The sequence below is a fragment of the Hymenobacter elongatus genome (assembly GCF_004745955.1).
Classification (GTDB): domain Bacteria; phylum Bacteroidota; class Bacteroidia; order Cytophagales; family Hymenobacteraceae; genus Hymenobacter; species Hymenobacter elongatus.
The window spans coordinates 1-57,671 of the sequence record NZ_SRLD01000017.1; the positions used below are offsets into that span (position 1 = coordinate 1).

Consider the following 57,671-nt stretch of genomic DNA (forward strand, 5'->3'; position numbering starts at 1 on the left):
GGGATGAGCCTTCGGGGTATGCACCGGCAGCAGCGGCCGCAGACGCTCCCACAAGGCATCGGAAATGATGAATTCTTGAGTCGTTGCCATACCCGAAAATAATGCCTATTTGGATAGGCTCTAAGTAGATTACCGGCCGTTTGGGCGCGTCTCTTCCTAATTTTTCAGCCGCAGCAAATCTAAAAACAGGCTGAAGCCATCGACAGTGGAGCCGCCTTCGCCGAACTTATCGAAGTTCAGGGGCTTGATGATGTAGCCGCTCACCGCCAATGCCCGGGCTTTGAGGCGGTCGGTTTCCAGGTCGGAAGTGGTCATGATGAACACATTCAGGCCCACGAATTCCGGGTCGGAGCGGAGCGCGTCCAGCAGCTCCAGGCCGTTCATGCGTGGCATGTTGATGTCGAGCATAACGACGCTGGGCTTGTCTATCTTGGGCTGGCCGTTTTCGCCGCGCAGAAGCTGTAAGGCATCGCGGCCATTTTTGGCGATATGCAACGGTACATTGATATCGTGTTTGCGCAACTCGCGCTGCACGTTCATGATGTCCATCTGGTCGTCTTCAACGAGGAGAATACTAGGAGTGAAAGCGTCGGTAGACATAAGAGAGGGAGAGGTGGAAACGAGCCCAAAACTACTTTCTATACGGTATATATCGCCAATCAGACGTTTTTCGACGCTGGCCGGGTCCCGCTCATGCGCCGCTCCGTGAGGGAGAGGGGCTCTTTGGACCACGTGAAAGTGAAGGTAGCACCCTGTCCTTCTGCCGATTCGACGTGAATAGTGCCGCCCTGTCGCTCTACTATTTTCTTGACAATGGCCAGGCCTACGCCCGTACTCTCCATCGTATCGCGCTCCACCAGAGTCTGAAAAATCACAAAAATTCGCTCATGATACTCCGGGTCGATACCCGGGCCGTTGTCGGCGACGGAGAACGTATACTGCTGGCGGTCTTCGCGGCACCCGATGCGCACTATTCCAGTGGCCGGGGTATCGTGGTATTTCAGCGCGTTGCTGATCAGATTGGTGAAGACCTGCTGCAACTGCACCCGATTTGATGTCAGCGTGGGCAGATACGTGGGCAGCTGCACTTGGAAGCCTGGTGGCAGGGCCAAAGAGTCCACGATTTCGGTGAGCAGCTCCCGCACGCTAATGCGCTCATCGGCTTGTTTGGTGCGGCCCACGCGGGCCAGGTCCAGGATGCCGCTAATCAGGTTTTCCATGCGGTGGACGCGCGTCCGCATCAGCAGTAGAAACTCGCGGATATGGTCGGGTAAGTTTTGACCCAAGTCTTCCTCAATCCAGCGCGATGCGCTTTCGATGCCGCGCAGCGGCGCTTTCAAGTCGTGAGAGACGACGTAGGCAAACTGGTCGAGCTCCTGGTTGCGGCGTTCCAGCTGCTTGAATGTCGAGTCGATGGTATGCGCCATGACGTTCAGCGAGTCGGCCAGCTCGGTGAGCTCATCCTGGGCCGTATCCTGAATGCGGGTGGTATAGTCGCCGGTGGCAATCTGGGTCGAGAGGCCCACCATCATGTTGATGCGGCGCGCAATAAGGCGCGTGATGTAGGTGGCCCACAGCAGGCCAATGCCGATGGAGAGCAGCGTAACGATAATGGAAATCAGCCGGGTCTGTTGAATGCTGTCCTCAAGCTTCTGCCGCACTTTGTCGCGCTCAGCAAGCTCGGTGCGCTCGAAGCCCGCAAATAGAACCCGAACCTGGTCCATAATCTGCTTGCCGGTGAGGCTTTCGGCCAGCGACCGGTGCTCCATACCCTGCATGGCTATTTGGTTGGCGTCGCGGCGGCGAGCCTCTCGTTTCTCACTGATGAGCAAGTGGGAGTAGGCCGACCACTGCTGATAGAGCCGCTGCGTACGCAGGATGCGGGCGTGCTGGGGGTCGTCGACGTCAATTTGGGCGCGTAGCTCCGCAAATCGATCCAGCAATTCCCGCTCGCCCTGGTAGTAAGGCTGCAGCACGGCTTCGTTGCCAATCAGCATGAAGCCCCGAAAACCCGACTCCATATCGATGATATTGCGGAACAGGGAAGACGCCTCGCCCGTCAGGCGCTGCGAGGCCTGCACCCGCTCAGAGTTGCGCAGCACTTGGCGCGACAACTGGTAGTTGACGATGACTACCATGGCAAAAAGGGCCGAAATGACCAGAAACCCGGCGAAGAGTTTGGTAGAAAGCTTCAGCTTCATGCAGCGCGGCGACAGGAAAGAATAGGCAGCATTAGCGAGGCGTACGCAGCTTGTCCTGGATGGTTTGTAGCAGCCGTGGCACGCGGTCCGTGAGCGGCAGCAGATCGGCTAGTCCTTCGCGGGCCTGCTCCTGAAATCCCTGCTGGTACATATCCATCAGTTTATTGGCCTCGGCGTGTAGCTGGCGATGAACCCGGTCGAGCTCAAACCACTCAGAAACCGAGCCCAACGGACCTTGCCAGCGCTCCTGAATCCAGATGCCTAAGCCGCATTGGTCGGCGTCCCGAACGGGGCCTTCGGCTAGTTGGGTGCCATAGAGAAAGGAGCGAAGCTTGGACTTGAACAGCATGTGCTTGACGAGCGCCGTTTCAAAATCCTGTTTTATATCTGACTCTGAATTCATATAGAGTGCCGGAATACGGCAACACACAAGTAGCAAAAAGGAAAGCGGCAGCTTGCAAGAAACGCCACCTACTGCGGGTAGGTCGAGGCGCAAAGATAACAGCCGGGGTAGTTGTACGCGCTGGACGCCAGAAATGGCTAATTTCGCCCGTCCCTTTCGCGGGGCCTTCCTCCATTCATTACTTTCCTCCCCCCCAACCCGTCCCCATGGCCGAAGACCTTAAAACCGTTGTTCTCAATGATGTTCACCAGCAGCTAGGGGCCAAAATGGTCCCGTTTGCCGGCTACAATATGCCCGTGCGCTACTCTTCCGATCTGGACGAGCACCGCACGGTGCGCCGCGCCGTGGGCATGTTCGACGTCTCGCACATGGGCGAGTTCCGGGTGCGCGGCCCCCAAGCCCTCGACCTGATTCAGCGCGTGACCAGCAACGACGCCAGCAAGCTCACGGATGGCAAAGCCCAGTACTCGTGCCTACCCAACCAGGACGGCGGCATCGTGGATGACTTGCTGGTGTATAAGCTGGCCGACAACGACTACATGCTGGTCGTGAATGCCTCCAACATCGACAAGGACTGGAACTGGATCAGCCAGTTCAATACCAACGGGGCCGAAATGGAGAACATTTCCGACCAAACCAGCCTGTTTGCCGTGCAAGGCCCCAAGGCGGCCGAGGCGCTGCAAAGCCTGACCGATACGGACCTGGCCAGCATTCCGTACTACTCCTTCGTGCAGGGTACGTTTGCTGGTGCCCCCAACGTCATCATCTCGGCCACGGGCTACACCGGCGCGGGTGGCTTCGAGCTCTATATTCCCAATGAGCATGCCCAGCAGGTGTGGGACAACATCATGGAGGCGGGTAAGCCGTTTGGGCTGAAACCCATTGGTCTGGGTGCCCGCGACACGCTGCGGCTGGAAATGGGGTTCTCGCTCTACGGCAATGACATCGACGACACTACCTCGCCTCTGGAAGCCGGCCTGGGCTGGATTACCAAGTTCACGAAAGACTTCACCAATTCGGCTGGCCTGAAGGCGCAGAAGGAGCAGGGCGTGGCGCGCAAGCTGGTGGCATTTCTGATGGACGGGGCCGGCATTCCGCGCAGCCACTACGAGCTGGTGGATGAGGCCGGGGCCAAAATCGGGGAGGTAACTTCGGGCACCCAGTCGCCTTCGCTAAGCAAAGGTATCGGTCTGGGCTACGTCAAAACGGAGCTGAGTGCGCCTGGCAGCCAGATTTTCGTGCAGGTGCGGGGCAAAAACTTTCCGGCCACCATCGTGAAGCTGCCCTTCGTGAAAGGCACCGAGGAGGCGTAAGCGGCTCCACTTTAGCGTCATGCTGAGCTTGCCGAAGCATCTCTACCGCAGTAGGAATTAGCATTGCGGTAGAGATGCTTCGGCAAGCTCAGCATGACGTTCTTTTTTATTCCATAGTCATTGTATCAATGCCCGCTCTCGATATTTGCTTTAGCCCCGAATTATTGCCTTTGTATGAGCTGCCGGGCAAAGTGGCCGTGGTTGTCGATATTCTGCGGGCTACCTCTTCTATCGTGACGGCGCTGGCCGCCGGCGTAACGCACGTGGTGCCCTTCAGCGAGCTGGAAGAGTGCCGGGCTATGGCGGCTAAAGGCTACCTGACGGCCGCAGAGCGGGACGGCCAACAGGCGGAAGGCTTCGATTTGGGCAACTCGCCTTTTGGCTACCTCGATGGTGGCTTGCCGGTGCTGGGCCGAGCTGTGGCCATTACCACTACCAACGGTACGCGGGCCCTGCACCTCTCGCTGGCCGCCGACGCCGTTGTGATAGGCGCGTTTCTCAACCTGGAGGCTGTGGCCGATTTTGTGCGGCAGCAGGGCAAAGACGTCGTGATAGTGTGCGCTGGCTGGAAAGGCCGTTTCAACCTGGAAGACACGATTTTTGGCGGCGCGCTAGCCGAACGCCTGCAAGCCGACTTCGACACCACCGGCAGTGATGCTACGTTGGCTGCCAGTCAGCTGTGGCAGCAGGCTAAGCCCGATCTGGCCGCTTACTTGCTGCAGTCGGCGCACGTGCGCCGACTCAACGGACTGGAGGCGCACCAGGATATGGCTTTCTGCGTGCAGCTCGATACGTACGACTTGCTCCCCATCTGGCGCGACGGACGGTTGGTAGCCAACTAGGCTGTAGCTGGAAGGTCCAGATCAAAACATTAAGCGGGGCGGCTTGCTGTTTTGGTCTGTGTAGCATGACGTGTTTTCTGGTTACCAGCCGCTTCGATTGCCCCTTGCATAGTGCTAGCGTAGCTTTTCGTTTTGCTTGTGCCGGTCGGCGTCGCGTAGGTTTTTCTTTTCCAGGTTGCGCTGCAAGGCTTCCGTGAGGTTAACTCCGGTTTGATTGGCCAGGCAAATGACCACGAAAAGCACATCGGCCAGCTCGTCGGCCAGCACTTTGTCGCGGTCGGAGGCTTTGAACGACTGCTCCCCATACTGCCGGGCAATGATGCGCGCCACTTCGCCCACTTCTTCCGTGAGCATGGCCATATTGGTCAGCTCGTTGAAATACCGGACGCCGGTGGTCTGAATCCAGGTGTCGACGGTTTGCTGTGCTTCTTCGATAGTCATGGAGTAGAGAAGTTGGGAAAGAATGAGCGTTTTTTTCGGCTGTCGTGCCGGGCAGCGCCCGGCTACTGCTGCCTCACGCCGGAGGCGAGTCCAGCACGATGGTAACCGGGCCGTCGTTGAGGAGTTGCACCTGCATATCGGCTCCAAACTCGCCGGTAGGCACAGGCTGGCCCAGTAGGGCTTCCAGCAACCGCACGAACTGCTCGTAGAGCGGAATAGCCAGGGGCGGCGGCGCGGCCCCGGTGTAGCTGGGGCGGTTGCCCTTGCGAGCGTCGGCCAGCAGCGTAAACTGGCTCACGACCAGCACCTGCCCCCCACTATCCTGCACGCTTCGGTTCATCTTGCCGTCCTCGTCACCAAAAATGCGCAGCTGCACCAGCTTGCGCGCCATCCAGTCCAGCGCCTTCGTGTCATCGTCGGGGGCAAAGCCGGCCAGCACCAGCATACCCGCGTCAATCTGGCCCGTAATGCGTCCTTCGACCGTGACACTGGCTTGGCGGACGCGCTGCACAACTACTCGCATACTATGGGGAAGCAGGAAAAGGAAGGAGGGATGTTGAAATTGGTTTTTCGTACTTCGCAGCGCCAACCGGCCCCGCGCGCACGCTATGCCCACCACGAAGAACGATAATCTGCCGACAAAAAAAGCCCTTTATCTGCTGCTGGCGCTGTTGCTGGTGGCCGCTGTGCGTCTCCACGGCTTAGCCAGCGCCGCCCTGCCCGATTACGATTCGGTCCGTAACTGGCAGATTGTACAGGAAATAGCCGGTGGCGACTTCCGCAACCTGTTTCACCACGGCAGCCCTGGTTTTTCAGTGCTCTACGTGCCCGTGGCGTGGCTCACGACGAACTTTCATGTGTTCCAGTTTCTGAACGCGCTGCTGGCCGTAGCGGCCGTGGGCGCGTTGGCCGCCTTCGTTAGTCGGGCTGCCCGGCTCAGCGGTCCGGAAACGGCGCTACTCACGCTATTTATCGGCTCGTCGGTTTTCCTGGTCTTTTCTGGCCGCGACTTTACGATGGGCTCAGCTTCACTGCTGGTATTTGCGGTTTTGCTCCGGGCTTACTACCAACGGTTGCAGGCTCCCAGCCAAGTCCATTTGCGACGAGCGGTACTATGGCTGGCTGTGGGCTTGTGCATCAACTACAAGTTTATCCTGACGCTGCCTATTTTGGGTGTTTTTGAGCTGCTGCAACAAGACAAGCTGCTGCTACGACAACGCAACTGGCTGCGGGTAGTGGGTAGCTTGGTGCTACCATTCCTGCTATTTGGCCTGGTGGGTATGGCGGCCGGCTTGCCCTGGTACCGTTGGCCTGCCGTGTACTACAATGTTCTGTTTCCGGGCGCTGCCAACGCGGCTGGCCGCAGCGGCAGCCTGCATCTGGATTTGCTGTATTACTCCCGGTTTCTGTGGGATTTCGAGTCGCCCTTGCTGCTGGTAGCTATAGTGGGCGTGCCGGCATTGTGGCGGCGCGAACTATTCACCGGTCTAAGGCATATCAATCTGTTGCGCTACTTGGCAGTATGGGTGTATGCGTATCTGGCGGGCATGTCATTGCTGCTTAAAGCGCCCCGGGGCCTATTGCTGGCGTATGCGCTGCTGTATGCACTAACTTTTCTGAGCCTGCGCCGCGTACTGAGCCTGCGTTGGCTAAGCCTGTTAATTCTGGTGGCCTGTGGCCTGAACTTCTTCCGAATTCAGCGCGAAGTATACGCTTACACACCTAGCCGCTATCCGCAGGTAGCCCAGTGGCTACGGCAGCAGCAGGGCACCACAGTAGTCAGCACGGTAGGGCTCGGGCTGGCCCCTTTCGGCGTAGATACCGTGGCAACTATTACTTCTGAAACGAAGCTGGCGCAGCTTCGGCAACAAGGGTTTCAGTATGTGCTGCTCGATGCTTACTGGCGCGTGACGAACGTGCAGCAGTTCGATTCGCTGAGGCGGCAGCAGCCTGTAGCGGCCTGGCCCGAGCCTATGTTAACTTCACCCTTACTATTTCTGGAGCACTCCGAATACACGGGCCTGAGCTACCAGGAAACGCTGGACCTACAGCGCGCCGCAGCCCAGGATTCGTTGCAGCTGCGGCTATACCGGTTGTAATCGTCGTGGCTGACAGGGCTACTACCGACTCGGCTTAGCGTAGTATTTTCAGGCTGTCGAGCGTGTGCTGGTAGCGGCGGGCGTTGCGCTTATGCTCGGCGTAGGTCGCGGCAAAATCGGAGAAGCCACTCCGGTCGGGCCGGGCACAGAAGAAGAAGAACTTATGCGCAGCAGGCTTCAGCACGGCATTCAGGCTCTGGCGGTTGGCCGAGGTAATAGGGCCGGGCGGCAAGCCCTTGTGCTTGTAGGTGTTGTAGGGCGAATCAACGAGCTTATCCTTATTGAGCACGCGCTTCACGCCGAAATTGCCGATGGCCCAGAGTAGCGTCGGGTCGGCTTGCAGACGCATGCCGCTCCGCAGCCGGTTGAGGTACACGCCGGCAATAATGGGCTTGTCCAGTGGTTCCGAGGTTTCGCGCTGCACAATGCTGGCCAGCACATGCACCTGCGCAGGCGATAGGGCCAACGAATCGGCCTGCTGGCGGCGCTGCGGCGTCCAGAACCGGTGGTGCGTAGCCGCCGCCGAATCCAGAAACTGGGCGGCCGAAGTATTCCACACAAAGCGGTAGGGCCCCGGCAAAAACAGCGTCAGAATCGTGGTAGTATCGAGCTGATAGCGGCGCAGCAGGAAGCGGTTGTCATTGAGCAAGTCGCGCAGCTGGCCCGAATCGGCCTCCAGCTGCCGCACTATCTGGCGCACCAGCTGCGGCTTGTATTTGAAGGCATCCAGTGTAAAGGCTACGGTATCCTGGGGCCCCTGCAGGAGTTTGTCTACCAAGGCGGAGTTGCCGAGGCCAGGAGTGAGCAGGTAGCGGCCGGGCTGCACGTGGCCCGGGTAGTCGCGCCAGCGGGCCACCTGCTCAAACGTGGCCGGGTCGCGCAGCAGCTCATGGCGCGTCAAGGAGTCGAGCACCGCCTGAAACGGAGCCCCGGTTCGGATATAGAGGTACGCTGGTCCAAAGGCAGAAGCGGCTACGTTGGACTTCCACAGCAACTGCCAGGCTTGGTAAAACCCCACGCCGCCTACCAGCAGCAAAACGACCATTAAGGCCCGCACAACGCGCCACCAGAGCGGAGCTGGACGGGAAGAAGGTTGTTGACTCAAAATAACTGGAAAACGGCGTTTTTAGGGCTTCACGGCGTGGGCCACCACCCGCTGCCACACAAAGGTAAAATCCCCATCGGCAAGAGCCGCAATCTGAAAGTGCCGCCGCGCATTGGCCGGCGCAGTCCGGAACTCTTGCCGCACCGCGTCGGCCTGAGCACCGGCGCAGCCCGCTTTCACCAGCCAGTCATTCAGCTGCATCGGCACGTCAGTAGCTGGCTCTTCCAGCGTTTTTACCGCCAACCCGGCCTCATGCAGCGCGCTGCGCCACTGCTGCGGGGTGAGGTTGCGGGCGTGGGACGAGTCGCGCAGCTTTTCTACCGTATTCTGCCATCGGCCGAGCTGGGCAGCACCATCCGGAATGGTGGTATCGGCCAGCAAAAAGCGTCCACCGGGCCGGAGCACCCGCGCCACTTCGGCCAGAAAACGGGGAATCGATTCGAAATGGTGGGGCGCTATGCGGCAGGTAACGATGGTGAAAGAAGCGTCGGGAAACGGCAGCAGCTCGGCGGCGCCTTCCAGCCACGTCACGTTCGGCAAAGCCAGCTCCTGCTGCCGCTGGTGCGCCTGGGCCAGCATTCCGGTCGACACATCGAGCCCCACAACCGACTGCACGTGCGGCGCGAAAGCCAGCGCCGTGAAGCCGGTTCCGGTGGCTACGTCCAGCACCGTATCAGTTGTCTGGCAGTCGGCGTGGGTGAGTAGCCAGTGCAGCAGCGGCTCGGTCCAGGTGTTCCACTGCGCGTTATAATGGGCAGCTTGGCGGTCAAACTGTTCTTTGGCAGAAGACATGGTACTCAGTTAGGGTTGCTTCACTCGCGCTCCAATCAGCCCGCGTTGACCAGCGTGGCAATGGCGGCTTCCAGCTCCTTGGTGCGCTGCTTCCGCTCGATTTCGAGGGGCGCGGCAGCCCGCACCTCGCAGTCCGGAATCGGGCACCGCTCGCAGGTTTCGTTCACGATGCGCACCGGAATGCTTGGATCATCGAAAAAGCGCACCTTTTGCTTTAGGTTGTCGTCGCAGAGCAAGCCTACCGTGACACTTACGGCGGGCTCAGAAGGTGAGCCCGCCCGGGCCAGCGTGAGGCACAGATATTCGTCGTTGGTACCGAAGTAGTGCGAGCGTTGGGCCGAAATGGCGGTGTACGGCGTGGCCGAAGGCGGCTGCTGGCGTAGCTCCAGAATCAGGCGCAGCGACACCCACCGGCGGCAGTAGTGCTCGTGCAGCTCGTTGCCGTGCGGGTTGTGCAGGCGCGAAAGGTGCAGCTCTTTGGTCAGCGCGAAGCCCGCGTCGGCGTCGGCCTGGTCGAAACGCAGGAAAAACAGGCTTTGCAGGCCGAAGTGGCGGGGCAGCAGGTTGGTGATGCGCTGCATGAACATTTCGGGCGACACGGCATACTTCGTCAGCAGCTCTAGGAAGCCGTCGGGGTCCCACTTTTTGCTGGCAAACAGCTTTTGGAAATCCCGCGTCAGGCTTTCCTCTTCCATCAGCAACGCGCCGGCGAAATATGAAGCCTTGAAATTGTTGAGCACCTCATCGAAGCTGCGCACCGGGAAGCTCGCATTCACATAAGGCCGCTCCCGCAGATTGAGGTAGTTAAACGCAATTTCGCGCCCCAGCACAAACGCCTCCTGCGAGCCGGTGAGGCCGGGCCGCATCAGCAGGCGCTTGGTTTTGGGCTGAAACACCGAGCGCAGCCGGCCCAGACTGGTGTACTCGCCAAGCTGGGCACGGTCGACGCTGTAGCCGTATTTGTCGGTGAGCACCCGCTCCAGCTGCTGGGTAGCAAAAGGAGCCGAGGCCGTCAGCTTTTCTTGCACCACGAACGTGCGCACGTCCTGCTCCAGCTCCTCGAAGTAGTTGTCGTGCATTTCCTGGTAGGAGCGCAAAGCCGCCAGAAAGAAGTGCTCTTGCCGCATTTCGTAGTTGCGGGCTATTTCAAACAGCGTCCCGATGAAGGCATTCATCTTGGCGGGCGCGTCGGAAATCAGCTCCACGATGCGCACCGGGTCCAGCCCGAACATCTCCAGCGGAAACTCCTTAAGCAGCTCCGATTGCAGCAGCTCCGATATCGGCTCTAGCTTGCGGCTGAGCGTAAGCGAGGTCAGCTGGTCGTAGGTTACTTCCAGTACCTTGCTCAGGCTCAGTATTTTATCGGCTTTGGGGTATTTTTTTCCCTTCTCGATTTCATTCAGGTACGATACCGACACATCGCAGGCCCGGGCCAGTTCCGTGGGCGTGAAGCCACGCTCCTGACGCAGCTCGCGCAGCTTCAAACCAAAAATTAACCGGACAACCTGGCCGTGACTGAGCATACAAGAGGACAGAGGCAGACGCTTGCGGCAACGAACGGACGTGCGAAAAACGGCTACGATAAAAAAAGATGGAGCAGAAAAGCTGAGTAAAAGTAAGTAAAAAGCAGGTTTTGTAAATTTTAGCGAATATTCGCTTGACTTATAAAATTCGCTGACGTATGTTTGGTTATATTCTTTCCAGCTTCCCTACCAAACCCATCTGCCATGTCGCCCTTCGCCGAACCCCAAACGTTAGTCGCCGCGCCTGCCTACATCACGCCGGAGCGGGTGAAAGTAGTGGGAGCCTACTCCCCCGAGTTTGCTGAGATTCTGACGCCGTCGGCGCTGGCCTTCGTGGCCGAGCTGCATCGGCGCTTCGACGGTACGCGCCGGGAGCTGCTGGTGCGTCGCGAAGCCCGGCAGCGCGAATTTGAGGCCGGTGTCTTACCCGATTTTCTGCCCGAAACCCGCATGATCCGCGAGAAGCCCTGGACCGTAGCGCCCGTGCCCGCCGATTTGCAGGACCGCCGCGTGGAAATCACCGGGCCCGTGGAGCGGAAGATGATTATCAATGCTATGAATTCCGGGGCCAAAGTATTTATGGCCGACCTGGAGGATTCTAATTCCCCGACCTGGAGCAATGTGATTGAAGGGCAGCGCAACCTGCGCGATGCCGTGCGGCGCACGATTTCGCTGAGCACTCCGGCCAAAGAATATAAGCTGAACGAAGAAACCGCGACGCTGGTGGTGCGCCCGCGGGGCTGGCACATGGTTGAGAAGCACGTGCTGGTCGATGGGGAGCCAATCAGCGCTTCGATGTTCGATTTCGGGCTGTACTTTTTCCACAATGCCCACGAGCTGTGTGCCCGCGGCAGCGCCCCCTATTATTATCTGCCCAAAATCGAAAGCCACCTGGAGGCCCGCCTCTGGAACGACATTTTTGGCTTTGCCCAGTGGTCGTTGAAAATGCCGAAGTGCACCATCAAAGCCACGGTGCTGATCGAAACTCTGCCCGCCGCTTTTGAGCTGAACGAGATTCTGTATGAGCTGCGCGAGCACAGCGCGGGCCTGAACTGCGGCCGTTGGGATTATATTTTCTCCTACATCAAGCGCCTGGGTCTGAAGCATGAGTTTCTGCTGCCCGACCGCGCCCAGGTAACCATGACGGTGCCATTTATGGCCGCTTACTCCCAGCTTGTCGTGCAGACCTGCCACCGCCGGGGCGTGCACGCCATCGGCGGTATGGCCGCCCAGATTCCGATTAAGAATAACCCGGAAGCCAACGAGGCGGCGCTCGAAAAGGTACGCTTGGACAAAGTGCGGGAAGCCAAAAACGGCCACGATGGTACCTGGGTGGCGCATCCTGGCCTCGTTCCGATTGCCTTGGCGGTATTTAATGAGCTGATGCCGGAAGCCAACCAGATCGACAACAAGCGCGAAGATGTGAAGGTGACTGCGGCCGATTTGGTGGAAGCTCCGCAGGGCACTATTACCGAAGAGGGCCTCAAACTCAATATTGACGTCGCCATTCAGTACATCGAAGCCTGGCTCGGGGGCAACGGCTGCGTGCCGATTTACAACCTGATGGAGGATGCGGCAACGGCCGAAATATCCCGGGCTCAGGTGTGGCAGTGGGTGCATACGCCCGGTACCACGCTCCAGGACGGCCGGTCGATTACGGTGGAGCTCTACCGCTCCTACGTGCCGACCCAACTCGAAAAAATACGGGCTTTGGTAGGCGAAGAGCGCTACACCGAAGGCCAGTATCTGAAAGCCGCCCGCCTGTTTGACGGCTTGGTGACGAGCGAAAAATTCGTTGAGTTTCTGACCGTGCCGGCTTACGAGCAGCTGTTGAGCAGCTAGCCGCTGGCGGTACACACAAAACCAGGGGCCGCCGCGCTAGTCGGGTGGTGGCCCAGAGCCGTCGTGGGCTAATTCGCCCGTTTTTCCTCCGTGTTGACTGTATAAAAAAGCTGCCTTTTGAGCCAGCCGGGCACCGCTTTGCCGTTGCGTTTCGGTGCTCCCGCCTCTCTGCTATTCCATCTTTCCTCCAACCCGCAGGCTAGTCCTGCCAAACCTACCCGCTGCCATGAATAAGCAAGAACGAATTGCCGCCATTACGCAAGACTGGGCCACTAATCCGCGCTGGGATGGTGTGGAGCGTCCGTATTCGCCCGAGGATGTCGTGAAGTTGCAGAACTCCATTCGTATCGAATATTCGTTGGCCCGCCAAGGCGCTGAGCGCCTCTGGAAGCTGCTGCACTCGGAGCAATACGTGGCTGGCCTTGGTGCCCTGACCGGCAATCAGGCCGTGCAGGAGGTGCAGGCCGGCTTGAATGCTATTTACCTCAGCGGCTGGCAGGTGGCGGCCGATGCCAACGGCGCGGGCCAAATGTACCCCGACCAGAGCCTATATCCCGTCGACAGCGTGCCTAACGTGGTGAAGCGCATCAACAACGCGCTGCTACGGGCCGACCAGATTCAGAACCTGACCGGCGACGGCGACGTGCATTGGCTGGTGCCCATCGTGGCCGATGCGGAAGCGGGCTTCGGCGGCAACCTGAATGCGTTTGAGCTGATGAAGATGATGATTGAGGCCGGCGCCGCCGGCGTGCATTTCGAAGATCAGCTGTCATCGGCCAAAAAGTGCGGCCACTTGGGCGGCAAAGTGCTGGTGCCCACGCAGGAAGCCATCAATAAGCTGGTAGCCGCCCGCCTGGCCGCCGACGTGCTCAATGTGCCTACGCTGGTCGTAGCCCGCACCGATGCCGACGCCGCCGACCTGATTACCTCCGATGTCGACGACCGGGACTTGCCCTTCGTACTCTCTGACGAAGAGCGCACCAACGAGGGCTTCTACCGCGTGCGGCCCGGTGTGGAGGCCTGCATTGCCCGGGGCCTGGCCTACGCACCCTACGCCGACCTGCTCTGGATGGAAACCTCTCACCCCGATTTGAACCAGGCCCGTACATTTGCCGAAGGTATTCACGCCAAATATCCCGGTAAGCTGCTCGCCTACAACTGTTCGCCTTCCTTCAACTGGGCTTCCAAGCTGAGCGTGGAGCAGATGGAGACGTTCCGGGAAGAGCTGGCTGCGTTGGGCTTCAAGTTCCAGTTTATCACCCTGGCTGGCTTTCACGCCCTCAACACCAGCATGTTCGAACTGGCGCTGGCGTATCGGGAGCGGGGCATGGCCGGCTATTCGGAGCTGCAGGAGCGGGAGTTTGGGTTGCAAAAGCAGGGTTTCAAAGCCGTGAAGCACCAATCGTTCGTGGGCACAGGCTATTTCGATGCCGTACAGAACGTGGTATCGGCCGGCAAGGCCAGCACGTCGGCTTTGGTAGGTTCCACGGAAGAAGCTCAGTTTCACAACGCACACTAGTCGTTGAGGTCGATAGTATTAATCGATAGAAGCAGGCGGTAAGACTGACGACGGAGCATTTCGCCGGCAACAGGTGAGATGCTCCTACTGCCGGCAATTAGTTGTTTGGGGAAGGTGTATAAAACAGGAAAGCCGCTCTGGATAGAGTGGCTTTCCTGTTTTATACGACCATCAGCTCTACGCCACCGCGTCAAACGGCGTGGTCAATTGCGCATAGTCGAGGCTGTGGTTCTGGCAGGCTTCGCGCAGAATGGTTTTCTGCCAGGGCCGCAACACTTGCTCGGTGCCCAACTCAACGATGTCGGCCACGAGGCGGTTGGAAAGCACCAGGTTGGCAACGTAGATATTGATATCCGTTGTGATGTGCGTCTTGAGCTGAGTCAGCAGCTGCTCGCGGGCATCGGCTTTGGCCGCTTTTTCGCCGTTGAGGCGCCGACGGAATGGGAAGCGCCGCTGCTCGCCCGTTGCGGCGGGTTCGGGCACAGCCACGAAGTTGTCGGGAGAAAGCGCGGCCAGCTGGTCCAGATAGGGGGTGCGTTTCAATTCCGGGTGCAGGCCGCGGGCCGTTTTCCAGTCGTTCGTATCACGCGGCGTGTCGCGCACCAGCTCCGATAGCCGGTCGTTGGCGAAAACCATGTACGGCGGCTTATCCAGCTGACGGGCTACCTGGTCGCGCAGCATATACAGGTCGCGGAACAGCGGCATTTCGGTTGGCATGATGCGGTATTTGCCCGCCATGCGCAGGTAGGGGCGGTCGTCGCGGGTGTAGCGCACATCCTCCAGCGCCGCGTTTTCCTGGTCGGCCCACTCGGCGCGGCCCAGCTCGGCCAGCTTCACGCGCAGGCGGTCGGCCAGCTCAAACAGGTAGAAAACATCATTGGCCGCGTACACTTTCTGGGCCTCAGTAAGCGGGCGTTTCAGCCAGTTGGACTTTTGCTCGCCCTTATCGACTTCCAGCCCCAGCTCAGCCTGAATCAGGCGGCCCAGGGAAATGTTGTTGTCCGACTCGCCCAGCAGCGTATACTGCACGCTGGTATCCAAAATATTGCGCACATGCACGTCGTACAGCTCATCGAGCAGCAGAATATCGGATTTACAGCTGTGGAACACCTTCTCGATGGCCGGGTTGCGCAGCAGCATCCAAATGGGCTCCAGCTCCTGGGCGGGGTTGGTGAGCGGCAAGGGGTCGAGCAGGTATACTACTTTGCCGTCAAAAATCTGAATCAGCGCCAGATTGCGGCCGTAGCGGTGGCGCATGTCGTCGAATTCCAGATCGATGGCCAGGCGCGTGGCAGTTTGCAGGGAGTCAGCGGCTTGCTGAACTTCGACTCCGGTAGTCAGGTACTGAATTATAGGTGTAGACATTCAGGCGAATAGAAAGGCAGCGGAACAGCCGCTGGATGATGGCAAAGGCCATTGTGGTAAAGATAGGCACGGCTGCCGGGCAAAACCAACCGGCAGCGCAACCGGACAACCCGCTGCCGGGGCGCTACGGCAGCGATGCCGCTAGCTCCGGCAGCCCGGCTGGGGCAGGGCAAAGTATAAAAAAAGGCCGTTACGGAAAGTAGCGGCCTTTTTCTGCTGATGCGAGGGAACTTATTTATCCGATATCATTACCTGGGGCACCGAGCGCCCGCCGCCCATCACGATAACCTTGCTGTTGGGGGAAGTAGCAATGGCTTGGTTGGCTTTGATGGTTTCGTATTGCAGGAGCTTGTCGCTCAGCTCAGCGTTGATAATCTTCTGGTAGTCGGCAATACCTTGGGCCTCCACGCGCTTCCGCTCGGCTTCCTGCCGCTCTTTCTGCAGCACGAACTGCATTTTCTGCGCATCCTGTTCGGCGCTGATCTTGCTTTCGATGCTGCGCTTGACGGAAGTGGGGAGCTGAATATTGCGAATCAGGAGCTGCTCCAGCTGAAGGCCGCGCTTTTTAAAATCCTGCTCAATGGTGGCAAAAATGCGGTTCTGGAACTCGTCCCGCTTCGTAGAATACAAGGCCACGGCATCGTAATACACGGCATTGTCGCGGATGCGGGTGCGCGTCACGGGCCGCACGATGGCGTCCTGGTAGTTTTCGCCGATGGTGGCTAATACCTGCGGCGTTTTGTCGGGCACCACGCGGTAGAGCACTGTCAGGTCGATAACTACTTCCAGCCCATCGGCTGAAAGCACCCGAATGGCGTCGTCGCCGGCCCGCTGCCCTTCGCCGTGGTCGGCCGACATGGTGTAATTCTGGGTACGCGTATCGAAGCGGGTAACGTCCACGAAGGGGTTCACTACGTTCAGGCCGCTGGTCAGAACCCGGGGCTGTACCTGCCCAAAAAGGGCTTGCACGCCCACGCGGCCCGGCTCAATCTGGACCACGGTGCTCAGCGCCAAGCCCAGAATAGTGAGTAGCAGCCCCCCGAAAATGAGGCCGCCGCGGATCCGCTCCAGCTGAAACGAAACCCGGCCGGCATTGAAACCCAATATCAGGAGCACAACACCCAGGAAGACAAAAGTCATAACGCGAAGAGTAGGGTGAAATAAGCAGCGCGGCGCTCGGGCCGAATGGCTGACAATCAAGCGGATGAAAACGGCCGAAAACGCTGAAAAGGTAGTGATTTAGCCCGTATTACCGATACTTCTCTACGCCTCGTCGTCCTCGTCGTCGTGGGCGCTATAGTCGAGCTCCCGCGCCACACGCAGCGCGTCCTGAATTACTTCCTCCATGAGCGGCTGCGTATCGGCGTCGAGGGTGCGCTCGAAGAGGTTGAGCAGCAATTCGCCGTCCTCGTTCACATACAGGTTCGTGTAAAGGCGTTCAAACAGCTTGGCGTCGCGGGTGATGGTAGCATCAATTTCGGTCACGGTCCGGGCCTTCAGGGCGCGGTGCAGCACGTCCAGCACCTTGCGGCTCTCTTCGTGGTCGCCGAGGTCGGCCAGCAGCTTGAGAACCGCCATGGCTACTACCAGCCGTACCCGCTCGAAGCGAAAGGCCAGATCCGGCTTGGCCGCCCGCTCAAAGGTCGCATAGGCGGAAATGTCGGTGGCAGAAAGATACTGTGCGGCATCAGCTTCGGTGCGGAAGGCTTCGTGTAGCAGCTGCTCAAATAAAGTGGCGCTCATAGGAAAAAACGAACTAGTGCGCTGCCCGCACCCCAAACGCGGTGGACAGCAGATGTAAATTGTACAATCGAAGTTCCGACTGTAACCCTGAGCCCCAAAGGTACGATTGGAGAAGACGGCAACCCGCCGTCGCCGCCACTGGCTGCCAATTTTGTTTAGCTATAGAAGCCGAAAACGGTCTTCTGGTCTTCCCTCAATACTATTCGCAATAATGACGCACAAAAAGAAATGGCTCGTTTTTGCCCCCTCTGGGCTCATGGTAATTGGCTTTGGTACCTGCCTGGTACAGTGGGCCAGCGGCCTGAAAAATGATGGGGAGCCTACCGCTAAGTGGGTGGCCGCCGGTACGCTGGCGCTGGGAGTTTTCAACGGCGGAGTATGCCTGTTTGGCCGGGGCGTAGTCGAAAATGTGTTGTACCAAGTGCGGGAGAAAGACGCTGCGGAGGCGAAAGGCGAGTAGGAAGCTGGTGGGATTGCGCGGGGAGTTCTGGGTTGAAGCTCCTAGCTTCGGAAGAGAAGTTACCTAGGCTGTGTGGACAGTAATTTAAAAAGCAGTCCTGAATGCTTTTTAAACATCATACAGAGTGCAGCGAAGCATCTCGCGTGCGGTCGTTGGATTACTACTCCTACGGCAGCACGCGAGATGTCTCGCGTTGCTTGACATGACGTTCTTTCTTCTTACTGTCCACATAGCATAGGAAGATGCCTGAAATAGCCGCAGAATCAATAGGTTTGATTCTGGTTTTTCACTTCTCCGGTTCTCATCTGTTCTCGCTCGTCGCCGATGCCAACTTCCCAGGCACTACTCCCCCCGTTCCGAGCCGTAGTGCTGGCCGTGCTTCTGCTGTGTTCGGCTGGGCTGCGGGTGGCCGCGCAACCCGCCGCGCTACTCACGCCCCAGCAGTATCTGGGCTACCCGCTGGGCAGCCGCTTCACCCCGCATGCGCAGGTGCTGAACTACGTGCAGCAAGTAGTGCAGAACGCGGGCGGGCGGATGCGGCTGCAGCCCTACGGCACTACCTACGAAGGCCGCCCGTTGGAAGTGGTGCAGGTCGGGACGCCGGAAAATCTGGCGCGGCTGGATGATATCCGGCGCAACAATCTGCGGCTGGCAGGCCTGGAGACGGGGGCCGTGGAGCGGCAGCCGCCGGCAATTGTGTGGCTGAGCTACAACATTCATGGCAACGAGGCCGTGTCGTCGGAAGCCGTGATGGCCGTGCTCTACGACTTGGCTAATCCGGCAAATGAGCAGACCCGGCAGTGGCTGCAAAACGTGGTGGTGCTCCTGGACCCGTGCGTGAATCCCGACGGGCGCGAACGGTACGTGCAGTGGTACAACCGGGTCCGCAATCAGCAGCCCAATGCTTCGCTCTACGCCTGGGAGCACCACGAGCCCTGGCCCGGTGGCCGCTACAATCACTATTTCTTCGACCTCAACCGCGACTGGGCCTGGCAAACCCAGCGGGAAAGCCAGCAGCGGGTGGCCCTCTACAACCAGTGGCTGCCCCAGGTGCATGCCGACTTCCACGAAATGAGCCTGGACGACCCGTATTATTTCTCGCCCGCCGCCAAGCCTTTCCACGAAGACATTACCCCGTGGCAGCGCAATTTCCAGAATATCATCGGCGACTACAACCGCAAGGTGTTCGACAAAAACAACTGGCTCTACTTCACCCGCGAAACCTACGACCTGTTTTACCCCAGCTACGGCGACACATATCCTTCCTTCAACGGGGCCATCGGGATGACCTACGAGCAGGGCGGCTCGGGCCGGGCCGGGGTGCGGGTAGCCAAAGCCGACGGCGACACGCTCACGCTGCAGCAGCGCATTGCCCATCATCACGCCGCCAGCCTGGCTACTATTCAGGCCTCGGCCGAGCGGCACACCGAGCTGGTGCAGGAGTTCCAGAAGTATTACACCACTGCCCGCACCAAGCCCCGGGGCGAGTACAAAACATTCGTGCTGAGTGGCAGCGCCGACCCCGGCCAGCTGCGCGAGTTCACCGGCTACCTCGACCGGCAGCAAATCCGCTACGGCTACGCGGGGCGCCAGCTGCGCACCCGCGCCTTTAGCTATGCCACCGGCAAAACCGAGGATGTCCGGGTGCAGCCGCGCGACATCGTCGTGAGCATGTATCAGCCCAAGTCGACGCTGGTAAAGGTGCTGTTTGAACCCCGGCCCGCTCTGGAAGATTCGCTCACCTATGATATTACTTCCTGGGCCCTGCCGTATTCCTTCGGCCTGAAAGCCTACGCGCTTACGCAGCGGCTGGAAGGCACCGCTGCGACACCAGCCGCTCCGATGGTGACGGGAAGTGCCGCCGCCATCGAGCAGCCCTACGCCTATGTAGCACAATGGAGCAGCCTCCAGGATTTACGGTTTTTGAGCCGTTTGTTGCAGCAGGGCTTGAAAGTGCGAGTAGCCCAGCGCGCCTTCGAGGCCGAGGGCCAGCAACACCAGCCCGGCACGTTGATTATCACCCGCACCGGCAATGAGCGCCTGGGTGCCCGCTTCGACCAGCTCGTGCGGGCTCAGGCCGACTCGGCGGGCGTGCAGGTGCAGGCCGTGCGGTCGGGCTTTTCGACGAGCGGCACCGACTTAGGCTCCGGCTACGTGCGCTATGTTGGCCGGCCTACCGTAGCCGTGCTGGCCGGCGAGGGCATCGCGCCCACGGCTTTTGGCGAAGTCTGGCATTTCTTTGAGCAGCAGATTGGCTACCCAGTCACCGTCATCGGCACCGATTATTTGCGCACGGTGCCGCTCCAAAAGTTCGATGTGCTGATTCTGCCCGACGGGGACTACTCCGATATCTATTCCGAGAAGAGCCTGGAAGGCCTGAAAACCTGGGTGCGCGGTGGCGGCAAGCTTATTGCGCTGGAAGGCGCGGCGGCTTTTCTGGCCAATAAAAAAGACTTTCTACTCAAAACCAAAGTCCCCGACAGCACCGCCAAAGGCAAAGGCTCTTATCGGCTGCTGCGCCGCTACGCCGATGCCGAGCGGCAGCAGATTGGCGAGCGGGTGCAGGGCAGCGTCTACCGCGTGCAGCTCGACAATACGCACCCATTGGCTTTTGGCTATGGCACTACCTACTTCGCCTTGGTGCGCGACACGCTCAACTACCGCTTTATGGGGCAAGGCGGCTGGAACGTGGGCGTGCTGAAGCGCGACAACTACGCGGCGGGCTTCACGGGCCGTGGTGCCCGCCGCAAGCTCACTGACACCTTCGTGCTGGGAGCCCAGGAAATGGGACGCGGCCAGGTAGTGTACATGGCTGATAATCCGTTGTTTCGGGGGTTTTGGCAGGGAGGCAAGCTCCTTTTCGGCAACGCTTTGTTCTTCGTGGGACAATAGCGGCAGCATAGCCGAGTACGCGCATAAAAAAAGCCTCACTATGTTGTGGTGAGGCTTTTTTTATGAAATGCAGCAGGGCTTAGTCTACTACGTCTTCGGCTTTGTTCTTCACGGCGGAAGCACCTTTCTTCACGGCCTTGCCCGTTTTCTGGGCTCCGCGCTTCACGACGCTGCCGGTTTTTTTGCCGGCATATCTTGCGTCTTCTTTCGTGTTGTAGGCGGCTTGGCCCGCTTTGGTGCGGCCCGTGCGGCTCTCGGTCTTTACCGTGCCGTTGTCACGAACTTCCATTGAGGTTTTAGCTCCGGTAGATTCGTCGCGTACGGTGGTTTTGGTATCCTGGGCGTGTGCGGCAGCGGAAAAGGCTACCATTGTCAGGAGCAGTGCTATCTTTTTCATGAGGAGGAGTCGTTAGGAATAAGGTACTCTAGGTCCTTATACGAAGTAGGTAAAATAGGTTTTGGCGGAACTCAACCTCTCCGTGTACCTAAGGCCTGCCTCACCGCTCCCGCTCCGCGACTCTCTTTACGCCAGACCAAGCAGGTCGTTCCGGAAAGGAAGAGTGTCACTCAGAGCCTTTACCAGCTACAGAATTCAGGGCAACAGCAGAGAACTGTCGCCATAGCTCAGAAACCGGTAGTCGTGGGCCAGGGCGTGGTCGTAAATGCGCCGCCAGTCGGGCCCCACGAGGGCGGCTACCAGCAGGAGCAAGGTGCTTTCGGGCTGGTGGAAATTGGTAATCAAGCCCCGTATGAGCCGAAAGGTGTAGCCCGGCGCGATGAGCAGTTGCGTGGTCGCTTCAAGCGTGTCGGAGCCAGTGCGCTCCAGATGCGCCAGCAGCGCTTGCAGTGCTTCCTCGGTCGTCACCGCCGGCCCGTCTTCGTAGGGTTGCCACTGCGTAACATGCAAGGCGGTGAGGTTGGTGGCTGGCTGTAGTAGTAGCCGCGCGCCCAACCAATACAGGCTTTCGAGCGTGCGCAGGCTGGTGGTACCAACGGCAATAATGGGCCGGGGCGCGTGGCGCAGCAGGTGGTGCAGCAAAGCTGCATTAACCGAAATTGGCTCGCCGTGCATGGCGTGACCTTCCATGTGGGCCGCTTTCACGGGCTGAAACGTGCCGGCTCCCACGTGCAGCGTCAGCTCAGCGGTGGCTATGCCCCGATTTTTCAGGTCGGCAAATACGGCATTGGAGAAATGCAGGCCGGCTGTGGGGGCCGCTACGGCTCCCTCGTGTGCGGCATACACTGTTTGGTAGCGCACGGCATCTACATCCGTATCGGCGCGGTTCAGGTAGGGCGGCAGTGGTAAGTGGCCCGCCGCGCGCAGCACTTCCGCGAAAGGCACGGCCGCCGGCTGCCAGCTAAACTGAATAAGCGAGTATCCATCGGCCGCTTCCAGCCGCTCCGCCGTCAACAATGCATCCGACTCCTGCCAGGAGAAGGCAACTTGCACGGGGCCGGTCTTCCAGCGCTTCCCGTTGCCCACCAGGCATTTCCAGACGCAGCTGCCGGTTTGCTGCATCGCCAGCTCCACCGACCGATGCGGCGCTACCGGCTCCAGGCAAAAGAGCTCTACTGCACCGCCAGTTGGCTTCTGGCAAAACAGCCTGGCCCGCACCACCTTGGTATTGTTGAAAACCAGCAGCGCATCAGCCGGCAGCTCACCTGGCAGGTCAGTGAATACGTGGTCCTGCACTTCGCCGCCACGATACACCAGTAGCCGCGACTGGTCACGGTCGGGGAGGGGCTCGGGCGCTATCCGGCTAGCGGGCAGCTGGTACGTGTAGTCATGGATGGAAAGCAGGCGGGGGTCGGGGAAAGCAGACATAGACCACAAAGGTACACGGCCGTAACGGGTTCGTCAGCCGCTATTCTTCGCCTGTGTGACCACGCCTACGCGCTTATTTCGCCCGACGGAAAAACATCAGGTGCTGCTGGGGCAGAGTTTCCACGCTTTCCACGAATTCCAGCCCTACGGCCGCCATTTCCTTGCGGGCCTGCGCCACGCTCATCTTATGAATCCGCTTGATGGGTACCTTGGCATCTTCGGCTCGGTATTCGGCCAGGGCCACGCGGCCGTTCGGCTTCAGCGAGGTTTTGATGGCGCGCATCATTTCCCGGGGGTGGTCGAACTCGTGGTAGGCATCCACTATCAGGGCCAGGTCCACGCTGTTGGCGGGCAGATTGGGGTTTTGCACCGTACCCAGCACCGGCTCCACATTCGGGGCGTTGTTGCGGTCCTTGTTGTCCTGCAGATAGGTTATCATCTCGGGCTGAATATCGACGGCCAGAACTTTGCCCTGCGGCACCAAGGCGCTCATGCGGAAGGAAAAGTAGCCCGTACCCGCGCCAATATCAGCCACTACATCGGTGGTCTTAAGGCGCAGCGCTTTCAGCAATACGTCGGTGCCTTCTTCCTGCTGCCGGCCCGAGCGTTCGAGCCAGTCGGCTCCCTCGTGGCCCATCACGTGCGCAATCTGCCGGCCCAGATAGTAGCGGCTGATGCCGTTGGGGTCGGCGGGCGGGCGAATTTCGTAGCCCGTGGTGTCGGGCGGGGCGGCGGCCTGCCGGCGTTGCTCGCCCGCCGTGGCCGCCGTGCTTTCGGCAAGCGGTTGAGTACAGGCTTGGCAGAGGAAAAAGCTCAGAGCCCAGGAGCCCAGCAGCAACGGAGAAGGAATGGTCATAGGCACAGGTGCAAATAAACTGCGTTCAGGCTAACAACCATGCACGCCGAAGGGTTCGCTCAGATTATGCGGTTTGTCGGAATGACAGGCGTGGGATATTTTGGAGACGCTAATCTATATAGCGCTTAAGCAGTTGACTGCCATGTATAGGGCAAAAAACAGGTGCTAACTGACAAAGTAGAGTTACTATTGCTATTTTGGCCCGTAGAAAGCCTGTTTTGACTCATTCACCCAACGTTCAAACCCATGAAACACGTATCCGGAATTTTACACAAGCTAACGGCATTCGCGGCCGTTGTTGTGGCGCTCAGTGGTTGCAACCGCGCCGAGTATGCCATGCTGCCCAAAACGTCGTCGTACCACGGCACCGAGCACCGCGCCGTGAGCGTGAAGCCTGCACCCGCCGTGACTACTCCGGCAGTGGCAGTAGCGCCCGAAGCCGCCGCTCCGGAAGCAGTAGCTGCTCCCGAGGCCGTAGCTACCGCACCCGCTGCCACGGCATCGAGCGCCGTAGCGGCCGTAGCGGCTCCCGCCAAAACCGCTAAAACGCAGGTCGCTTCGGCCCCCGCTTCGCGTAAGCTGACGCTGCTGGAGCGTGCGATGGTAACGAAAGTGGCCAAGAAGGCCGACAAGCTAGCCAGCAAGATGCAGGTGCAGAAGCACAGCGAAGCCGCCAGCGTTAACAAGCTGCAGGGGAAACTGCGCCAGGGTGTTATTTTGATGCTGATAGGACTTCTGCTCACTCTTTTCTACGGTTTGGGTGGTATTGGTGCCGTCATTGGCCTGATTGGCTCCATTATCTTCCTCGTTGGTGCTATACTGGTGATTCTTTACCTCCTCGACGAGGTGTAGGACTTCGGTATTCGGCAAACAAAAAGCCCCGTTCGGACATCCGAACGGGGCTTTTTGTTTGCCGAATACCGAAGTCCTACATCGGGTCCACATCGGCCACCAGGCGGGCCTGCTTGAACTCTTTTTGGTCGCGCACCACATTCATGGCCTCCAAGAGTTGGGCTTTGGCATGCTTGAGTACCGTGTGTTCCCGGTCGAGCTTGATGGTGATTTCCTGCAGGTAGAAATTGCGAATCCGGAAGATGTAGGGCGCTTCCGGCCCCAATACGGCTTCACGGCCCAGTCGGAATACCAGCTCCTGCGTGAGCAGAATAGCCGCCTGCTCGGCCACCAGCTGATCGACGTGCTTCACCGTAAGCCGAATCACGCGCATGAAGGGCGGAAAGCCGTATTCGCGGCGCTGGGTGATTTCGTACTCGTAGAATTCGAGGTAGTCGTTGCGGATTACCTTGTCGAAAATCACCTGCGTCGGGTCGGCAGTCTGAATGATAACCTTACCCTTTTTGCCCTTGCGCCCGGCCCGCCCGCTCACCTGCACAAACATCTGAAAAGCCCGCTCGTGGGCGCGGAAATCGGGATAATGGATGATGCTGTCGGCGTTGATGATGCCCACCAGGCTCACATTGGCAAAGTCCAGGCCTTTGGTCACCATCTGGGTGCCCACCAGCACGTTGGTCGTCTGCTGCTCGAAGTCGGAAATGATCTGCTGGTAGGAGTTTTTGGCGCGGGTCGTATCGAGGTCCATGCGCTGCACGTTGGCCTGGGGAAGCATAATTTTGAGGTCATCCTCAATTTTCTCCGTGCCGAAGCCGACAGTTTTCAGGTTGTGCGAGCCGCAAGCCGGGCACTCCACCGGCATCCGGTCGTGGAAGCCGCAGTAGTGGCAGCGCAGCTCGTGGGCGTGCTTGTGGTAGCTGAGGCTCACGGCGCAGTTCTTACACTTCGGAATCCAGCCGCAGTCGAGGCAGGAGATGAAGGGCGAATAGCCGCGCCGGTTCTGAAACAGAATTACCTGCTCTTTCAGGCCCAGCTTCCGCTCAATCTCGCTCAGCAGCTCGGGCGTGAAGTGGTTGAGCATCTTTTTGGCGTCGCGCTGCTTGCGGGTGTCCACCAGCTCGATATCGGGCAGGCCGGCTTCGCCAAAGCGCTTGCTGAGCGTGACCAGGCCCCAGCGGCCAGCGCGGGTCTGGTAGTAGGTTTCTACGGCGGGCGTGGCCGAGCCCAGCAGGGTTTTGGCCCCCTGGAAGTTGGCCATCATCAGGGCTACTTCGCGGGCATTGTAGCGCGGCGCCGGGTCATACTGCTTGTAGCTGCTCTCGTGCTCCTCGTCCACGATGATGAGGGCGAGGTTGTCGAAGGGCAGAAACACGGCCGACCGCACCCCCACCACCACCTGAAACCGACCCGACAGCACCCCATTCCATACTTCTACCCGCTCGTTGTCGGAGAATTTGGAATGGTACACGCCCAAGCGGGTGCCAAACACGCGCATCAGGCGGGTCACAATCTGGGCCGTCAGGGCAATTTCGGGCAGCAGGTACAGCACCTGCCCGCCGCCATCCAGCGCCTTCCGGATCAGCTCGATATAGATTTCGGTTTTGCCCGCGCCCGTCACGCCATGCAGCAGCACAATTTCCTTTTCCCCGAACTGCTTCAGTATCTCGTCGTGTGCTGCGGTTTGGGCTTCGCTAAGCGTGAACGGCATCTTGGCTTCCGGCGAGTCGTCCATCGGGAAGCGCGACACAATCACGTCGAACTGCTCCAGCACGCCGTTTTTGATCAGCGTGTTCACCGCCGACGGCGACAGGTGCGGACTACTGGTCAGGGCGGCTTTTTCCAGGCCCCGGTGGTTGGAATGCACATCCTGGTACACCGGCACGCGCTGTAGGTAGCGCATCAGCACGTCGAGCTGCTTGGGTTTGCTGGCCATGCGGGCAAAGAGCTCCTCCAGCACGTTTTCCTCCACAAAATGGTGGGCCAGTCGCACTTTCTTCACCACCTTAGGCGAGAATTTATCCGCCAAATGCTCGAACAGAAAGATAACGTCCTTCTGAATCAGCGACTTGATAACCTTATGAAAGTTAGTGTTGCCCAATAAGTCGCCCACTTCCGTGAACGTCAGCGACTTGCCATCTTCAGCGCGCAGCACCGCCACGATCTTCTCTTCCTGCTCGCTCAGCGGATACGGGTTGGCCTCGGCCACGTAAGCCGGGTGCATCTGAATCCGCGACTCCGAGCTAAGCTTCAGCGCCGAGGGCAGGGCGGCATTTATCACCTCACCCAAAGTACAGAGGTAATAGTCTGCCATCCAGCGAAATAGCTTGAGCTGCGCCTGGGCCACGACGGGCGCGTCGTCGATAAACTCCAGGATGTATTTGGCTTGATACTGGGCGGGCGGCGTTTCGTGCACGGCCGCCACGATGCAGCTGAGCGTCTTTTTGGCACCAAACTGCACAATCACACGACCCCCGATAACGACGTCGTCGTTCATCTCGTAGGGCACGCGGTAGGTATACAGCTTGGGCAGCGGCAGCGGCAAAATCACGTCCACAAATAGCGTGACGCGGTCAGCTCCGGCGGCTTCCGGCTGGGCAAAGTCAAAGGAAAGGCTCAACGGACAAATCAGCTAACAACAGGACCGCAAAGGTAAGCTGAATTGCGGCCCATCGGTTTCATCGGCTGCGCCAATTGCGAGTATCTGGGTCTGAGTCAGCGCCGAAGAATTACCTGGCTTGCCCGGTCCGTAGTTGAGCCAGGGCTTCGGCCACGGTGTGCACCGGCTGCTGACAGGTGCGGTCGAAGCATATGTACAGCGTGGTATGCCCTAACTGCGCCGTGCGCTGCCGCAGCAGCGGCAAGGTGCCTGCTTCCGGCGCCCCGGCTACCACAGTGTGGGGCAAAAAGTGACGCCCCAACTCGCGGCGTACCGATTCCGCCTCCGGCCCGACTATGGCTATTTCGGCTACGGGCCACAGCAGCGCCGCGTAGAGGGAGGCCCAATTGGTGAGGTGCTGGGGCTCTTTTACCACCAGCTCCCGCACCCGGCCCAGCATCGTAGCTGCCAGCTCACGGTAGGAATCGTTTTCCAGATGCAGGCCCAGCCGCAGCAGGTTGTGGGCCATAACGGAATTAGAGCCGGGAATCACGTTGTCGAACAGCTCTTTCTTGCGGGCAATCAGCTTTTCGCTGGCATCGTCGGTGTAGAAGAACTGGTTTTCCTGGGCATCAAAGAAGTGCTCCAGCGCATACTCGGTCATTTCTGCAGCCTCATGTAGCCACTGGGCATCGAAGGTGACCTCATAGAGCCCAATGTAGGCCTGAATGGTTAAGGCATAATCTTCCAGGAAGCCATCGATGGTGGCGCGCCCGGCCTTGTAGCTGCGCCGCAAGCAGGGGCCATGGCGCAGGTGTTGTTGCAAAAAATGGGCATTGCGCAACGCCAGCTCCAGAAAGTCAGCCTCACCAAAAGCCCGGTAGGCATCCACGAGGCCACTTAGCATCAGGGCATTCCAGCCCGTCAGGATTTTATCGTCGAGACCTGGCCGTACGCGTTGCGCCCGCGCCGCCATGATTTTCTGCTTCCAGCCCGCTACTATTGCGGCCACTACGCCCGGTGTCAGGTTATGAGCAGCGGCAAAATCAGCGTCCGACTGGCGGCGGTGCAGAATATTGCGGCCGTGTTCCCAATTGCCCAGCGCGGTGCAGGTGTAGTACGCCGCAAACAGCGGCTCTTCATCGCCTAGCAGGCCGCTGAGCTCTTCCGTGGTGAAAACATAAAACTTGCCTTCTTCCCCTTCGCTGTCGGCATCCAGAGACGAATAAAAGCCGCCTTCCGGACTTGTCAGCTCCCGTTTTACGAAAGCAACGGAATCGTACACCACTTCCCGAAAAAGCTCGTCCTGCGTGACTTGGTACGCTTCAGCGTACAGGCTCACCAGCTGGCCATTATCGTAGAGCATTTTCTCGAAGTGGGGCACCAGCCATTCCTCATCCACCGAATACCGGGCAAAGCCGCCACCTGCTTGATCGTAGATGCCGCCCCAGGCCATCTCCCGCAGCGTTACCATCGTCTGGTCGAGTACCAGTTGGCTACCAGTGCGTGCGTGGCAGCGCAACAGAAAGCGCCAGATGCTGGGCATGGGAAATTTCGGGGCCCGGTTCATGCCGCCTTTCTCCCGGTCAAACCGCACGCCCAGGTTATACACCAACAACTTAAACTGCTCCTCAGACAGTACCAGATCTGACGCCACAACCCCGTACTTGTCCAAATCACTGGTGCGCAGTCCCAGGGCAAACTGTTCCGCCGACGCATCCAACTCCGCCCGATGCTCTCCCTGGTATCCCTGCCCGATACTTTCCAGCAGCTGCACCCAGCTACGGGGCGGAAAGTAGGTGCCGCCGTAGAAAGGCTTGGCTTCCGGGTTTAGAAACACATGTAGGGGCCAGCCGCCTTGCACGCCCATCGCCTGCAGAGCATCCATGTACACGTGGTCCACGTCGGGCCGCTCTTCCCGGTCTACTTTGATGCAGATGAAATACTCGTTCATCAGCTGCGCGATATGCACGTTTTCGAACGACTCCCGCTCCATCACATGGCACCAGTGGCAGGCCGCGTAGCCGATGCTGACGATGATGGGCTTTTGCTCTGCGTGCGCCCGCTCCAGCGCCTCGGGTCCCCACGGGTACCACGCCACCGGGTTGTGGGCATGCTGCAGCAGGTATGGGCTGGTTTCTTGGCTGAGCCGATTGGTGTGAGCAGGTTGGGAGGAGGACATAAGCGGACGGCTTAGGAAGGAAAAAACAAAGCCCGGCGGATGAGGCCAGGCTTTGCATTACGTGGTAGGCGGCGTTTGGTCAGTTGCCGCTGGCTTCTTGCGTGGTGGCCGCACTCGTTTCTTTGGGGGAGCCACGGGTGCTGGCTGCGCTGCTGCTGGCTCCAAAGGCTCAGGGGCAGGAGTTGCCGCTTCCGACGCTTCTGCCGCTGGTGCTATAGCTGCTGTGGAGGCGGCCGGAACAGGGGACACTGCTTTTGTCGATGGCGCTGGTACCAGGACAACAGGAACAGCTTCTGTTGCTACTGGCACCACTGCCGCAGTCGCCGCTGCTTCCGCCGGTGCGGCTGCTTCAGCATACAAGGCAGGGAGCTTTTTGCGGGAAGTGCGCGGAGGCGTCGTAATGACACGGGCCTTGGTGGCGCGGGGCTTCTTTTCGGGAGCCACACGGCTGGCCTTGCTCGGCGTCGGAGCTTTGGGGCTCCGGCGCTTGGAAACCGGCTTGTCCTCTTCCTCGTCCATCGTCTGTAGCCAGTCGATGTTAGGCTCGCGAATAGCAGGAGCAGAAGCTTGCGTGGCAACAACCTGAGTTGGCGCGGGTGCACGTTCAGCCTCAGCCTCAACCTGAAGCTCCGGAATGGTTGCCTCGACGGGTTCTGCCGCCGGAGCAGCAGCAGAAATAACTTCCGCTTCCGGTTCGTCCAGAGGTGTTCCTGTCGGCTCGGCTGAGACAGTTTCCGCTGCCGGCTCCGTGGAAGCAGCAGCTTCTGCCTCTAGCAGCGCATGCTGCTGGGCCGCCTTTTTACGGGCCGTACGCTTGGCTCCGCCCCGCGAGCGACGCTTCCTCTTGGGCTGAGCAGAAGACGCATCATCCTGAACGTCTTCTGCATCTTCCTGCTCTTCACTATCCTCCAGGGCCTCCAACTCCTCCGGTTCAGCGGCCGGCTCAACCACCACGACGGGGCGTACGACTGCTGCTGCCGAATCTGTAGCCGCTACCGTTGCTTTCCGCTCTGCTGGTTCTCCTACATCTATGCGCTCCTCGTCATCGTCCGGCTCAAGTTCCGGCGTTGGGACAGGCTTGGGAAGCGGCAAATCAGCCAATTGCTGTTCGATAGCCTGGATTTCCAGGGCCACATCGGTCTGAGACGCCAGCCGGTGCAGGCGAGTCAGCGTCGTTTCCAGAAACTCGCGATGCTCAGGCGCGGCTGCGTATAAAGGCCGATGACCCAGTGCCAGCCGCACCGCGTCCCATTCTTTTCGGAAACGACCGAAAGCACTGTCGAAGTACGTGCGCGTGAACCGCTCCCAGATATACGTTTCTGCCGTTTCTGATGGGTGCAGCATGTCGGAAGCATAAAAGCGGTAGTCCCGAAGGTCATCTACCAGCAGCTCATAGGCCGGGAAATACGATACATCGGGTAGCAACTCGCTCAAGTAATGGCAGGCCACGCGCAGCACCGATTTACTCACCGAGTTCAGCGGCAGGGTGTCTTTGAGGTGGCGCACCGGGCTCACCGTCAGAATAAAGCGCAGTTTGGGGTTGCGAAGCCGCAGAAAGGCGTGCGTTTCGGCTACGGCGTTGATAATCTCATCGGGCGTAAGCAGCACTTTCTCGAAGCGGTCGGCCGGAATTTTGTGGCAGTTATTCACCACTTCTTCCGTTTCGTGCAGCCTATACGCGTAGGCCGTGCCCAGCGTGAGCATCACTACATCCGTCGTCTCTAGAAACGTGCCTACCTCTTGCACCAGCTCTTGAATCTGCTGGAGCAGAACCACCGGCGAGTCGGCCCCGATAGTAGCGTGCAGGTCGTAGCTCTGCCAGCGGCCCCGCGCTTCCACGAGGTGTTGCTGCCAATCCATATCTTCCCCGGCAGCCGCCCGCAGCAGCTGGCACACCGACAAAGGATTGAAGACGGTACCAAACGGATTGACCAGCGTCTTGACCTTGGCTGCCGCCAAACGACTACCGATGGTATCCGAAAAGCACGAGCCCACGGTTAGCACCTGCGCCGAGAGGGGCAGCTGTTGGGGGTGCGGCGTAAGCGGTAATTCAGTACGAAACATTCTACAATAATAAGGCCCACGAGTGGCCAACGAATAGGCAACCTACTCAACTCTGACCTTTCAGCCAAAAAATTAGGCACGGAGAGCAGGAGCGAAGAAGCTAAAAGAACACGTACGGCTTACACTACTACCTGGATCATTCTGCCATGCCAGCGGCATACCTCACTCACTAATAAGGCATTTCCAACCCAAGCGGATTGATTGGCAGCGCATGGCCCAGTATCTACGCTTTCAGAATTCTCCAGCAGCAAAAAAGCCTGACTACCGCAGTAGTCAGGCTTTCTAGTGCAAAGCGGCGGCAGCTTACTCAGCTACTACGTTGAAGCGCACTTGGTGCTTCACCTCTTTGTGCAGGTTCAACGTAGCCGTGTACTCACCAGCCGACGCCGGCTCCTGATCGAAGGAGATGCGCTTGCGGTCTACGTCTACGCCTTTCGCCTTCAGAGCCTCGGCCAGCTGCAACGTGGTGACACGACCGAAAATCTTGCCGGTTTCACCAATTTTAGCTTTAATGTCGAAGGCTACGTCACCAATCTGGTTGGCAATGCTTTGCGCTTCGGTTTTGATCTTCTCAGCCTTGTGAGCGGCTTGACGCACGTTCTCGGCTACGATTTTCTTATTAGTCTTGTCGGCCAGAATAGCCAGACCCTGCGGCAGCAGGTAGTTACGACCGTAACCGGACTTTACAGTAACGATATCGTTCTTGTAGCCCAGGTTCTTTACGTCGTCTTTCAGAATTACTTCCATGTCAGTCTCTGTAAGAAGGGTTTACTTCAACGAATCGGTTACGTAGGGCATCAACGACAGGTGACGGGCTTTGGCCACGGCTTGTGCGATTTTGCGCTGGAATTTCAGGCTCGTGCCCGTGATACGGCGGGGTAGAATGCGGCCCTGCTCGTTCACGAACTTCAGCAGGAAGTTCGGGTCTTTGTAGTCCACGTACTTAATGCCGTTTTTCTTGAAGCGGCAATATTTCTTACGCGTATCCTGCTTGTGGATTTTCTCGTTGGCTAGGCTCATGATCTTATTGGGCTACGGCTTCCGATTGTTTTTGAGCCTTCTGCTGGTTCATCTCGCCATTGCGACGACGCTGGCTGTAGGCCACCGCGTGCTTGTCGAGAACGGTCGTCAGAAAACGGATGATGCGCTCGTCGCGGCGGAAAGCCAGCTCAAGCACGTCAACGATGTTACCCGAGCCAGTGAATTCTACCAGGAAGTAATATCCGGTATTCTTCTTCTGAATTGGGTAAGCTAGTTTCTTAAGACCCCAGTTTTCGGAGTGGATAATGTCGGCGCTATTTTCCTTAAGCACCTGCGAGAACTTCTCGATCGTCTCTTGTACCTGCGTCTCGTTCAGAACGGGAGTCAGGATGAAGACCGTCTCGTAATTTCTTACTTCCATTAGACGGGATGAAAAAATTAAATGAGAAAAATGAATCAGGGCGCAAAGATACTACAAATCCGGGCTTGTGCCCTATGTGGTTGGTAGAATTATCGGAGCATGCCCGCTACCCCTGCTTTTAGCTGTGACTGCCTCAAACCTTTGACGCTAAGACAAGTTAACAATACGACCAATTATTAACCGAGGGAGGCCGGAGTTCAGGCGAAGATGTGAAACAATGCATTCCTTTAATATAAGGAGCGGCATTGCAAGGGTTTTTAGAATGATTCTAAGCAAGCGCTAAAGGGCGAAAATTAGCCCGGTTGGGTTTGCGGTCTGCGTTTCCCGACCTACATTTGTGGCCTTGAAGTACCCCTGCCTTTCTTTTTCCCAGTCACATTGTGCTATGAATAGCATCCGACTTCGTTCTCTTTCTCACTTCTTTCTTGCTCTGTTTCTGACGTTTGCCGCCGTGGGTAACACCGCCGCGCAGGATGTTGGCTCGGCTCCGGCCGTAAGCAAAGAAGGAGTAGTTCCCGGCGCTACCGCCGCTGCGGCCCCGGCCGCGGCCGCTGGTGCCACCACTGGTGATGCTGCCGCTATTGCGGCCGGCGATGCCCTGTTCAAAGGCAACTGTGCCCAGTGTCACGCTATCAATGATAAAATCGTAGGTCCGGCGTTGGCGGGCATTACGAAGCGTCGTTCCCTTGCCTGGTTGATTCCCTGGATCAAAAATTCCAGCAAAGTAGTGGCCAGCGGCGACGAGTATGCCGTGAAGATATACAACGAGTACCAGAAGCAGCAAATGCCCAGCTTCCAGCTCTCGGATGCTGAAATTACCTCCATCATCTCGTACGTGACGGCTGAGGAAGGTAAGATTGCTGGTCCTCCCGGTGCCGCTACTGGCATCACCCCGAAAGATGGCGCAGAAACGCCTGGTACGACTGCTGAGGCTGGTGCAAGCAGCAGCACTATCGATATCCTGCTGATTGTGCTGGTAGTTGTGCTGCTCGTGCTGGTAGTAACGCTGGTTATCATCGCCAACATCATGAAAGATGTGCTGCGCGGCCGCAAAGACCTCGATGGTCGCGACGTAGAGCAGATGGAGTCGCGCTTCGATTTGGCCAAGATCTACCGTTCACCGGTTGTGCGTGGTCTGGCTCTGGGGCTGTTCGCCCTCGTGGTGCTGTATGAGTCGGTGCAGGGCGTAATGGCTATCGGCCTGACGCAGGGTTATCAGCCTACTCAGCCCATTGCCTTCTCGCACAAGCTGCATGCTGGCGAAAACCAGATCAACTGCTCGTACTGCCACACGTCGGTATACAAAAGCAAAAGCGCCAACATTCCTTCGGCCAACATCTGCATGAACTGCCACTCGCAGATCAAAACGGAGTCGCCCGAAATCAAGAAGATCTACCGCGCTATCGAGCGTAAGCAGCCTATCCAGTGGGTTCGGGTGCACAACCTGCCCGATCTGGCCTACTTCAACCACTCCCAGCACACGCAGGTAGGTGGCATTGAGTGCCAGACCTGCCACGGTCCGATTCAGAACATGGAAGTAGTGTACCAGTACTCGGCTCTGACGATGGGCTGGTGCATCAACTGCCACCGCGAATCTCCCCTCAACACGAAAGGCAACGGCTACTACAACAACCTCGTCAAGCTGCACGACAAGGCCAACGGCGCAGCACCGTTCACGGTATCGTCGAACGGTGGTACGGAGTGCTCGAAGTGCCACTACTAATACATAGGTCTTAGACCCTGCAGCAGGTAGCGTCTGCTACCTGCTGCAGGGTCTAAGACTTACTTTCTCTTACAAAACACGCATACCAGCTTGGCGTCGCAATGGGGTAACACCCAAGATGCTGGGTTATAAGACCTAAGTCCCCAAAAAACACGATGCAAGAGTCGCCTAAGTACTGGAAGGGAATTGAGGAACTGGAAAGCTCACCGGAGTTCGTGAAAAACGCGTTCAGCGAATTTGCGGATTTTCTGCCGGTGAAGGAATCCCACGGCTCTTCCGACGCCGCGGTAGCCCCGCGTCGCGACTTTCTCAAGCTGATGGGCTTCGGTATTGCCGCTGCCACCTTGGCGAGCTGCGAAACCCCGGTCCGTAAGGCAATTCCTTACCTGAACAAACCCGAAGAGGTTGATCCGGGTATTGCCAACTTTTACGCTTCGACCTACTTCACCGGTACCGACTACAACAGCGTATTGGTAAAGACCCGCGAGGGTCGGCCTATTAAGCTGGAAGGTAATCCGGAGTCGCCTATTACGCGTGGCGGCTTGTCGGCTCGGGCTCAGGCTTCGGTACTGAGTCTGTACGACAAAGGGCGTCTGCAGCATTTCGCCATCAAAGGCAAAAAAGCGGCTACGGATCAGGTCGACCAGGAAATCCGCACGAAGCTGGCTGCCACAACCGGCCGCATTGCTATTGTGTCGCCAACTATCATTAGCCCAAGCACCAAAAAGGTAATTGCTGAGTTTGCTGCACGCTATCCGAACACGGAGCACGTGATGTACGATGCCAATTCCCAGTCGGCTCTGCTCCGGGCTAATGGCGGTGTGTTGCCTTCGTATGACTTCAGCAAAGCGGCCGTTATAGTAAGCCTAGGTGCCGATTTCCTCGGTACCTGGCTGTCACCTGTTGAATTTGCTGGTCAGTATATCACTAACCGTAAAGTTTCGAGCGAGAAGAGGACCATGTCGCGTCACTTCCAGTTCGAAACAGCGCTGAGTCTTACCGGCTCTAATGCCGACGTGCGGGTGCCGGTTAAGCCTTCGGAAATGGGTGCTACGGCCTTGGCGCTGTATAATGCAGTAGTGGGAGGTGGCGCTGCTGGTTCGGCACAGCTGAAGAAAGCTGCTGCTGAGCTGAAAGCGGCCGGTAGCCGTGGCTTGGTTGTTTCTGGCACGAATGACGTAGCGGTACAAACGCTCGTTGCCGCCATTAACCAGACCCTTGGCAGCGCTGCTGTCGATGTTGCTAATCCTTCCATGCTGCGTCAGGGTGATGATGCCCGTATGATGCGCTTGGTGAATGATATGAATGCCGGCACTGTAGGCGCGGTCATTTTCTACCATGCAAACCCCGCTTACGACCATCCGCTGGCTGATAAGGTTAAGTCGGGTATCGCCAAAGTAGCGCTGAAGGTATCCTTCAACGACCGGTTGGATGAGACTACTGCTCTGTGTGAGTACGCTTGCCCAGACCACAACTTCTTGGAGTCGTGGAATGACTACGAGCCTAAGCGAGGCTTTTTGAGCTTGAGCCAGCCTACTATTTCGCCGTTGTTCGCTACTCGCCAAGCACAAGACAGCTTGTTGACCTGGGCAGGTAATCCGCAGAGCTACTACAACTATCTGCGTGCTTCATGGCGTGGAGTGTTGGGTGGCGACTTCCAGGCAGGCTGGGATAAAGCGGTGCATGACGGTGTAGCCTTCGGCACACTTTCACCTGCGCTCGTCGCACAGTCGGCTCCCGCAATGAGTGCTGGCCAAGCTGTATCTGCTATCAACTCCGCTCCGAAAGGTTCCGGTGTTGAGTTGGCTCTGTACGAGAAAGTGGGTGTAGGTATCGGTAGCTGCGAGGCCAACAACCCTTGGCTGCAAGAATTGCCTGATCCAATATCGAAAGCTACCTGGGGTAACTATGTAGCTGTTCCGCGCCAAATGGCCGTGGAAAAAGAGTGGGAGCAAGGCGACGTCCTGAAAATAACGGCCAACGGTAAGTCGATTGAGCTTCCCGTGCTGATTCAGCCCGGCCAAGCAAACGGCACTGTCAGCATTGCTATTGGCTACGGCCGCGAAATGGCTGGCAAAGTAGGCGACAAGGTTGGGGCCAATGTATACCCAATGGCAACGGTGCGCGACAACGCCATCATGTATGCCAACACGGTAACACTCGAGAAAACCGGTGCTCAATCACCCATTGCACAAACCCAGACCCACCACACCATCATGGACCGCAAGCCGGTCGTGCAGGAGTCGACTCTGGCGAAGTACGTTGAGAATCCTAAAGAAGTAACGGAATACGACAAGGTTGCGACTCCTGATGGCTTGGAGAAACCCAACAAGGTTTCGCTGTGGCAGGATTACGAGTACAAGAACCACCACTGGGGTATGGTCATCGACCTCAACTCCTGCATTGGCTGCGGCTCGTGCGTGATTGGGTGTCAGGTAGAAAACAACATATCCGTTGTAGGCAAGCAGGAGGTGATCAACCGGCGCGAGATGCACTGGATGCGGATCGACCGTTACTACAGTTCCGATGCCAGCAAAGAGGATTTCGACGAGAAGGGCAAACTGGCTACGTACGCGGCTATGGAAGACCCCTCTGAGAATCCGTCGGTGATTTTTCAGCCGATGCTGTGCCAGCACTGCAACCATGCCCCGTGCGAAACGGTGTGCCCAGTACTGGCTACTACCCACAGCTCGGAAGGTCTCAACCAGATGACCTACAACCGTTGCGTAGGTACTCGTTATTGCGCCAACAACTGCCCATACAAGGTTCGTCGCTTCAACTGGTTCTCCTACTACTCGAATGAGAAATTCGAGGATGTGAACGGCCACATGTTCACGGATCTGGGCCGTATGGTTCTGAACCCGGACGTAACGGTTCGGTCGCGCGGAGTAATGGAGAAATGCTCCTTTTGCGTGCAGCGCATTCAGCTTGGGAAGCTGGAGGCTAAGAAGCAAAAGCGCCGTCCGAAAGATGGAGAAGTGGTAACTGCCTGTGCGCAGTCTTGTCCCACCCAAGCCATCGTATTTGGCGACATGCGGGACCCGGAATCACAGATTTCGAAACTCATTCGTCGCGAGGACGGAGAGCGTGGCTTCCATGTTCTGGATGCCATCAACGTGCAGCCTAACATCACGTATCTGACCAAGATCCGTAATACGGAAACTGAAGTTCGCAACGCTTAATAACAGGGACTAGGGAGTTTGAAAGGCTTAGGGCTTTGGATAGTATCCGGACTCTGAATTCTAGCAAGACAAAGCCCCCAAGTTCTCAAGACCCCAACTAACCAACTAAAACTATGCAGCACGTATCGCCTGTACGGGAGCCGCTCGTCACCGGGGGGAAAACGTACCACGACGTCACTCAAGACGTGTGCCGCCAGGTAGAGGCCGCCCCGAACGTTCGGTGGATGGCCGCCCTGAGCGTAGCACTCTTTTTCCTGGGCATATTCCTGTACTCTGTTTATCGCACCTTGTGGTATGGTATCGGAGAGTGGGGCCTGAACAAAACTGTCGGCTGGGCCTGGGACATCACCAATTTCGTGTGGTGGGTAGGTATTGGCCACGCCGGTACCCTGATTTCGGCTGTGTTGCTGCTGTTCCGTCAGAAATGGCGCAGTTCTATCAACCGCGCCGCCGAGGCCATGACGATCTTCGCCGTAATCTGCGCCGCTATGTTCCCGGTGCTGCACATGGGCCGTCCGTGGCTTGCCTATTGGGTGTTCCCGTTGCAAAACACCTTTGGTTCTTTGTGGGTGAACTTCAATTCGCCATTGCTCTGGGACGTATTCGCCATCTCGACCTACTTCACTGTGTCGCTGGTGTTCTGGTACACGGGTCTGGTTCCTGACTTCGCCACCATCCGCGACCGGGCAAAGGGCCCGATTGCTAAAGTAGCTTACTCGCTGCTAAGCATGGGCTGGACGGGTTCTGCCAAGCACTGGAGCCGCTACGAAACCGTGTCGCTGATTCTGGCCGGTGTTTCGACGCCGCTGGTACTATCAGTACACACTATTGTATCGATGGACTTTGCTACTTCGGTTGTACCGGGCTGGCACACCACCATTTTTCCTCCCTACTTCGTGGCCGGTGCTATCTTCTCCGGTTTCGCAATGGTACTGACTCTGATGCTTATCACCCGGGTCGTATTCAAGCTGGAAGACTACATTACGATAGAGCACATTGCCCTCATGAACAAAATCATGATGATTACGGGCTCTATTGTAGGAGTAGCTTACATCACGGAGTTTTTCATTGCTTGGTACTCGCAGGTTGAGTTTGAGCAATATGCTTTCATCAACCGGGCTACTGGTCCTTACTGGTGGGCTTATGCCGCAATGATGACCTGCAACGTGATTACCCCGCAGCTGGTGTGGATTCGCAAAGTGCGCTATAGCATTCCGCTCACGTTCGTTTTGTCGATCATCGTAAACATCGGTATGTGGTTTGAGCGGTTTGTAATTATTGTGACCTCGTTGCACCGTGACTACCTGCCATCAAGCTGGGTAATGTTTTCCCCAACAATTATCGACATAGGCATCTATGTCGGCACACTGGGTTTGTTCTTCACTTTGTTCCTGCTCTTCGCTAAGTTCTTCCCTGTAATCAACATGGCTGAAGTGAAGACTATCCTGAAGTACACGGTAGATAACGGGCCAACTTATACCGGCCACGACTCGCATGCTCCGGCACCCCACACTACTACCACCACTCACGGAGTACCGGCCAGCGCTCCAGTAAATTACAACAAGCATGACTAAGCGCTTCGCCCTCGGCATCTTCGATGACGAAGACGTGCTGATGCACGCCATTGAAAACGTCCGCGCGGCAGGCGTTAAGATCCACGAGGTATTCACGCCATTTCCTATCCACGGCATCGATGATGCGCTGGGTATTCAACGGTCCCGCCTGCCTATTGCTGCTTTCTTCTATGGTATGTGTGGCTTGGCTTTCGCCCTCTGGCTGCAGATCTACATGCTGGGTTTCGACTGGCCCATGATTATTGGTGGTAAGCCGCACATCGCGCTACCCGCTTTTATTCCGGTGTCCTTCGAATTGACGGTGTTCTTTACCTGCCACGGCATGGTAATCACCTTCTATACCATCAGCAAGCTGTATCCACGGTGGAGAACTCCCGTGCTTGATGTACGCTCTACGGACGATAAGTTTGTAATGGCCATTGAGCTTAACGACAAAACTGACCTCAATAACTTGAGCAAGTTGCTGCGTGAGAATGGCGCGTCGGAGGTGAACGAAAAAGAAATGACTAAGAACTAATGACGCATTCGCTGAAACTAGGTCTGCACGCGTCGGCCATTCTGTTTGCTTCGGTGCTTACTACCGCCTGCAACAATGCTGGTGACACCGGCATCGAATATGCGCCGCAGATGTACGAATCCATTCCGTATGACCCGTTGCGCCAAGTGAACACCAATACGGTGAACCCTATGGGCATCAATGAGCGCACTCCTGTAGTAGGAACCGTTGCTCAAGGCAAGCTGAATTACTATTCTCATATCCCCAAGGATAGCGTAGGCATTGCGGAACGCCGGTTGAGCAATCCTTACGCCTACACCAAGGCTAACCTTGAGGAAGGCAAAGTATTGTACACTCGTATCTGCTCCCATTGCCATGGTGAGGCAGGCGCTGGTGACGGTCCGGTAGGGCAAAAATTCAAGGGTGTACCAAACTACACCGCTGGCGCCTACAAGACGATGAATGATGCACACATCTACCACGTTATTCAGTGGGGACGTAACCGTATGATGCCACACGGCTCCATTGTCAATCCGGAGGAGCGGTGGAAGATTGCCATGTACGTTCGGGTGCTGCAAGGCGGCAAAGGTCCTGATGGGTTAGCCGATTATGTTAAAGTCAGCAATGACTCGACGCAAATGACTGACCGCGCTACGCAGAAGCCAACTCTGGAAGCGCAGGCCGATAAGGCATCAACTACTCCTGGTCAAGGTGACCAGGCACGAAACGGAACGGCGAACTAACTATGGCAACTTTGACGCATCACGAAAGCGCCACGGCTGAATACCTGGAGCTCTCGCCAAAAACCCGCAAAACATTCATCAGCATTATCGTTGCTGGAGTTGTATTGCTGGCAATAGGAATCATTTTGGCTGCCATGAATATTGGCGGTGGTCACGAAGAAGCTGGCCACGCTGCCAGCGCTGGCGCTGCTGCTCATCACGAGGGTAGTCCAATCTGGTTGAAACGTGTAATCGTAAGCCTCTGGCACAGCAATGTGTTTTTCATTGGCGTATCGGCCATCGGCACCTTTTTTGTTGCGCTGCAATATGTGGCCTACGCAGGCTGGTCGGTTGTTATTAAGCGTATCAACGAAGCTATGAGCGCTTGGCTGTTACCTGGCGGCATCATTATGCTGGTAGTATTCTTCTTGGGCCGTCATGATTTGTTCCACTGGACGCATGAAGGCATTATGACCAAAGGATCGGAGAACTACGATGCCATTATTGCTGGCAAAAGTGGCTTCCTCAATCTGCCGTTTTATATCATTCGCACGGTAGTATACCTTGCTATCTGGTGGTTCTTCTCTGAGCGTCTGCGTAAGATTTCATTGCAGGAAGACCTAAATGGCGGTACTGAGTACTTCCACAAAAGCATCAATGTGGCTGCTTTGTTCCTCGTTCTTTATGCTGTTACGTCTTCGATGTCGGCTTGGGACTGGGTTATGTCGGTCGACGTACACTGGTTCAGCACCATGTTCGGCTGGTACGTATTCGCCAGCTGGTGGGTATCGGGCATTGCCGTAACCACTTTGACCGCTATTTACCTGAAGCAAGCAGGCTACCTGAAATTTTTGAATTCAAATCACTTGCACGACTTGGGCAAGTTTATGTTTGGCTTCAGCATCTTCTGGACGTACGTCTGGTTCTCGCAGTTTATGCTGATCTGGTACGCCAACCTTCCCGAGGAGGCTGTTTACTACAATCAGCGGCTTGGCGGTTTCAACGGTGCCTACACTTGGATCTTCTTTTTCAACTTAGCTATCAACTTCGTCTTCCCTTTCTTGTTAATGATGACAAGGGATGCAAAACGGCAGATGATCATGTTGAAAATCGTGAGCATTGCCATCCTGATTGGCCATTGGTCGGACTTCTATTTGATGTTCATGCCTGCAACTATGAAGGAAAATAATGGGTTTGTCATAGAGATAGGCATTGCTCTGATCTTCCTAGGTAGCTATCTGCTCTTGTTCACCAAGCGTTTGATGCAAGCCTCGCTGGTACCGGTAAATCACCCGTTCCTTGACGAAAGCGTACATCACACGACTTAATCAGACCTGAGTATTGGGAAGTGAGAAGTTAGACTCAACCGTGTAACAAATTCTCACTTCTGACCTCTCAACTCTCACCTCTTCACTCAACTAATGATTGCTCTTGGTATTTTTCTGGTCCTCGTGCTGCTGCTGGTCGTGTTCGGCCTGCTGTTCCGCATCCAGATATTGACAGCCATTTTCTCAGGCAGTTCTACGCGCGAGATTGGGATGAGTAACCGCGTTAACGCTATCCTGATGATTGCCTTTATGGTACTCGGTGGTGGTGCTTTTGCTTACTCTTTCATCGATAACTATGGCAAGATGAACCCACCGATTGCGTCGGTTCACGGCTTTGAGATGGAACGCCTGTTCTGGACCACGATGATCATCATTGGTATCGTGTTCGTCCTGACGCATATTGCCTTGTTTGTGTACTCTTACAAGTATCAGTACAAAGAGGATCGGCGTGCTTATTTCTTCCCCCACAACAATAAAATCGAAATCATCTGGACGGTGATTCCTGCTATTGTGATGGCAGGCTTAGTATTTGCTGGTTGGAAAGAATGGACCAAAATTACTGGTCCCGCCCCGAAAGACTCTGTTGTAGTGGAAGTAATGGGCAAGCAGTTTAACTGGCTGGTCCGCTACCCCGGTCGCGACCTGAAACTGGGCGTGGTAAACTATCGGCTGATTGATGCTACCAACGAATTCGGGTTTGATCTTAGCGATAAGAGCGGCTTGGATGATTTTGTAGCTGGCGAGGTTCACGTACCCAAAGGCCACCCTGTGTTGCTGAAGATTCGCTCACGCGACGTTTTGCATGCAGTATACATGCCGCACTTTCGGGTGCAGATGTACGCGGTACCTGGTATGCCAACCAAATTCTGGTTCACGCCAACTAAAACTACGGACGAGATGCGGGCTCAGTTGGGTAATCCAAAGTTCAACTATGAACTGGCCTGCAACCAGATCTGTGGCCGTGGGCACTTCGCTATGAAGCTGAATATCGTAGTAGATGAGCCAGACGACTATGTTGCTTGGTTCGCACAGCAAAAGTCTTTCTCAGAGCAAAACCCCGATGTGTTGGCTAGCTTCAAACAGAAAGCAGATAAATTGGTGGAAAAGGAAAACGCTTCCGCCGCTGCGGCTGTTATAACTCCGGCCACTAAGGCTTCGCTCTAACTCTTTTTTAACGCACGCTTTTTTTTATGGCTGCTAATCTTCCTACTCAGTCGCAAGTGCAAGGTGGCATCGGGGTAACCGAGTCGCACACCAAGCATGATGAGCATCTGCACCACGACGAACATCATGACCAGCACTGGCTGTTCAAGTATGTCTTCAGTCAGGACCACAAAGTAATTGCCAAGCAGTTCCTGATTACAGGCATCTTCTGGGCTATCATTGGTGGTACCCTGTCGAGCTTGTTTCGTCTTCAGTTAGGCTGGCCTGAGTCTACTTTCGAGTGGCTGTCGCCCTTCCTCGGCAAATGGATTGAAGCTGGGAAGCTTAATCCTGAATTCTACTTGGCGTTGGTTACGATGCACGGCACTATTATGGTGTTCTTTGTGCTAACGGCTGGCTTGAGCGGCACTTTCTCTAACTTCCTGATTCCATTGCAAGTTGGTGCCCGCGACATGGCATCAGGCTTCATGAACATGCTTTCTTACTGGTTTTTCTTTATTTCCAGTATCATCATGTTCGCTTCGTTGTTCCTTGAAACCGGCCCTGCTTCGGCCGGTTGGACAATCTACCCACCACTGAGCGCTCTGCCTCAAGCTATTCCCGGTTCGGGACTAGGGATGACACTGTGGCTGGTGTCAATGGCACTATTCATCGTATCACAGCTCTTGGGTGGTGTTAATTACATTACTACGGTTATCAATCTGCGTACTCGTGGTATGTCGATGTCGAAGCTGCCCCTGACTATTTGGGCCTTCTTCCTGACTGCCATCTTGGGCCTTTTGTCCTTCCCCGTATTGTTCTCGGCTGCTTTGCTGCTGATCTTTGACCGTTCGTTTGGTACTTCCTTCTTCCTGTCGGATATCTACATTGCCGGTCAGGCTTTGAACCATCAGGGTGGTAGCCCTATTCTGTTCCAGCATTTGTTCTGGTTCTTGGGTCACCCCGAAGTGTACATCGTTATCATGCCAGCAATGGGTATGGTTTCGGAGATTCTGGCTACGAACTCACGCAAGCCAGTTTTCGGCTACCGTGCCATGATTGGCTCGCTACTCGGTATTTCGCTGCTGTCGTTTGTTGTGTGGGCTCACCACATGTTCGTAACTGGTATGAATCCGTTCCTAGGTTCGGTGTTCATGTTCCTGACGCTGATCATTGCTGTACCATCGGCGGTGAAAACGTTCAACTGGCTGGCTACACTGTGGCGGGGTAATATCCGTTTTACGACGGCCATGCTGTTCTCTATTGGCTTCGTTTCGTTGTTCATTTCGGGTGGTTTGACCGGTATCATTCTCGGTAATGCTGCCATCGATATCCAGATGCACAACACCTACTTTGTGGTTGCTCACTTCCACTTAGTAATGGGTAGCGCAGCCTTCTTTGGGTTGTTTGCCGGTGTGTATCACTGGTTCCCAAAGATGTTTGGTCGGATGATGGACGAGAAGCTCGGCTACATCCACTTTTGGCTGACATTCATTGGCGTATACCTTGTGTTCATGCCAATGCACTACGTAGGTATTGCCGGTTTCCCACGCCGCTACTATGCTTGGACGGGCTTTGACTCGTTCAGCCAGTTCGCTGACTTGAACAAGTTCATTTCCGCAGCTGCCATTTTTGCTTTCGTTGGGCAGTTTATTTTCATCTTCAACTTCTTCTACAGCATCTTCCGTGGCCGTCGGGCTACCGAAAATCCTTGGAACTCGACTACGCTGGAGTGGACTACGCCTGTAGTGCCAGGTCACGGAAACTGGCCGGGCGAGATTCCCGCAGTATACCGTTGGCCTTACGATTACAGCAAGCCTGGTGCCGCCGAGGATTTCATCCCTCAGAACGTACCTTATTCGAAGACCCAATCTTCGAACCTGCCGTACGAACGCGACATGGAGTAGTGGTGTGAATGTCATTTGAAATGGGCCGCTGTATCTACGGCGGCCCATTTTTTTTGTTAGTAGTGGGGAAATCCGGTTCCGGTGATACCGGTAGGATTTCCCCTTTTAGCTTTCAGCCAAAAGCAGCTTTGGATTGTTTATATGGTAGTAAACTCCCCTGTACAACGAATGATAACACCCGCGTTTGTTCGCCGCTTTCGGTTTATCGGATTAGTAACCGTCGTGGCAGTGTACCTGCTCATTGCGGTAGGAGGCATAGTAAGGAGTACTGGTTCGGGAATGGGCTGCCCCGATTGGCCCAAATGCTTTGGAACCTGGATTCCACCAACGCAGGCCAGCCAACTGCCAGCCAACTATAAAGAAGTGTACCTGGCCCAACGGGTAGCCAAAAACACTCGACTCGCTAATACTTTGCAACGGCTGGGCTTTAAGCAGGTAGCTAGCGAGATTTTTGCGCATCCTACCCAATACATAGAGACAGATTTCAATGTCACTAAGACCTGGATTGAGTATTTAAATCGTCTGCTGGGCGCACTGATTGGAGTATTCATATTCCTGACCGTTGTTTGTGCCCTACCGTACTGGAACCGCGACCGAACAGTGTTTTTGCTGGCCCTGGGCGCATTTCTGCTGACTGGCTTTCAAGGCTGGTTAGGGTCATTGGTCGTTTCAACCAATCTGTTGCCCATCTTGGTCACCGTGCATATGGGGTTAGCGCTGCTCATCGTAGCTATGCTGATCTATGCCGTAATACGCTCCCAGCGGCATGACTCAACCGTAGAGCCGCTGTCCGGCTCCTTTAGCCTGACTCCGTGGCTGTGGGCTATTACCTTACTTACTTTCGTGCAAATCGTACTTGGGACGCAGGTTAGGGAAGAGGTCGATATGGTAGCCGCTGCGGCAGGCCACTCGAATCGTGGAGACTGGGTGGAGCAGCTAGGATCCATCTTCAAGTTCCACCGTACATTCTCGGCTTTTCTGTTGGTGCTAAATGCGTACGTCGCTTATCAGTTGTACCTGTTGCCTTCGCAGCAACTGCGTAAGCTGGCAGCAGTCAATATGGGCATCATCGGGCTGGAAATCGGGGCTGGTATTACGCTGGCCTACTTTGCTTTACCGGCGGCTGTTCAACCTATTCACCTGACGCTGGCCACGGTGTTGTTTGGAACACAGTTTCTGACCATCGTTCAATACCGCCGAGCAACGAAATTAACCGGGCAGGTCACTTATCCGGGCGTTGTTGCGTAACTTTGCGGCCCCGTTTGAGGTTGATCTAGCGAGGGTTTTGATTGCGCAAGAATGACGAAAGCCAAGGCTTATTTCCAGTTGCTTAAATTTCGACTGGCGTTGACGGTAGCCTTTTCCAGTAGCATTGGCTATCTGCTAGGAGCCCAGGAGTTTGACTGGAGCCGGGCTTTACTCGTATTGCTGGGTGGGCTGGCGGTTACGGGTTCGGCCAATACTATCAACCAGATCCATGAGATTGAGCTGGATAAGCTCATGAAGCGCACTGCTAAACGGCCTTTGCCGATGGGCATTCTCAGTGCGGCCGAGGCTTGGGTGTTTGCCATAGTCATTGGGGTAGCCGGGCTGTTCATACTCGGGTACTTTTTTAATACGCTGGCGGCGGCTCTCTCCCTGCTTTCCCTGATTCTGTACGGATTCGTATACACTCCGCTCAAAACAATTTCACCTATCTGCGTCGCTGTGGGGGCTATTCCGGGGGGCATGCCGCCCCTACTGGGGTGGGTAGCTGCTACCGGTTTTCTGGGTGCTGAGGCGTGGGTGCTTTTTGGTATTCAATTCATGTGGCAGTTTCCGCACTTTTGGGCTATTGCTTGGGTTTTGGATGAGGATTACAAGAAAGCAGGCTTCAAAATGCTGCCTACACCGGGTGGTAAAGATCTGCGGACAGCCTTCCAGATAATGACCTACACCTTGCTGTTGATTCCGTTGAGCTTGCTGCCTCTGCAGCTGGGTATGGCGGGTAAAACATCGGCGCTAATAGCAGTGATATGCGGGGTTTTGTTTCTGATGCAGACTTTTTACCTGATGCGAACCTGCTCTAAGAAAGCGGCTATGAGCATTATGTTCGGATCATTTCTTTACCTGCCAATCGTGCAGATTGCGCTGGTTTTCGACAAAATTTAACGTTTCAGCATGGCAACTTCCGAAGCAATACAGGATACAGAAGCCGGAACCGGGACCGACCCCAAACGGCTTCTATTATGGCTGATGATGATCAGCATTACCATGATTTTTGCAGCCTACACCAGCGCTTACATCGTGCGGCGCGAGGAAGGCAACTGGCTGGAGTTTGACTTGCCTGCCAGCCTGTTGTATACCACTGTCATCATAGCCTTGAGCAGCGCCACGATGCAGTGGGCGTGGCTTTCGGCCCGCAAAGACGAGGTACGGCGCGTACAGATAGGTATTGGCCTGACCTTTATTCTGGGCCTGGTCTTTCTGGTAGGGCAGTGGAACGTGTGGGGCGACCTGGTCGATAACAAGATCTTCTTCGGTGGCGTTGACGCTAATCCGTCGGGCTCGTTTCTGTATGTGCTGACCGGCGTGCACGGTTTTCACCTAATTACGGGCCTAATCTTTCTGCTCATCGTATTGCGTAAAAGCCTGAACTACCAAGTGCATTCGCGCCAGATGCTCTCCATTGGCAACGTCACTATCTACTGGCACTTCCTGGGCGCGCTTTGGTTGTACCTGTATTTGTTCCTACTTTTGAACCACTGATTTCGTTTTTACCTCGCTCGTTATGTCCACCACCTCCACGACGCAGACGCTTCCTACCAACGCCTCCATCGAACGGCCTCGCTCCGGGACCTGGGATGGCGGCAACGAACCCTTCAAGGCTAGCTATGGCAAGCTGATGATGTGGTTCTTTCTGCTGTCGGATGCCTTCACGTTTGCTGCCTTCCTGACAACCTACGGGTTGATGCGCCATCGGCACTTAGCTTACACCGGCGACCACAAAGATTTTGTGTTCTCCAGTGCTTACTGGCCGATTCCGGACCACGTTTTCAATTCTTTTCCCGGCCTGCATGGAGTAGATCTGCCCCTGGCTTTCGTGGCCTTGATGACGATGATCCTCATTTTTAGCTCCGTAACGATGGTGCTGGCCGTAGAAGCCGGCCACCGCATGGATAAGGCTGACGTGCAGAAATGGCTGCTCTGGACCTTGCTGTTTGGCGCCACATTCCTCAGCTGCCAGGCGTGGGAATGGTCCCACTTTATCCATGGCACCGACGCAGGTACTAAAATGCTGGATGGCACCATTTTTTATGGCGCCAATCTTCAGATGAATCAATACGGTCCGGTGCTGTTTGCCGACTTATTCTTCTTCATCACCGGCTTCCATGGAACACACGTATTCAGCGGTCTGGTTTTGCTCACGTATTGCTTCATTGCTACTACCAACGGCACATTCGAGAAGCGGGGCCATTATGAGATGGTGGAGAAAGTAGGTCTGTACTGGCACTTCGTAGACTTGGTGTGGGTATTCGTATTCACCTTCTTCTACCTCGTCTGATTCTTGGTTAGGAGCTGAGTCTCAACACGCACGAAGTAGGGACGTTCACGGTCCGGTTTCTTGCTCCTGTGCTCTCAGTTCTTACTTGTTAGTTCTCAATTCTTAATTCCCAAACAATGGCTCATAACGCAACTGACCACACCCAGCCAACTGGGGAGATCCAAAAGCCGGTTACGGGCTGGATCTGGAAGACGTTCTTCGTTCTGGTCGGCATCACGGCCCTGGAATTCGCGGTTACGTTCATCATGGACCCCAGCACTTTCCGGAACTCCATTCTGATTATCCTCACTATTTTCAAGGCCTTCTTCATCGTTGCTGAGTTCATGCACCTGAAGCATGAGACCAAAGGCTTGATCTGGACGATTATGATTCCGATGGCCTTGCTCATCTGGCTGATGGTTGCTCTGATTACGGAGGGCTCTGCTATTGGAGAGGCTATCTTCAGCGCCTTCAAATAAATCAATGCGGCCCAAGCAAACCCTGTTTCTAGGCCTCATTCTGCTATTGCCGGTACTGGCGTTTTTGTTTCTCAAAACCTTCGGTACCAATCGTTTCGCGCTGCCGACTTACCTGCCCGAACGTGTCGACTCGACACAAATAGGCGGGGAGTGGCAGCGCGATACTGTTTTTCATACCCTCGCCGACTTTCGCTTGCCGTCCCAATTGGGGCGGGTCGTGAGCCAGCAGGATCTGAATGGCGGGCTGTATGTGACCAGTTTCTTGTCCACTCCGTGCTCCGGCGCATGTCAGACTCTGAATAGCCAATTGATGCGTGTGCAGGAGAAATTCCGCAGAGAGTCCCGCGTCAGGCTAGTTTCCTACACCACCGATTCGGTGGCGGTGCTGGCGCGCTATGCCGAGCAGTACGGGGCCATTGCCGGTAAATGGTTCTTCCTGACCGGTGACAAAACGGCGCTCTACCGGTTAGCTACTCAGGAGTATCGTTTGCCCACGCCTGCAGGGGCCACACCCGGACTGGTACAAAGTCAGAACCTGTTTCTGGTGGACCGAGAGAAGCGGGTGCGGGGAATTTACGACGGCACGAAAGTGCGCGAGGTAAACCGCCTCATCACCGAAATCAGTGTTTTGCTCTACAACTATGACCACGACAAACCCAGTCGTTGACCCTGGCAACAGCGCCAGACTCAAGATCATCATGCTCGTTCTGGCGGCGGTAGTTCCGCTGCTGGTGGCCATTTTGCACTACTTCCCCAGCAGTTTCCAGATTCCGGGTGCGCAGGTGAAGTTTTTACCCGCGTTGAATGCGGTGTTGAATTCCCTGACTGCTGTATGTCTGCTGCTGGGCTACTACTTCATTCGTCAGAAGCAGGTGCTGCGCCACCGCGCCATGATGGGCACCGCATTTTTGTTGGGTTCCCTGTTCCTGGTGTCGTATGTGGTCTACCACTCCCAGGTTGAATCCACCAAGTTCGGGGGCGAAGGCCTGATCCGAAGCGTATACTACTTCATTCTGTTGACCCACATTGCGCTGGCTGCTATTACGGTAGGCTTGGTGCTGTTTACGCTCTACTTTGCCCTTACCCAGCAGTTTGCCAAGCACCGGCGCATTGCCCGCTGGACCTTTCCCGTCTGGCTCTACGTATCGGTTACGGGTGTTATCGTGTACTTCATGATTTCTCCGTATTACACCTGAGCTACGGAAACTATTCCGCGCGTAACGGGTTAGAAAAGAGATGAGAAAGACTGTAGAAACCGGACTGTTTGCGTTGTTTCTGAGTGTGCTGCTGAGCTTGGCTCCGCTAGCTACCCAGGCCCAATGCACCATGTGTAAAACGCAGGTGGAGTCGGCCCGCACTGAGAAGGACTCGTATGACACCTCGGGGCTGAACAAAGGCATCGTGTACCTGATGACCATTCCGTACCTGCTGATCGGAACGGTGGGGTACTTTTGGTACCGCAACAGCCACAAAAAGAAATAGTGGCCGAACCCTCGTCCACGGGATGGGCCCTGCTGAATCTGAAGTGTCCGCGGTGCCACCGCGGACCTTTGTTTAAGTACTCAGCCCTAAGTCTATCCAAATTCGATGACATGTACGAAACCTGCTCGGAGTGCGGCCAGCACTACGAGCCCGAGGTGGGTTTTTACTGGGGAGCCATGTATATCAGCTACGGGTTTTCCGTGGGCATCGTGGTGATAGTAGGTGTATTGCTGTATTACTTGGCCCACGATCCGGCGGTTTGGGTGTACGTAACGACGGTAGCGGTGACGGTACTGCTGCTCACACCCTTGCTGTTTCGCTATGCCAGGGCCGTGATGCTGTATTTTTTCGGCGGAATCAGGTATCAGCCGGAGCGTTGAAGATAAGCCCGACGCAAGGCTAGGGCAGAGGCTAAAAATAGGAAATGCCGCCGTTTGGCGGCATTTTTGTTTGGGCCATACCCCACATTACGGCCGCCTTACCGGGGCCTAGTTTATTCTGCTATTGAAATCGTTCCGATTTTCCCCATTTGTCCTGCTGCTGGTCGCTGCCCTGTGTTTCGTGGGCGCGTTTCTGAGCAACCGTTTTGGGACCCGGGGCTCCGATGTGCTGGTGCACACCGATGTGGTGCGCCTACAAAATCTAATTGAAGGGGCCGAGCGTATTGCGCAGCGTGACGCGGCGGAGGTAGCGCGGCAGCTGCAAAGCGGGGAGTTGAATTTTGGTACCCTGGTGGGCCATACTACCTACCCGTGCTTCGTGTTTCGGGGCGATAAGCTCCTGTATTGGTCGGACCACACGACCCGGCCGGAACCGGAGAATGCCGGCCAGAACTTCCGCGAGAAGCTCGTGGAAATGAAGTTTGGCTACTATCTGGCGCTGAGTCAGCCCGCCGGGCCATATGTAGTGCTGACGTATGTGCCGCTGGAAAAACGCTACGGTATCAGCAACCGCTACTTGCGGGAAGGAGCGGAAAAAGCGCTGTTTCGGGAGCTGAATGTGCGCATTATGGCCAATATGCCGGGCTCCCGTCTGCCGTGGCTGCGTTCGGCGGAAGGCAAATACCTTTTCTCAGTTGAGAGTCTGCAGCCCAATCCTATTGCCGGCAAGTATCTGCTGCTGGCCTTTCTGGCGTTGGGCACGGTGCTGTACGTGCTGGGGTGGCTGCTGCTGACCAGGCGCTGGTTGGAAGAAGGCCGGATTGTGGCGGGCGCGGCTAGCGTCGTCGTGCCGCTGGCGGCGTACCGGGCGGCACTGCTTTACCTGGGGCTGCCATTCTCCGTGGTCGAGCTGCCCTTATTCGACCCGCGGGTGTACGCCGCGTCCTGGCTGTCGCCTTCCCTGGGCGACCTGCTGATTAATGCCCTGTTGCTGATGCTGACGGCGTACTATGCGCTGCTGCTGTTTCGACGGTACGGAATAGTACGGCAAGTGCGCCAGATTCAGAGTCTGGCCGGCCGGACGGCTATTGGAGTCATAGCCGTTTTTGCTTTCCTGGGGATGCTGGAGCTGCTATTTCAGTTTTACTCCAATAGCTTCAATAACTCGCAGCTCGTTCTGGACATCACCCAGAATATCCAGATTTCCGGGTTTAAGCTGCTCCTGTGCTTGGCCATCGTGCTGCACACGGGCAGCTACTTGGTCGGGTTCTATATTCTTTCCCAGCTGTTCATTACCATCGGGCGGCCCTCGACCAAGCAGGCGGGGGTATTCCTGCTGGCCGCATCAACCCTGGTTTTTTTGCCTACCGGGGTCGTGCTGGGCGAATCACATGCGGTGTTGCTAGGGCTGACGCTGCTCTTCTTTTTGGTAGTGCGCATTACGGGGCTGAAGCAGATTGCTGCCATCATGCCCTACCAGATCTACCTTTTTATTTTCCTGATGCTCGGCATTAGCTCGGCCGTAGGAGCCTTGGCCCTGTACGAGCATTTTGACCGCCAGCTGGTATTGACCAAGCAAAAAATAGCGGGTAATCTGCTGGTCGACAACGATCTGCAGGGCGAGTACCTGCTGGCGGAGCGCACCCGCGAAATGGCCGCCGACCCCTTGATTCGGTCGATGCTGGCCAGCCCTTTCTCCAATCAGGATGTGGTGCGGCAGAAGATCGTGAAGTACTATCTGCGCGACTATTTCGATAAGTACGAAGTGCTCGTAACGCTGTTTGATCCGACGGGTAAGCCCATTCAGGAGGCAAAAGCCACATCTACACTAGCCCCGTTGCGCCGCCAGCTGCTGCGCACGGCCCTGCCCACCGACCAGCCCAACGTCTACCTGATTCGCAACCCTAGCTCGTTCAGTACGCGGCGCTACGTGGCCTTCGTGGCCGTGCCCAGCCCGCGCGGGGGCGTGAGTACGGTGCTGCTGGAGCTGTCGTTGAAAAAGCTCACGGCCTACAGCGTAGTGCCGGAGCTGCTGGTCGACCAGAAGTTTTTCCAGCCCAGCCTGGGGCCCCGAGTTGAGCTACGCTGGTTTCGAGCACGGCCGGCTGGTGTACAACGAAGGAGATTTTGACTACGGAAATCAACTCTCGCTGCAGCAGCTGCAGGACCCGCGGCTGTACAGCACCGGCCTGTCCGTGAATGGCTTTCACCACCTGGCTGTGCGCGGGCCACAAAACCGGACGGCGGTGGTTACGACGGCTACCTACTCCTTCACCGACTGGCTGGCGAACTTCTCGTTTCTGTTTCTGCTACACACCTTTTTCTGGCTTCTGGCCATTGGTATCTACATGCTGGCGCGGGGGCGCTATTTCGAAGCCTTTCGCACCAATTTCAGCACCAAGATTCAACTGTTCCTCAACTTCGGTATTCTGGTACCGCTCATTGTGGTCAGTATTGCCACCGCCAGCCAGGTGACCAACTTTTACAAGCGCGACCTGCTGCGCACCTACGAGCGGCGGGGCGAGGCTGTGCAGGCAAACCTGCTGAAAAACCGGGCCGTACTGGCCGATTCGGCGAGCCGCACCGCCCTTATCGATCTGGCCGAAAACGTATCGAGTCTTACTGAAACCGACCTGAACCTGTATAACGCGCAGGGCCAGCTGCTGGTGAGCAGCCAGCCGCTTATTTTCGAGTCGGGCCTGCTGGGGCCGCTGATGAACCCGCAAGCTGCCGCCGCCCTGGCTGAGCAGGCCCAGCCCCGGGTGTTGCTGACGGAACGGGCCGGCTCCCTGTCGTTCAACTCCCTCTACCTGCCCCTGCGCACGACCATGGGGCCGGAGCGCGCCAGCGTGGTGGTGGGCTACGTGGGTATTCCCTTTTTCGACTCGGAAAAAGAGCTGGACAACAAGCTTATCGAGCTGATATCGACCATTCTGAACATCTTCACGGTGATGTTTATCCTTTTTTTGATCCTGACTTTCATTGCGTCGCGGCTGCTGACGTCGCCGTTAAAGGTGCTGACCGAGAAGTTGAAGCACACCACGCTCACGGGCCAGAATGAGATGCTGGCCTACGAGTCGTCGGATGAAATAGGGCTGCTGGTGCGCGAGTACAATGCCATGCTGCTGAAGCTGGAGGAAAGCAAGCAGGAATTGGCCACCCAGGAAAAAGAAGCCGCCTGGCGCGAAATGGCCCGGCAGGTGGCCCACGAAATAAAGAATCCGCTGACGCCGATGAAGCTCTCGTTGCAGTTTCTGCAGAAAGCCATAGCCGAAAACCGCCCCAACACGGAGGAGCTTATCAGCCGAATTTCCCAGACCCTGATTACGCAGGTCGACGTGCTGAGCGACATTGCCACCTCGTTCAGCAACTTCACCAACCTGCCCGCCATGCGCCCCGAGCGGCTGGACGTGGCCTCCATTTTGCGCCGGTGCGTGGGGCTGCACCAAGGTGGGGCCCGGGGCGGTAGCATTCAGCTGGCCCTGCCTGCCGCCGCCGAAGCAGAGCAGTACCAGGTCTTTGCCGACGAAAATCTGCTGGTTCGCACGTTCAATAACTTGCTCATCAACGCGCTGCAGGCGGTGCCGGAAAGCCGCAAGCCGCTGATTACGGCCCGCCTGGAGGCGTATGGCGACGACCGGGTGCGGGTCTGTATTCAGGACAACGGCGCGGGCATCCCGGAAAACGTGCGCGACAAAGTGTTTGTGCCCAACTTTACGACCAAAGAATCGGGCTCGGGTATCGGGCTGGCCGTGGCGCGGCGCGGCATCGAAAGCGCCGGCGGCAAAATCTGGTTTGAAACGCAGGAGAGTGTCGGCACCATGTTCTGCATAGAACTGCCGCTGGCTCCAGCCTAGACTTTTGTGTCGGCAGCAGCTTCAGGCACGAAAGAACCCACAGTATGCGTTGTGGAGCCAAGCCGCCGCCCGTCGACTACTCTCTGTTTTTGCCCGAATGATCAGCAGCAATACGCTTAACATCCTGCGCATTTGCCTGCTGCTGCTGGGGCTGTTGGGGCCGTGCGTGGTCCGGGCCCAACAGCAGCGCGAGGTCCCTTCGTCGCGGCGCTGCCGGTGGGTGCGCCTCACGCCGGGCCGCGATACCACCCGCTTTGCCCTCACCGATTCGGTGACCATCGTGCCCTCGTCGGTGAGCGTGCTGGGCCGGTCGGTGGCCTACGACCCGCGCACCGACCGCTACCAGCTTGTGCGGCCGGCCCCGGTGGCTGATTCAGCTGCTGCCCTAGCCGATTCGGTGCTGGTATGCTACCGGGTGCTGCCGCTGCGACTTACAGCTCCGCGCTTCCGGCGGCCGCGCGGCCTGATGGACAGCGTGAGCTTCGGGCGGCGGCCGTTCGGCTACGACGACTTTGCCGTGAAAGAGCAGATTCTTAATACGCCCGGCATCAGCAAAACCGGCAATCTTTCGCGGGGCGTCTCCTTTGGCAACACCCAGAACGTGTTTGTCAACTCTTCGCTCAACCTGCAGCTCGACGGCAAGCTCACGGATGATATCACGCTGACGGCCGCTATTTCCGACCAGAGCGTGCCGTTTCAGCCCGAAGGCAACACCCAGCAGCTCCAGGAATTCGACCGGCTCTATATAACTCTCACGCATCCGCGCTGGAACCTGACGGCCGGCGACGTGGTGCTGCGCAACAAGCCCGATTATTTCCTGCGCTTCTACAAAAACGTGCAGGGCGCGGCCGTTGAGGCTAATCTGGGGGCAAAACCCGGCCGCCGAAGCAACACGGCCGCAGCGGCGGGCGTGGCCAAAGGCAAGTTTGCCTCCATCGACATTGCGCCCATCGAGAACGTGCAGGGCCCCTATCGGCTGCGGGGGCCCAACGGCGAGCAGTTCATCATTGTGCTGGCCAACTCCGAGCGGGTGTACCTCGATGGCCGGCTGATGACGCGCGGCTTCGACTTCGACTACGTTATCGACTACAACCAAGCGGAAGTGACGTTTTCGCCCCAGCACCTGATTACCCGTAATTCGCGCATCAAGATTGATTTTGAGTATTCCGATTTCAACTACGCCCGCTCGCTCTACCAGCTGAGCCACTACCAGGAGCTGGGCAAGCTGAGCGTGCACGCCAACTACTACCGCGAAGCCGACAACCCCGACAACTCGCCCAACCTCAGCCTGAAGGACAACGAGCGGACGATTCTGCAAAACGTGAGTGAGAATGTGAGCCAAGTGAGCACGCCCGGCGCCGACTCGGTGCAGTACGACCGGCGGCAGGTGCAGTACAATCGTATCGTCAGCCTGGACCCCGTAACCCAGCAACCCACGGTCGTCTTTACCTACCCGCCCGACTCAACCCGGGGCGTGTACACGGTGCGCTTCACCGATAAAGGCGCGGGCCTGGGCAGCTACAACCTAAGTGCCCGCTTCACCAATGCCAACGGCCGCGTGTACGAATACGTGGGCCCGGGCAGAGGCCGCTACCTCGATGAGCGGCTCTTGCCCACGCCCTTGGAGAAGCAGATGATTTCGGTGGGGGTCAGCTACCGGCTCGACTCGACTACCACCGTTTTCGTGGACGTGGCTTCCACGGAGCTGGACCTCAACCGATTTTCGCCCACTACCGATAAAGGCCAGGCCGTGCGCGTAGGCTACGCGGTGCAGGATAAAGTGCTGGTGCTGCCGGTTCTCAAAGCCTACAAGTTTCGCAGCGCCCTGGACTACGAGTATACCAGCCACCGCTTTGCGCCCATCGACCGGTACCGCGACATTGAGTTTGACCGCAACTGGAGCACGACCAGCACGGTGCAGGGCAACGCCACGCGCCGGGTGGCCCGGGAAGACAACGTGCTCAACTTCTCGGTAGGAGCCATAAAGGACCTCAACAACGTCATCAACTACCGCGTGACGCGGCGCTACCGGGCCGGGGAGGTGAACGGGATTCAGAACTGGCTGGATGTGGCCCAGAAAATCGGGGATGTGGAGCTGCGTACGGGCTTATTTCTGCTCTTCACCGACGCGGGCCGGTTCCGCTCGCAGTGGGCGCGCGGCGAAGCTACGGCCCGCTATGCCCGCGGTACCATCATTCCGGGCTACGCGTACCGATTCGACAAGAACCGCGTGGCCCTGCCCGGCGGCGACTCGCTGAGCTCGGCTAATTATTTCGACGAGCATAACGTGTTCGTGCAAAGCCAGGACAGCGCCAAAACCCGCTTCCGCTTCGACTACACCTACCGCCGCGACCAGACGCCGCTGCTCAATGAGCTGCGCACCCGGGGGCAGGCCCAGACCTGGCAGGGCACGCTGGCCAGCCGCATTGGCAAAAATCAGGACCTTAATCTGCTGGCTACTTACCGCGACCTATCGGCCCGCGACAGTGCCCGCCAGAGCACCGTGCTGGGCAAAATTGACTGGAACGCGTCGTTTCTGCAGAACGTGCTGCGCTCCGAAATGGGCTATAGCGTGGCTACGGGCCGGGAGCTGAAGCGCGACTTCTCGTTTTTGCCGGTCGCGGCCGGCCAGGGGCAGGGCACGCACTACTACCAGGACACCAACGGGGACGGCCGGCAGCAGAAAGACGAGTTCTTTGAGGCCCAAACGCCCGACGCGCAGTTTCGCACCTACATCAAGGTGTTTTTGCCCACCGACGACTACATCGTGGCCTTCACCAACCGCTTCAGCTACCGGCTCACGACGAGCGCGCCACGCCAGTGGCGTGACCAAACGGGCCTGCGCAGCCTGCTGGCCCGGTTTTCCACCGTCAGCAGCGTCACCCTCGACCGACGCACGATCGACAAAGACCTGAGCTCCCGGCTCAATCCCTTCGCCTTCCAGACCGCCGACACGCTGCTGCTCTCCCTGAACAAGCTGCTGCGCAATACGCTGTATTTCAACCGCTCCAATCCTATTTTTGGAGCCGAGTTTACGGTCCAGCAAACGCAGCAGAAAGTGCTGCTCACCCAGGGCTTCGACATCCGCAACCTCGCCAGCCAGTCGGTGCTGGTGCGGCGCACGCTGGCCCAGACGTTCACCGGCCGTCTGACGACCACGCGCAGCATTCGGGAAAGTATTTCGGACTACTCACCGACGCGCAATTTCCGGCTGTTGATTTACGAAGTGGCCCCCGAAATCAGTTACCAGCCCAACAGCACGCTCCGCTTCACGGGCACGTACCAGCGCATCAACAAGCAGAATACGGCTGGCCCCGAGAGTGATATTCGCGGCACATTCGACGAAATAGGCCTCGAAACTCGCGTTAGCCAGGTTGGGAAGCGTACCGTGAGCGGCACGGCCCGCTACGTGCGCGTTGGCTTCGACGACGACCAGACGTCGTTGGTAGCGCTGGAAATTCTCAACGCCCTGCGTCCCGGCAGCAACTTCACCTGGAATCTGAACCTGGAGCAGCGCCTCAGCAACGGCCTGAACGTGATGGTGGCCTACGATGGCCGCAA

The 57,671-nt window shown here is 57.0% G+C and carries 48 protein-coding genes (1 of these 48 running past the window's edge); 28 read left to right on the forward strand and 20 right to left on the reverse strand.

Translation table 11 applies throughout. From position 1 onward, the window contains the following. Positions 1 to 156: 156 nt before the first annotated feature. From E5J99_RS10065 to E5J99_RS10075, 3 genes are read right to left on the reverse strand one after another with little or no spacing between them, the layout of a single operon-like run. Positions 157 to 600, reverse strand: coding sequence for a response regulator (locus E5J99_RS10065; RefSeq protein WP_135497603.1), 444 nt, complete (start codon positions 598 to 600; stop codon positions 157 to 159). Positions 601 to 659: 59 nt separating this feature from the next. Next, a complete protein-coding gene (locus E5J99_RS10070) occupies positions 660 to 2,201 on the reverse strand; it encodes a sensor histidine kinase (protein WP_167852064.1) in 1,542 nt (513 codons plus the stop codon). Positions 2,202 to 2,232: 31 nt separating this feature from the next. After that, complete coding sequence (locus E5J99_RS10075; protein ID WP_135497604.1) at positions 2,233 to 2,604, reverse strand: CZB domain-containing protein; 372 nt, start codon at positions 2,602 to 2,604, stop codon at positions 2,233 to 2,235. Positions 2,605 to 2,810: 206 nt separating this feature from the next. Here E5J99_RS10075 and gcvT point away from each other — a divergent pair, with 206 nt between their 5' ends. After that, positions 2,811 to 3,917, forward strand: a complete 1,107-nt coding sequence (gene gcvT, locus E5J99_RS10080; protein ID WP_135497605.1) for a glycine cleavage system aminomethyltransferase GcvT — start codon at positions 2,811 to 2,813, stop codon at positions 3,915 to 3,917. A gap of 128 nt (positions 3,918 to 4,045) precedes the next feature. Next, positions 4,046 to 4,759, forward strand: a complete 714-nt coding sequence (locus E5J99_RS10085; RefSeq protein WP_135497606.1) for a 2-phosphosulfolactate phosphatase — start codon at positions 4,046 to 4,048, stop codon at positions 4,757 to 4,759. Positions 4,760 to 4,873: 114 nt separating this feature from the next. On the opposite strand, the gene E5J99_RS10090 is transcribed toward E5J99_RS10085, so the two are convergent. Both E5J99_RS10090 and dtd read right to left on the reverse strand, forming a co-directional pair. Beyond that, entirely contained in the window at positions 4,874 to 5,200 is a 327-nt protein-coding gene (locus tag E5J99_RS10090) for a nucleotide pyrophosphohydrolase (RefSeq protein WP_135497607.1), read from the reverse strand. A gap of 73 nt (positions 5,201 to 5,273) precedes the next feature. Beyond that, positions 5,274 to 5,723: a D-aminoacyl-tRNA deacylase gene (gene dtd, locus E5J99_RS10095; protein WP_135497608.1), complete on the reverse strand. Its 450-nt coding sequence runs from the start codon at positions 5,721 to 5,723 to the stop codon at positions 5,274 to 5,276. Between the two features lie 85 nt (positions 5,724 to 5,808). Here dtd and E5J99_RS10100 point away from each other — a divergent pair, with 85 nt between their 5' ends. After that, positions 5,809 to 7,299, forward strand: a complete 1,491-nt coding sequence (locus E5J99_RS10100; RefSeq protein ID WP_135497609.1) for a hypothetical protein — start codon at positions 5,809 to 5,811, stop codon at positions 7,297 to 7,299. A 34-nt stretch (positions 7,300 to 7,333) separates the two neighbouring features. Here E5J99_RS10100 and mltG read toward each other — a convergent pair whose 3' ends face one another. From mltG to E5J99_RS10115, 3 genes are read right to left on the reverse strand one after another with little or no spacing between them, the layout of a single operon-like run. Continuing rightward, positions 7,334 to 8,404, reverse strand: coding sequence for an endolytic transglycosylase MltG (mltG, locus tag E5J99_RS10105; protein WP_135497610.1), 1,071 nt, complete (start codon positions 8,402 to 8,404; stop codon positions 7,334 to 7,336). A gap of 21 nt (positions 8,405 to 8,425) precedes the next feature. Next, positions 8,426 to 9,196, reverse strand: coding sequence for a class I SAM-dependent methyltransferase (locus E5J99_RS10110; RefSeq protein ID WP_135497611.1), 771 nt, complete (start codon positions 9,194 to 9,196; stop codon positions 8,426 to 8,428). A gap of 35 nt (positions 9,197 to 9,231) precedes the next feature. After that, positions 9,232 to 10,680 (reverse strand): helix-turn-helix domain-containing protein, encoded by a 1,449-nt coding sequence (locus E5J99_RS10115; RefSeq protein WP_167852065.1) that lies wholly within the window; start codon positions 10,678 to 10,680, stop codon positions 9,232 to 9,234. 243 nt (positions 10,681 to 10,923) lie between these two features. Between E5J99_RS10115 and aceB the strand changes: the two genes are divergently transcribed. Both aceB and aceA read left to right on the forward strand, forming a co-directional pair. After that, entirely contained in the window at positions 10,924 to 12,561 is a 1,638-nt protein-coding gene (aceB, locus tag E5J99_RS10120; protein WP_135497613.1) for a malate synthase A, read from the forward strand. A 226-nt stretch (positions 12,562 to 12,787) separates the two neighbouring features. Next, the gene (aceA, locus tag E5J99_RS10125) at positions 12,788 to 14,080 is read left to right on the forward strand and encodes an isocitrate lyase (RefSeq protein WP_135497614.1); all 1,293 of its coding nucleotides are present in this window, start codon (positions 12,788 to 12,790) and stop codon (positions 14,078 to 14,080) included. A gap of 177 nt (positions 14,081 to 14,257) precedes the next feature. Here aceA and E5J99_RS10130 read toward each other — a convergent pair whose 3' ends face one another. The 3 genes from E5J99_RS10130 to E5J99_RS10140 all read right to left on the reverse strand — a co-directional run bounded on the left by E5J99_RS10130 (position 14,258) and on the right by E5J99_RS10140 (position 17,188). Beyond that, positions 14,258 to 15,445, reverse strand: coding sequence for a ribonuclease D (locus tag E5J99_RS10130; RefSeq protein WP_135497615.1), 1,188 nt, complete (start codon positions 15,443 to 15,445; stop codon positions 14,258 to 14,260). 231 nt (positions 15,446 to 15,676) lie between these two features. Then, a complete protein-coding gene (locus E5J99_RS10135) occupies positions 15,677 to 16,585 on the reverse strand; it encodes a prohibitin family protein (protein WP_135497616.1) in 909 nt (302 codons plus the stop codon). Between the two features lie 123 nt (positions 16,586 to 16,708). Next, positions 16,709 to 17,188 (reverse strand): hypothetical protein, encoded by a 480-nt coding sequence (locus E5J99_RS10140; RefSeq protein ID WP_135497617.1) that lies wholly within the window; start codon positions 17,186 to 17,188, stop codon positions 16,709 to 16,711. A 211-nt stretch (positions 17,189 to 17,399) separates the two neighbouring features. On the opposite strand from E5J99_RS10140, the gene E5J99_RS10145 reads away from it, so the two are divergent. Both E5J99_RS10145 and E5J99_RS10150 read left to right on the forward strand, forming a co-directional pair. Further along, a complete protein-coding gene (locus tag E5J99_RS10145; RefSeq protein ID WP_210114433.1) occupies positions 17,400 to 17,648 on the forward strand; it encodes a hypothetical protein in 249 nt (82 codons plus the stop codon). 324 nt (positions 17,649 to 17,972) lie between these two features. Then, a complete protein-coding gene (locus E5J99_RS10150) occupies positions 17,973 to 20,540 on the forward strand; it encodes a M14 family metallopeptidase (protein ID WP_135497619.1) in 2,568 nt (855 codons plus the stop codon). A 79-nt stretch (positions 20,541 to 20,619) separates the two neighbouring features. Here E5J99_RS10150 and E5J99_RS10155 read toward each other — a convergent pair whose 3' ends face one another. The 3 genes from E5J99_RS10155 to E5J99_RS10165 all read right to left on the reverse strand — a co-directional run bounded on the left by E5J99_RS10155 (position 20,620) and on the right by E5J99_RS10165 (position 23,221). Further along, positions 20,620 to 20,937, reverse strand: a complete 318-nt coding sequence (locus tag E5J99_RS10155; RefSeq protein WP_135497620.1) for a hypothetical protein — start codon at positions 20,935 to 20,937, stop codon at positions 20,620 to 20,622. 195 nt (positions 20,938 to 21,132) lie between these two features. Next, on the reverse strand, positions 21,133 to 22,365 hold the full coding sequence (locus E5J99_RS10160; RefSeq protein WP_135497621.1) for an S-adenosylmethionine:tRNA ribosyltransferase-isomerase: 1,233 nt from the start codon (positions 22,363 to 22,365) through the stop codon (positions 21,133 to 21,135). Positions 22,366 to 22,438: 73 nt separating this feature from the next. Continuing rightward, positions 22,439 to 23,221, reverse strand: a complete 783-nt coding sequence (locus E5J99_RS10165; RefSeq protein WP_135497622.1) for a class I SAM-dependent methyltransferase — start codon at positions 23,219 to 23,221, stop codon at positions 22,439 to 22,441. Positions 23,222 to 23,467: 246 nt separating this feature from the next. Here E5J99_RS10165 and E5J99_RS21245 point away from each other — a divergent pair, with 246 nt between their 5' ends. Further along, positions 23,468 to 24,073, forward strand: a complete 606-nt coding sequence (locus E5J99_RS21245) for a hypothetical protein (protein WP_167852066.1) — start codon at positions 23,468 to 23,470, stop codon at positions 24,071 to 24,073. Positions 24,074 to 24,149: 76 nt separating this feature from the next. Here E5J99_RS21245 and priA read toward each other — a convergent pair whose 3' ends face one another. From priA to rpsF, 6 genes are all read right to left on the reverse strand, one after another. Continuing rightward, entirely contained in the window at positions 24,150 to 26,687 is a 2,538-nt protein-coding gene (gene priA / locus E5J99_RS10175) for a replication restart helicase PriA (RefSeq protein WP_135497623.1), read from the reverse strand. A gap of 109 nt (positions 26,688 to 26,796) precedes the next feature. Continuing rightward, positions 26,797 to 28,848 carry a thioredoxin domain-containing protein gene (locus tag E5J99_RS10180; protein ID WP_135497624.1) on the reverse strand — a complete coding sequence of 684 codons (2,052 nt, stop codon included), beginning with the start codon at positions 28,846 to 28,848 and terminating at the stop codon, positions 26,797 to 26,799. Between the two features lie 57 nt (positions 28,849 to 28,905). Continuing rightward, positions 28,906 to 30,912, reverse strand: coding sequence for a GSCFA domain-containing protein (locus E5J99_RS10185; protein WP_135497625.1), 2,007 nt, complete (start codon positions 30,910 to 30,912; stop codon positions 28,906 to 28,908). A 303-nt stretch (positions 30,913 to 31,215) separates the two neighbouring features. Continuing rightward, positions 31,216 to 31,659, reverse strand: a complete 444-nt coding sequence (gene rplI / locus E5J99_RS10190; protein WP_135497626.1) for a 50S ribosomal protein L9 — start codon at positions 31,657 to 31,659, stop codon at positions 31,216 to 31,218. Positions 31,660 to 31,680: 21 nt separating this feature from the next. Then, the gene (gene rpsR / locus E5J99_RS10195) at positions 31,681 to 31,932 is read right to left on the reverse strand and encodes a 30S ribosomal protein S18 (protein WP_135497627.1); all 252 of its coding nucleotides are present in this window, start codon (positions 31,930 to 31,932) and stop codon (positions 31,681 to 31,683) included. 4 nt (positions 31,933 to 31,936) lie between these two features. Next, positions 31,937 to 32,314 (reverse strand): 30S ribosomal protein S6, encoded by a 378-nt coding sequence (rpsF, locus tag E5J99_RS10200; RefSeq protein ID WP_135497628.1) that lies wholly within the window; start codon positions 32,312 to 32,314, stop codon positions 31,937 to 31,939. Positions 32,315 to 32,699: 385 nt separating this feature from the next. Here rpsF and E5J99_RS10205 point away from each other — a divergent pair, with 385 nt between their 5' ends. From E5J99_RS10205 to E5J99_RS10300, 20 genes are all read left to right on the forward strand, one after another. After that, complete coding sequence (locus tag E5J99_RS10205) at positions 32,700 to 34,037, forward strand: cytochrome c3 family protein (protein ID WP_135497629.1); 1,338 nt, start codon at positions 32,700 to 32,702, stop codon at positions 34,035 to 34,037. A gap of 155 nt (positions 34,038 to 34,192) precedes the next feature. Next, positions 34,193 to 37,219, forward strand: coding sequence for a TAT-variant-translocated molybdopterin oxidoreductase (locus E5J99_RS10210; protein WP_135497630.1), 3,027 nt, complete (start codon positions 34,193 to 34,195; stop codon positions 37,217 to 37,219). Positions 37,220 to 37,332: 113 nt separating this feature from the next. Beyond that, the gene (nrfD, locus tag E5J99_RS10215) at positions 37,333 to 38,793 is read left to right on the forward strand and encodes an NrfD/PsrC family molybdoenzyme membrane anchor subunit (RefSeq protein WP_245318865.1); all 1,461 of its coding nucleotides are present in this window, start codon (positions 37,333 to 37,335) and stop codon (positions 38,791 to 38,793) included. Then, complete coding sequence (locus E5J99_RS10220) at positions 38,786 to 39,310, forward strand: DUF3341 domain-containing protein (protein WP_135497631.1); 525 nt, start codon at positions 38,786 to 38,788, stop codon at positions 39,308 to 39,310. Before nrfD ends, E5J99_RS10220 begins: the two co-directional genes overlap by 8 nt. Beyond that, complete coding sequence (locus E5J99_RS10225; RefSeq protein ID WP_135497632.1) at positions 39,310 to 40,032, forward strand: c-type cytochrome; 723 nt, start codon at positions 39,310 to 39,312, stop codon at positions 40,030 to 40,032. The genes E5J99_RS10220 and E5J99_RS10225 overlap by 1 nt, the downstream gene beginning before the upstream one ends. A 2-nt stretch (positions 40,033 to 40,034) precedes the next feature. Next, positions 40,035 to 41,339, forward strand: coding sequence for a quinol:cytochrome C oxidoreductase (locus E5J99_RS10230; protein WP_135497633.1), 1,305 nt, complete (start codon positions 40,035 to 40,037; stop codon positions 41,337 to 41,339). A 93-nt stretch (positions 41,340 to 41,432) separates the two neighbouring features. Beyond that, positions 41,433 to 42,503, forward strand: coding sequence for a cytochrome c oxidase subunit II (locus E5J99_RS10235; RefSeq protein ID WP_135497634.1), 1,071 nt, complete (start codon positions 41,433 to 41,435; stop codon positions 42,501 to 42,503). A gap of 26 nt (positions 42,504 to 42,529) precedes the next feature. Continuing rightward, entirely contained in the window at positions 42,530 to 44,389 is a 1,860-nt protein-coding gene (locus E5J99_RS10240) for a cytochrome c oxidase subunit I (RefSeq protein WP_245318868.1), read from the forward strand. 168 nt (positions 44,390 to 44,557) lie between these two features. Continuing rightward, positions 44,558 to 45,637: a COX15/CtaA family protein gene (locus E5J99_RS10245; protein ID WP_135497635.1), complete on the forward strand. Its 1,080-nt coding sequence runs from the start codon at positions 44,558 to 44,560 to the stop codon at positions 45,635 to 45,637. A 51-nt stretch (positions 45,638 to 45,688) separates the two neighbouring features. Next, complete coding sequence (cyoE, locus tag E5J99_RS10250; RefSeq protein ID WP_135497636.1) at positions 45,689 to 46,540, forward strand: heme o synthase; 852 nt, start codon at positions 45,689 to 45,691, stop codon at positions 46,538 to 46,540. Between the two features lie 9 nt (positions 46,541 to 46,549). Continuing rightward, the gene (locus tag E5J99_RS10255) at positions 46,550 to 47,137 is read left to right on the forward strand and encodes a cytochrome c oxidase subunit 3 (RefSeq protein ID WP_135497637.1); all 588 of its coding nucleotides are present in this window, start codon (positions 46,550 to 46,552) and stop codon (positions 47,135 to 47,137) included. 22 nt (positions 47,138 to 47,159) lie between these two features. Beyond that, positions 47,160 to 47,933, forward strand: a complete 774-nt coding sequence (locus tag E5J99_RS10260) for a cytochrome c oxidase subunit 3 (protein WP_135497638.1) — start codon at positions 47,160 to 47,162, stop codon at positions 47,931 to 47,933. A gap of 116 nt (positions 47,934 to 48,049) precedes the next feature. Further along, positions 48,050 to 48,391, forward strand: a complete 342-nt coding sequence (locus E5J99_RS10265; protein ID WP_135497639.1) for a cytochrome C oxidase subunit IV family protein — start codon at positions 48,050 to 48,052, stop codon at positions 48,389 to 48,391. 4 nt (positions 48,392 to 48,395) lie between these two features. Next, on the forward strand, positions 48,396 to 49,058 hold the full coding sequence (locus tag E5J99_RS10270; protein ID WP_135497640.1) for an SCO family protein: 663 nt from the start codon (positions 48,396 to 48,398) through the stop codon (positions 49,056 to 49,058). Then, positions 49,033 to 49,587 carry a DUF420 domain-containing protein gene (locus tag E5J99_RS10275; RefSeq protein ID WP_135497641.1) on the forward strand — a complete coding sequence of 185 codons (555 nt, stop codon included), beginning with the start codon at positions 49,033 to 49,035 and terminating at the stop codon, positions 49,585 to 49,587. The genes E5J99_RS10270 and E5J99_RS10275 overlap by 26 nt, the downstream gene beginning before the upstream one ends. 40 nt (positions 49,588 to 49,627) lie before the next feature. Further along, positions 49,628 to 49,873, forward strand: coding sequence for a hypothetical protein (locus tag E5J99_RS10280; protein ID WP_135497642.1), 246 nt, complete (start codon positions 49,628 to 49,630; stop codon positions 49,871 to 49,873). A 110-nt stretch (positions 49,874 to 49,983) separates the two neighbouring features. Then, entirely contained in the window at positions 49,984 to 50,253 is a 270-nt protein-coding gene (locus E5J99_RS10285; RefSeq protein ID WP_135497643.1) for a DUF983 domain-containing protein, read from the forward strand. 124 nt (positions 50,254 to 50,377) lie between these two features. After that, complete coding sequence (locus E5J99_RS10290; protein ID WP_135497644.1) at positions 50,378 to 52,384, forward strand: hypothetical protein; 2,007 nt, start codon at positions 50,378 to 50,380, stop codon at positions 52,382 to 52,384. Further along, on the forward strand, positions 52,329 to 54,110 hold the full coding sequence (locus tag E5J99_RS10295; protein ID WP_135497645.1) for a sensor histidine kinase: 1,782 nt from the start codon (positions 52,329 to 52,331) through the stop codon (positions 54,108 to 54,110). The genes E5J99_RS10290 and E5J99_RS10295 overlap by 56 nt, the downstream gene beginning before the upstream one ends. 97 nt (positions 54,111 to 54,207) lie before the next feature. Next, positions 54,208 to 57,671, forward strand: partial view of a hypothetical protein gene (locus E5J99_RS10300; RefSeq protein WP_135497646.1) — the 5' portion only. The gene runs 58 nt beyond the window's last position; 3,464 of the gene's 3,522 nt are visible here — the first part of the coding sequence; its start codon is at positions 54,208 to 54,210; its stop codon lies beyond the right edge, outside the window.

Coding starts and splice junctions, on each gene's coding strand:
- E5J99_RS10160 (WP_135497621.1), bottom strand. CDS start 22,365: ATGTCTGCTTTCCCCGACCCCCGCCTGCTTTCCATCCATGACTACACG.
- E5J99_RS10280 (WP_135497642.1), top strand. CDS start 49,628: ATGAGAAAGACTGTAGAAACCGGACTGTTTGCGTTGTTTCTGAGTGTG.
- E5J99_RS10255 (WP_135497637.1), top strand. CDS start 46,550: ATGGCAACTTCCGAAGCAATACAGGATACAGAAGCCGGAACCGGGACC.
- E5J99_RS10085 (WP_135497606.1), top strand. CDS start 4,046: ATGCCCGCTCTCGATATTTGCTTTAGCCCCGAATTATTGCCTTTGTAT.
- E5J99_RS10285 (WP_135497643.1), top strand. CDS start 49,984: ATGTACGAAACCTGCTCGGAGTGCGGCCAGCACTACGAGCCCGAGGTG.
- E5J99_RS10090 (WP_135497607.1), bottom strand. CDS start 5,200: ATGACTATCGAAGAAGCACAGCAAACCGTCGACACCTGGATTCAGACC.
- E5J99_RS10110 (WP_135497611.1), bottom strand. CDS start 9,196: ATGTCTTCTGCCAAAGAACAGTTTGACCGCCAAGCTGCCCATTATAAC.
- E5J99_RS10100 (WP_135497609.1), top strand. CDS start 5,809: ATGCCCACCACGAAGAACGATAATCTGCCGACAAAAAAAGCCCTTTAT.
- dtd (WP_135497608.1), bottom strand. CDS start 5,723: ATGCGAGTAGTTGTGCAGCGCGTCCGCCAAGCCAGTGTCACGGTCGAA.
- E5J99_RS10130 (WP_135497615.1), bottom strand. CDS start 15,445: ATGTCTACACCTATAATTCAGTACCTGACTACCGGAGTCGAAGTTCAG.
- E5J99_RS10075 (WP_135497604.1), bottom strand. CDS start 2,604: ATGAATTCAGAGTCAGATATAAAACAGGATTTTGAAACGGCGCTCGTC.
- E5J99_RS21245 (WP_167852066.1), top strand. CDS start 23,468: ATGAAACACGTATCCGGAATTTTACACAAGCTAACGGCATTCGCGGCC.
- E5J99_RS10205 (WP_135497629.1), top strand. CDS start 32,700: ATGAATAGCATCCGACTTCGTTCTCTTTCTCACTTCTTTCTTGCTCTG.
- gcvT (WP_135497605.1), top strand. CDS start 2,811: ATGGCCGAAGACCTTAAAACCGTTGTTCTCAATGATGTTCACCAGCAG.
- E5J99_RS10180 (WP_135497624.1), bottom strand. CDS start 28,848: ATGTCCTCCTCCCAACCTGCTCACACCAATCGGCTCAGCCAAGAAACC.
- E5J99_RS10220 (WP_135497631.1), top strand. CDS start 38,786: ATGACTAAGCGCTTCGCCCTCGGCATCTTCGATGACGAAGACGTGCTG.
- aceB (WP_135497613.1), top strand. CDS start 10,924: ATGTCGCCCTTCGCCGAACCCCAAACGTTAGTCGCCGCGCCTGCCTAC.
- cyoE (WP_135497636.1), top strand. CDS start 45,689: ATGACGAAAGCCAAGGCTTATTTCCAGTTGCTTAAATTTCGACTGGCG.
- E5J99_RS10065 (WP_135497603.1), bottom strand. CDS start 600: ATGTCTACCGACGCTTTCACTCCTAGTATTCTCCTCGTTGAAGACGAC.
- E5J99_RS10070 (WP_167852064.1), bottom strand. CDS start 2,201: ATGAAGCTGAAGCTTTCTACCAAACTCTTCGCCGGGTTTCTGGTCATT.
- E5J99_RS10225 (WP_135497632.1), top strand. CDS start 39,310: ATGACGCATTCGCTGAAACTAGGTCTGCACGCGTCGGCCATTCTGTTT.
- E5J99_RS10145 (WP_210114433.1), top strand. CDS start 17,400: ATGACGCACAAAAAGAAATGGCTCGTTTTTGCCCCCTCTGGGCTCATG.
- E5J99_RS10275 (WP_135497641.1), top strand. CDS start 49,033: ATGACCACGACAAACCCAGTCGTTGACCCTGGCAACAGCGCCAGACTC.
- E5J99_RS10185 (WP_135497625.1), bottom strand. CDS start 30,912: ATGTTTCGTACTGAATTACCGCTTACGCCGCACCCCCAACAGCTGCCC.
- rplI (WP_135497626.1), bottom strand. CDS start 31,659: ATGGAAGTAATTCTGAAAGACGACGTAAAGAACCTGGGCTACAAGAAC.
- E5J99_RS10235 (WP_135497634.1), top strand. CDS start 41,433: ATGATTGCTCTTGGTATTTTTCTGGTCCTCGTGCTGCTGCTGGTCGTG.
- nrfD (WP_245318865.1), top strand. CDS start 37,333: ATGCAGCACGTATCGCCTGTACGGGAGCCGCTCGTCACCGGGGGGAAA.
- E5J99_RS10165 (WP_135497622.1), bottom strand. CDS start 23,221: ATGACCATTCCTTCTCCGTTGCTGCTGGGCTCCTGGGCTCTGAGCTTT.
- E5J99_RS10230 (WP_135497633.1), top strand. CDS start 40,035: ATGGCAACTTTGACGCATCACGAAAGCGCCACGGCTGAATACCTGGAG.
- E5J99_RS10135 (WP_135497616.1), bottom strand. CDS start 16,585: ATGACTTTTGTCTTCCTGGGTGTTGTGCTCCTGATATTGGGTTTCAAT.
- E5J99_RS10140 (WP_135497617.1), bottom strand. CDS start 17,188: ATGAGCGCCACTTTATTTGAGCAGCTGCTACACGAAGCCTTCCGCACC.
- E5J99_RS10210 (WP_135497630.1), top strand. CDS start 34,193: ATGCAAGAGTCGCCTAAGTACTGGAAGGGAATTGAGGAACTGGAAAGC.
- rpsF (WP_135497628.1), bottom strand. CDS start 32,314: ATGGAAGTAAGAAATTACGAGACGGTCTTCATCCTGACTCCCGTTCTG.
- E5J99_RS10155 (WP_135497620.1), bottom strand. CDS start 20,937: ATGAAAAAGATAGCACTGCTCCTGACAATGGTAGCCTTTTCCGCTGCC.
- E5J99_RS10150 (WP_135497619.1), top strand. CDS start 17,973: ATGCCAACTTCCCAGGCACTACTCCCCCCGTTCCGAGCCGTAGTGCTG.
- E5J99_RS10270 (WP_135497640.1), top strand. CDS start 48,396: ATGCGGCCCAAGCAAACCCTGTTTCTAGGCCTCATTCTGCTATTGCCG.
- aceA (WP_135497614.1), top strand. CDS start 12,788: ATGAATAAGCAAGAACGAATTGCCGCCATTACGCAAGACTGGGCCACT.
- E5J99_RS10260 (WP_135497638.1), top strand. CDS start 47,160: ATGTCCACCACCTCCACGACGCAGACGCTTCCTACCAACGCCTCCATC.
- E5J99_RS10240 (WP_245318868.1), top strand. CDS start 42,530: ATGGCTGCTAATCTTCCTACTCAGTCGCAAGTGCAAGGTGGCATCGGG.
- E5J99_RS10265 (WP_135497639.1), top strand. CDS start 48,050: ATGGCTCATAACGCAACTGACCACACCCAGCCAACTGGGGAGATCCAA.
- E5J99_RS10245 (WP_135497635.1), top strand. CDS start 44,558: ATGATAACACCCGCGTTTGTTCGCCGCTTTCGGTTTATCGGATTAGTA.
- rpsR (WP_135497627.1), bottom strand. CDS start 31,932: ATGAGCCTAGCCAACGAGAAAATCCACAAGCAGGATACGCGTAAGAAA.